Source organism: Xenorhabdus hominickii, from assembly GCF_002632725.1.
GTDB lineage: Bacteria > Pseudomonadota > Gammaproteobacteria > Enterobacterales > Enterobacteriaceae > Xenorhabdus > Xenorhabdus hominickii.
Map to the genome: position 1 here is coordinate 396,604 of NZ_NJAI01000002.1, position 57,671 is coordinate 454,274.

At 42.3% G+C, this 57,671-nt stretch carries 50 protein-coding genes and 1 other annotated feature (1 of these 51 running past the window's edge); of the genes, 17 read left to right on the forward strand and 33 right to left on the reverse strand.

The features are described from left to right. The coding region (locus Xhom_RS08985; protein WP_099139722.1) for a phage tail protein at positions 1-1,851 on the reverse strand (1,851 nt) is incomplete at its 3' end. A gap of 257 nt (positions 1,852-2,108) precedes the next feature. Then, positions 2,109-3,689 (reverse strand): TerC family protein, encoded by a 1,581-nt coding sequence (locus Xhom_RS08990; protein ID WP_069316433.1) that lies wholly within the window; start codon positions 3,687-3,689, stop codon positions 2,109-2,111. A 284-nt stretch (positions 3,690-3,973) separates the two neighbouring features. Here Xhom_RS08990 and gndA point away from each other — a divergent pair, with 284 nt between their 5' ends. Beyond that, positions 3,974-5,380: an NADP-dependent phosphogluconate dehydrogenase gene (gene gndA / locus Xhom_RS08995; protein ID WP_069316432.1), complete on the forward strand. Its 1,407-nt coding sequence runs from the start codon at positions 3,974-3,976 to the stop codon at positions 5,378-5,380. A gap of 96 nt (positions 5,381-5,476) precedes the next feature. Here gndA and Xhom_RS39870 read toward each other — a convergent pair whose 3' ends face one another. Continuing rightward, complete coding sequence (locus Xhom_RS39870) at positions 5,477-5,605, reverse strand: hypothetical protein (RefSeq protein ID WP_257784761.1); 129 nt, start codon at positions 5,603-5,605, stop codon at positions 5,477-5,479. A 106-nt stretch (positions 5,606-5,711) separates the two neighbouring features. Then, positions 5,712-6,206 carry a YbaK/prolyl-tRNA synthetase associated domain-containing protein gene (locus Xhom_RS09000; protein ID WP_069316431.1) on the reverse strand — a complete coding sequence of 165 codons (495 nt, stop codon included), beginning with the start codon at positions 6,204-6,206 and terminating at the stop codon, positions 5,712-5,714. 167 nt (positions 6,207-6,373) lie between these two features. On the opposite strand from Xhom_RS09000, the gene yiaY reads away from it, so the two are divergent. After that, positions 6,374-7,525 carry an L-threonine dehydrogenase gene (gene yiaY / locus Xhom_RS09005; protein ID WP_069316430.1) on the forward strand — a complete coding sequence of 384 codons (1,152 nt, stop codon included), beginning with the start codon at positions 6,374-6,376 and terminating at the stop codon, positions 7,523-7,525. 129 nt (positions 7,526-7,654) lie between these two features. Here yiaY and hisIE read toward each other — a convergent pair whose 3' ends face one another. The 9 genes from hisIE to hisL all read right to left on the reverse strand — a co-directional run bounded on the left by hisIE (position 7,655) and on the right by hisL (position 15,048). Then, complete coding sequence (gene hisIE, locus Xhom_RS09010) at positions 7,655-8,296, reverse strand: bifunctional phosphoribosyl-AMP cyclohydrolase/phosphoribosyl-ATP diphosphatase HisIE (protein WP_069318453.1); 642 nt, start codon at positions 8,294-8,296, stop codon at positions 7,655-7,657. A gap of 2 nt (positions 8,297-8,298) precedes the next feature. Further along, positions 8,299-9,075: an imidazole glycerol phosphate synthase subunit HisF gene (gene hisF, locus Xhom_RS09015; protein WP_069316429.1), complete on the reverse strand. Its 777-nt coding sequence runs from the start codon at positions 9,073-9,075 to the stop codon at positions 8,299-8,301. Further along, the gene (gene hisA / locus Xhom_RS09020; protein ID WP_069316428.1) at positions 9,057-9,794 is read right to left on the reverse strand and encodes a 1-(5-phosphoribosyl)-5-[(5-phosphoribosylamino)methylideneamino]imidazole-4-carboxamide isomerase; all 738 of its coding nucleotides are present in this window, start codon (positions 9,792-9,794) and stop codon (positions 9,057-9,059) included. The genes hisF and hisA overlap by 19 nt, the downstream gene beginning before the upstream one ends. A 4-nt stretch (positions 9,795-9,798) precedes the next feature. Continuing rightward, the gene (hisH, locus tag Xhom_RS09025) at positions 9,799-10,389 is read right to left on the reverse strand and encodes an imidazole glycerol phosphate synthase subunit HisH (protein ID WP_069316427.1); all 591 of its coding nucleotides are present in this window, start codon (positions 10,387-10,389) and stop codon (positions 9,799-9,801) included. Between the two features lie 24 nt (positions 10,390-10,413). Beyond that, positions 10,414-11,511 (reverse strand): bifunctional histidinol-phosphatase/imidazoleglycerol-phosphate dehydratase HisB, encoded by a 1,098-nt coding sequence (gene hisB / locus Xhom_RS09030; RefSeq protein ID WP_069316426.1) that lies wholly within the window; start codon positions 11,509-11,511, stop codon positions 10,414-10,416. Then, positions 11,508-12,626: a histidinol-phosphate transaminase gene (hisC, locus tag Xhom_RS09035; protein WP_069316425.1), complete on the reverse strand. Its 1,119-nt coding sequence runs from the start codon at positions 12,624-12,626 to the stop codon at positions 11,508-11,510. The genes hisB and hisC overlap by 4 nt, the downstream gene beginning before the upstream one ends. 9 nt (positions 12,627-12,635) lie before the next feature. Beyond that, positions 12,636-13,964 carry a histidinol dehydrogenase gene (gene hisD / locus Xhom_RS09040; RefSeq protein ID WP_169928420.1) on the reverse strand — a complete coding sequence of 443 codons (1,329 nt, stop codon included), beginning with the start codon at positions 13,962-13,964 and terminating at the stop codon, positions 12,636-12,638. Between the two features lie 2 nt (positions 13,965-13,966). Next, a complete protein-coding gene (gene hisG / locus Xhom_RS09045) occupies positions 13,967-14,866 on the reverse strand; it encodes an ATP phosphoribosyltransferase (RefSeq protein WP_069316423.1) in 900 nt (299 codons plus the stop codon). A gap of 36 nt (positions 14,867-14,902) precedes the next feature. Next, positions 14,903-15,025: a sequence feature (His leader region), on the reverse strand. Continuing rightward, complete coding sequence (hisL, locus tag Xhom_RS27080; RefSeq protein WP_139837445.1) at positions 15,001-15,048, reverse strand: his operon leader peptide; 48 nt, start codon at positions 15,046-15,048, stop codon at positions 15,001-15,003. (Overlaps the previous feature by 25 nt.) A gap of 388 nt (positions 15,049-15,436) precedes the next feature. Between hisL and Xhom_RS09050 the strand changes: the two genes are divergently transcribed. After that, positions 15,437-16,285, forward strand: a complete 849-nt coding sequence (locus Xhom_RS09050; RefSeq protein ID WP_069316422.1) for an SDR family oxidoreductase — start codon at positions 15,437-15,439, stop codon at positions 16,283-16,285. A 3-nt stretch (positions 16,286-16,288) separates the two neighbouring features. Here Xhom_RS09050 and Xhom_RS09055 read toward each other — a convergent pair whose 3' ends face one another. Beyond that, the gene (locus Xhom_RS09055) at positions 16,289-16,909 is read right to left on the reverse strand and encodes a glutathione S-transferase family protein (protein WP_069316421.1); all 621 of its coding nucleotides are present in this window, start codon (positions 16,907-16,909) and stop codon (positions 16,289-16,291) included. A 199-nt stretch (positions 16,910-17,108) separates the two neighbouring features. Between Xhom_RS09055 and Xhom_RS09060 the strand changes: the two genes are divergently transcribed. Beyond that, on the forward strand, positions 17,109-18,317 hold the full coding sequence (locus Xhom_RS09060) for a serine hydrolase (RefSeq protein ID WP_069316420.1): 1,209 nt from the start codon (positions 17,109-17,111) through the stop codon (positions 18,315-18,317). Positions 18,318-18,415: 98 nt separating this feature from the next. Here Xhom_RS09060 and Xhom_RS09065 read toward each other — a convergent pair whose 3' ends face one another. From Xhom_RS09065 to Xhom_RS09075, 3 genes are all read right to left on the reverse strand, one after another. Next, positions 18,416-19,726, reverse strand: a complete 1,311-nt coding sequence (locus tag Xhom_RS09065) for an HAAAP family serine/threonine permease (RefSeq protein ID WP_069316419.1) — start codon at positions 19,724-19,726, stop codon at positions 18,416-18,418. 1,218 nt (positions 19,727-20,944) lie between these two features. Continuing rightward, entirely contained in the window at positions 20,945-21,553 is a 609-nt protein-coding gene (ybjG, locus tag Xhom_RS09070) for an undecaprenyl-diphosphate phosphatase (RefSeq protein WP_069316418.1), read from the reverse strand. A gap of 530 nt (positions 21,554-22,083) precedes the next feature. Then, positions 22,084-22,347, reverse strand: coding sequence for a GrxA family glutaredoxin (locus Xhom_RS09075; RefSeq protein WP_069316417.1), 264 nt, complete (start codon positions 22,345-22,347; stop codon positions 22,084-22,086). A gap of 197 nt (positions 22,348-22,544) precedes the next feature. Here Xhom_RS09075 and Xhom_RS09080 point away from each other — a divergent pair, with 197 nt between their 5' ends. From Xhom_RS09080 to rlmC, 3 genes are all read left to right on the forward strand, one after another. Further along, complete coding sequence (locus Xhom_RS09080) at positions 22,545-22,856, forward strand: YbjC family protein (RefSeq protein ID WP_069316416.1); 312 nt, start codon at positions 22,545-22,547, stop codon at positions 22,854-22,856. An 83-nt stretch (positions 22,857-22,939) separates the two neighbouring features. After that, entirely contained in the window at positions 22,940-23,449 is a 510-nt protein-coding gene (locus Xhom_RS09085) for a type III secretion system chaperone family protein (protein ID WP_069316415.1), read from the forward strand. A 25-nt stretch (positions 23,450-23,474) separates the two neighbouring features. Further along, positions 23,475-24,632 carry a 23S rRNA (uracil(747)-C(5))-methyltransferase RlmC gene (gene rlmC, locus Xhom_RS09090; protein WP_069316414.1) on the forward strand — a complete coding sequence of 386 codons (1,158 nt, stop codon included), beginning with the start codon at positions 23,475-23,477 and terminating at the stop codon, positions 24,630-24,632. 93 nt (positions 24,633-24,725) lie between these two features. Here rlmC and artM read toward each other — a convergent pair whose 3' ends face one another. The 5 genes from artM to Xhom_RS09115 form a co-directional block, all read right to left on the reverse strand. Next, on the reverse strand, positions 24,726-25,394 hold the full coding sequence (gene artM, locus Xhom_RS09095; RefSeq protein WP_069316413.1) for an arginine ABC transporter permease ArtM: 669 nt from the start codon (positions 25,392-25,394) through the stop codon (positions 24,726-24,728). Beyond that, on the reverse strand, positions 25,387-26,109 hold the full coding sequence (gene artQ, locus Xhom_RS09100) for an arginine ABC transporter permease ArtQ (protein WP_069316412.1): 723 nt from the start codon (positions 26,107-26,109) through the stop codon (positions 25,387-25,389). Before artQ ends, artM begins: the two co-directional genes overlap by 8 nt. Positions 26,110-26,120: 11 nt before the next feature. Beyond that, the gene (artJ, locus tag Xhom_RS09105) at positions 26,121-26,855 is read right to left on the reverse strand and encodes an arginine ABC transporter substrate-binding protein (protein WP_069316411.1); all 735 of its coding nucleotides are present in this window, start codon (positions 26,853-26,855) and stop codon (positions 26,121-26,123) included. Between the two features lie 96 nt (positions 26,856-26,951). Beyond that, positions 26,952-27,680, reverse strand: a complete 729-nt coding sequence (artP, locus tag Xhom_RS09110) for an arginine ABC transporter ATP-binding protein ArtP (protein ID WP_069316410.1) — start codon at positions 27,678-27,680, stop codon at positions 26,952-26,954. Positions 27,681-27,921: 241 nt separating this feature from the next. Then, positions 27,922-28,836, reverse strand: coding sequence for a LysO family transporter (locus Xhom_RS09115; RefSeq protein WP_069316409.1), 915 nt, complete (start codon positions 28,834-28,836; stop codon positions 27,922-27,924). Between the two features lie 216 nt (positions 28,837-29,052). On the opposite strand from Xhom_RS09115, the gene Xhom_RS09120 reads away from it, so the two are divergent. The 3 genes from Xhom_RS09120 to macB all read left to right on the forward strand — a co-directional run bounded on the left by Xhom_RS09120 (position 29,053) and on the right by macB (position 33,943). After that, the gene (locus Xhom_RS09120; protein ID WP_069316408.1) at positions 29,053-30,738 is read left to right on the forward strand and encodes an ATP-dependent nuclease; all 1,686 of its coding nucleotides are present in this window, start codon (positions 29,053-29,055) and stop codon (positions 30,736-30,738) included. A gap of 152 nt (positions 30,739-30,890) precedes the next feature. Next, positions 30,891-32,003, forward strand: a complete 1,113-nt coding sequence (macA, locus tag Xhom_RS09125; protein WP_069316407.1) for a macrolide transporter subunit MacA — start codon at positions 30,891-30,893, stop codon at positions 32,001-32,003. After that, on the forward strand, positions 32,003-33,943 hold the full coding sequence (macB, locus tag Xhom_RS09130) for a macrolide ABC transporter ATP-binding protein/permease MacB (RefSeq protein ID WP_069316406.1): 1,941 nt from the start codon (positions 32,003-32,005) through the stop codon (positions 33,941-33,943). Before macA ends, macB begins: the two co-directional genes overlap by 1 nt. Positions 33,944-34,053: 110 nt before the next feature. On the opposite strand, the gene cspD is transcribed toward macB, so the two are convergent. Then, positions 34,054-34,299, reverse strand: coding sequence for a cold shock-like protein CspD (cspD, locus tag Xhom_RS09135; protein ID WP_069316405.1), 246 nt, complete (start codon positions 34,297-34,299; stop codon positions 34,054-34,056). Between the two features lie 325 nt (positions 34,300-34,624). Here cspD and clpS point away from each other — a divergent pair, with 325 nt between their 5' ends. Beyond that, complete coding sequence (gene clpS / locus Xhom_RS09140; RefSeq protein WP_069316404.1) at positions 34,625-34,945, forward strand: ATP-dependent Clp protease adapter ClpS; 321 nt, start codon at positions 34,625-34,627, stop codon at positions 34,943-34,945. A gap of 31 nt (positions 34,946-34,976) precedes the next feature. Continuing rightward, positions 34,977-37,265: an ATP-dependent Clp protease ATP-binding subunit ClpA gene (clpA, locus tag Xhom_RS09145; RefSeq protein WP_069316403.1), complete on the forward strand. Its 2,289-nt coding sequence runs from the start codon at positions 34,977-34,979 to the stop codon at positions 37,263-37,265. 76 nt (positions 37,266-37,341) lie between these two features. Here clpA and infA read toward each other — a convergent pair whose 3' ends face one another. From infA to trxB, 5 genes are all read right to left on the reverse strand, one after another. Continuing rightward, entirely contained in the window at positions 37,342-37,560 is a 219-nt protein-coding gene (infA, locus tag Xhom_RS09150; protein WP_069316402.1) for a translation initiation factor IF-1, read from the reverse strand. A 155-nt stretch (positions 37,561-37,715) separates the two neighbouring features. Beyond that, positions 37,716-38,405, reverse strand: a complete 690-nt coding sequence (gene aat, locus Xhom_RS09155) for a leucyl/phenylalanyl-tRNA--protein transferase (protein WP_069316401.1) — start codon at positions 38,403-38,405, stop codon at positions 37,716-37,718. Next, positions 38,383-40,155: a heme ABC transporter ATP-binding protein/permease CydC gene (gene cydC / locus Xhom_RS09160; RefSeq protein WP_069316400.1), complete on the reverse strand. Its 1,773-nt coding sequence runs from the start codon at positions 40,153-40,155 to the stop codon at positions 38,383-38,385. The genes aat and cydC overlap by 23 nt, the downstream gene beginning before the upstream one ends. A 2-nt stretch (positions 40,156-40,157) precedes the next feature. Further along, complete coding sequence (gene cydD / locus Xhom_RS09165; protein ID WP_069316399.1) at positions 40,158-41,927, reverse strand: heme ABC transporter permease/ATP-binding protein CydD; 1,770 nt, start codon at positions 41,925-41,927, stop codon at positions 40,158-40,160. A 130-nt stretch (positions 41,928-42,057) separates the two neighbouring features. After that, on the reverse strand, positions 42,058-43,017 hold the full coding sequence (trxB, locus tag Xhom_RS09170; RefSeq protein ID WP_069316398.1) for a thioredoxin-disulfide reductase: 960 nt from the start codon (positions 43,015-43,017) through the stop codon (positions 42,058-42,060). A gap of 633 nt (positions 43,018-43,650) precedes the next feature. On the opposite strand from trxB, the gene lrp reads away from it, so the two are divergent. The 5 genes from lrp to serS all read left to right on the forward strand — a co-directional run bounded on the left by lrp (position 43,651) and on the right by serS (position 51,139). Continuing rightward, on the forward strand, positions 43,651-44,145 hold the full coding sequence (gene lrp / locus Xhom_RS09175; RefSeq protein ID WP_004256338.1) for a leucine-responsive transcriptional regulator Lrp: 495 nt from the start codon (positions 43,651-43,653) through the stop codon (positions 44,143-44,145). 137 nt (positions 44,146-44,282) lie between these two features. Continuing rightward, positions 44,283-47,723 carry a DNA translocase FtsK 4TM domain-containing protein gene (locus tag Xhom_RS09180; RefSeq protein WP_099139726.1) on the forward strand — a complete coding sequence of 1,147 codons (3,441 nt, stop codon included), beginning with the start codon at positions 44,283-44,285 and terminating at the stop codon, positions 47,721-47,723. Positions 47,724-47,796: 73 nt separating this feature from the next. Then, positions 47,797-48,408: an outer membrane lipoprotein periplasmic chaperone LolA gene (gene lolA / locus Xhom_RS09185; RefSeq protein WP_069316396.1), complete on the forward strand. Its 612-nt coding sequence runs from the start codon at positions 47,797-47,799 to the stop codon at positions 48,406-48,408. Between the two features lie 7 nt (positions 48,409-48,415). Then, entirely contained in the window at positions 48,416-49,759 is a 1,344-nt protein-coding gene (locus Xhom_RS09190) for a replication-associated recombination protein A (RefSeq protein ID WP_069316395.1), read from the forward strand. Positions 49,760-49,849: 90 nt separating this feature from the next. Continuing rightward, positions 49,850-51,139 (forward strand): serine--tRNA ligase, encoded by a 1,290-nt coding sequence (serS, locus tag Xhom_RS09195; protein WP_069316394.1) that lies wholly within the window; start codon positions 49,850-49,852, stop codon positions 51,137-51,139. A 200-nt stretch (positions 51,140-51,339) separates the two neighbouring features. Here serS and Xhom_RS09200 read toward each other — a convergent pair whose 3' ends face one another. The 5 genes from Xhom_RS09200 to ycaO all read right to left on the reverse strand — a co-directional run. Continuing rightward, positions 51,340-52,143, reverse strand: a complete 804-nt coding sequence (locus tag Xhom_RS09200) for a BPSS1780 family membrane protein (protein WP_069316393.1) — start codon at positions 52,141-52,143, stop codon at positions 51,340-51,342. 733 nt (positions 52,144-52,876) lie between these two features. Further along, a complete protein-coding gene (gene pflA, locus Xhom_RS09205) occupies positions 52,877-53,617 on the reverse strand; it encodes a pyruvate formate lyase 1-activating protein (protein ID WP_069316392.1) in 741 nt (246 codons plus the stop codon). A gap of 280 nt (positions 53,618-53,897) precedes the next feature. Continuing rightward, positions 53,898-56,180 carry a formate C-acetyltransferase gene (gene pflB, locus Xhom_RS09210; protein ID WP_069316391.1) on the reverse strand — a complete coding sequence of 761 codons (2,283 nt, stop codon included), beginning with the start codon at positions 56,178-56,180 and terminating at the stop codon, positions 53,898-53,900. A 54-nt stretch (positions 56,181-56,234) separates the two neighbouring features. Beyond that, the gene (gene focA, locus Xhom_RS09215; RefSeq protein WP_069316390.1) at positions 56,235-57,092 is read right to left on the reverse strand and encodes a formate transporter FocA; all 858 of its coding nucleotides are present in this window, start codon (positions 57,090-57,092) and stop codon (positions 56,235-56,237) included. Between the two features lie 331 nt (positions 57,093-57,423). Next, positions 57,424-57,671, reverse strand: the final stretch of a protein-coding gene (gene ycaO / locus Xhom_RS09220) for a 30S ribosomal protein S12 methylthiotransferase accessory factor YcaO (RefSeq protein ID WP_069316389.1). It continues 1,513 nt past the right edge of the window; 248 of the gene's 1,761 nt are visible here — the last part of the coding sequence; its start codon lies beyond the right edge, outside the window; its stop codon occupies positions 57,424-57,426.

Genomic DNA, 57,671 nt, shown 5'->3' on the forward strand with positions numbered 1-57,671 from the left:
AGCTTGCTGGATCGCGGTGGTGGCATTTTTATTCGCTGTCTCAGCCGATAGCTGCACGGTGCCGATGCGGGCTTCTATGTCCTTCTTGTCATAGGTGCCGATATCACCCGCCGTCAGGTGAATGTCGGTCACCAGTTCCTTGTTATTGACCTTACGGGTTAACGGGACGCTCTTCTCAGCTTGCTGGATCGCGGTGGTGGCATTTTTATTCGCTGTCTCAGCCGATAGCTGCACGGTGCCGATGCGGTCTTCTATTTCCTTCTTGTCATAGGTACCAATATCACCTGCCGTCAGGTGAATGTCGGTCACCAGCTCCTTGTTATTGACCTTACGGATTGATGGAACGCTCTTCTCAGCTTGCTGGATCGCGGTGGTGGCATTTTTATTCGCTGTCTCAGCCGATAGCTGCACGGTGCTGATGCGGTCTTCTATGTCCTTCTTGTCATAGGTACCAATATCACCTGCCGTCAGGTGAATGTCGGTCACCAGCTCCTTGTTATTGACCTTGCGGGTTAACGGAACGCTCTTCTCAGCTTGCTGGATCGCGGTGGTGGCATTTTTATTCGCTGTCTCAGCCGATAGCTGCACGGTGCTGATGCGGTCTTCTATGTCCTTCTTGTCATAGGTACCGATATCACCCGCCGTCAGGTGAATGTCGGTCACCAGCTCCTTGTTATTGACCTTGCGGGTTAACGGAACGCTTTTCTCAGCTTGCTGGATCGCGGTGGTGGCATTTTTATTGGCCGTCTCAGCCGATAGCTGCACGGTGCTGATGCGGTCTTCTATTTCTTTCTTGTTATAGGTACCGATATCATCCACAGTCAGTTGGATGTCAGTGGTTAACTCTTTATTATTAACCTTACGAGTTTGTGGGACATTCTGTTCTGCCTGTTTAAGGGCATGGATGGCATTCTGGTTAGCGGTGTTAGCCAACTTGTTAACTGTTTCGATAAGCCCATCAGTATCCTGCCTGCTGTAGGCATTCACATCAAGCGCGGACAGTTCAACATCGTTTACCAGCTCTTTGCCATTGACCTTACGAGACAATGGCACTTTGGTATTCGCAATATCAATCGCTGTATTTGCTACGTGTTTCGCTCCATCGACAAGGGAATTTGTTTGGATTTTGTCATAGGCGTCGACATCCTGTGCTGTCAGCCCAATATCTCTGGACAGTTCTTTGCCATTGATTTTGCGTGTTACTGGTACATATTTATCTGTAGAAGATATCGTAGTCGCCAGCTCATAGGCTTTATTGGCTAATTCATATGCCGTTTTTATCGCTTTGGGCGTGGCTGCATGTGTTTCAGCGTCACTGTTTACTGCACTATTCAATGCAACAAATCCTTTCTGTGTTAATGTTGCATCAGGGTGGTTACGGCTTTCTGTGTGTTCTTTAATTTTGTCTCTTACATATTGGCGAGTTGCCAGGCCGGAAATCAGCCCTTTTATCCAATCTGTCAGGCCATTGCCACTGACTGTCAAATTCATGTGGATGGTTTGTTCCTGCGATTCAGGTTTGTAGAGATCAGCGCAGTTTCCGACGGCAATGAGTGTGCCATCTTTATCAAATAGCCCCATTTCCCGAATCCACCAATTACCTTTGCCTTCAGGAATTATCTGTTCGGCGATAATTTGGTTGGAGTTTTGAGGATTGATAGTAAAGGTATTAATTTCAGCACGATGTATTTCATTAATCAGTTTGGATTGGCTGGCATGTGGAGTTACTAAACTGCCTCCCCCGTCGCCTACAGCCATATGAGTAATTTCAAGTTTATGGCCTGATGAGGCGGCTTTTTCCAGTTTGCCTGTGCCGGCATGTGTCAGTAATGCAAAATATTTTGTATTCATATAAAACCCTCATTTTATCAACAATAAATAGGTGTATTGCTAACTCAGCCACAGAAGGTGCTTTACAAAGTTTCTGGGCCGTGATGAAGGCGGTGGCGACATCCCCGCTAACTGCCATTGAATGGCACCAATTGTACTTAGGACAATGAAAAGCAAATACCCTAAAAATTAAATGAAGCTGATAAAACTTATAGGAATAAAAAAAACCGGACTTATGCCGGTTTTTTATTAGCTGACGTAACCTCAAAAATAGTGGATTATACTTCTGTCTTTTCTTCCACTTTCAGTGAGGTAATTTTCACTTTGTTGATGCGGTGGCTAGTGACTTCCAGTGGTTCAAACAGATAATCACCAATCTGTAACTGTTCACCTTGTTGTGGAATATGTTGTAGATGTTCCATTAACAAGCCTGCTAGAGTCTGATATTCGCGTTTTTCATCCAATGGCAGTGGCACGTAAAGGACTAAATCCTCCAGTGGCATAAACCCATTGGCAACCCAATACCCTTCTTCCATGACTTGAATATCATGACGTGCATCAAGCTCTCCACCCCCTACAGGCAGGTTGCCGGTAATGGTTTCCATCACATCAGTGACGGTGACCACACCTTCAACGGAACCGAATTCATCAACCACAAAGGCAAAATGTGTTTGTGCCTGACGAAACTGTTCCAGTGCTTGCAATAAAGAAAGGGATTCCGGGAAAATCAGCGGTTGCTGCACTAATTTCCGTAAATCGCAAGTTTTGTGAGTCAGTTGCTGATTCAGGATATCAATAACATGCACTACACCGAGAGGTTCATCACTGATTTGTTCATCTGTGACGACAATTCGAGTATGTGGCTTTTGCTCCAGCAGTTTGGCCAGTTTTTTCGTTGGGGCATGTACATCAAGATAAACCACGTCATGACGTGAGGTCATGATGCTGCTGACAGTGCGCTGTGCCATACTGAGAACACGGGCAATCATCTGGCGTTCTTGAGGCTCGAAGATTTCTTTGTTGTCTGTATGATCCGCAATTAGATTGGACGTGTGATTATCCAGTGCTGCATTTTCCCGTTTGCCATTTAGAATATGGAGAACGGCCTCTGCGGTTCTTTCGCGCAGCGAGCGGGAAGCGCTCAAGAATTTGCGGCGATTGAATTGAGCTAACTGGTTTAATGTCTCAATCATGATGGAGAAGCCGATGGCGGCATAGAGATAGCCTTTCGGAATTTGATAGCCAAAGCCTTCCGCAACCAAGCTGAAACCGATCATCAGCAGGAAGCTGAGACACAGGATAACAATCGTCGGATGAGCATTGACAAATTTTGTCAGAGGCTTGCTGGCCCATATCATCAGGATCATGGCGATAATAACAGCGGCAATCATGATACCAATTTGACTGACCATACCTACGGCTGTGACGACGGAATCCAGTGAGAATACGGCATCCAAAACAATAATTTGCACGACAACCGCCCAGAAGCTAGCTTCTTTGCGTTGTTGATTGGTGTGTAAGTTTTTTCCTTCTAACCTTTCATTTAATTCCATTGTGGATTTAAATAACAGAAAAATCCCCCCTATCAGCATAATTAAATCACGGGCGCTGAAAGGATGCTCCCATAAGGTAACCAGCGGTTTGGTCATAGTTATGAGCCAAGATAGGCTTAAGAGTAGCAATATCCTCATGATCAGGGCAAAGGAAAGCCCTGTCACGCGAGCTTTATCTCTCTGTTTTTCAGGAAGCTTGTCTGCCAGAATGGCAATAAATATTAAGTTGTCAATTCCGAGAACAATTTCTAAAACGATAAGTGTGGCCAGACCAGCCCATATCGTCGGATCAGCGATCCATTCCATACAGTTTATTTTACCTTGTAGTATGACGGCTTCTGCCGACTACTGAATAATGCGTACTGAAATCCGAAATATCAATAGATGATTTATCTCAGTTGGAAATTTTTTCAGCAAAAAAATGTCATAACGGTATCGATTGCATCAATAACTACCCTCTATGACCATTCCTGAGTTAACATGTGATCTCATTAACAAATTGTCCACTCTGTTTTGTTGCATACGGCATATAGCAGCGTTATGTACTGCATCTTGGGTGGGCAGCAGTCATTATTAGACGGGAGTTATTCATGTCCAAACAACAGATCGGTGTTGTCGGTATGGCGGTAATGGGTCGCAATCTGGCGTTGAATATTGAAAGCCGTGGTTACTCTGTATCTATTTTCAACCGCTCCAGCGATAAAACTGATGAAGTTATTGCTGAAAATCCAGGGAAAAAATTAGTTCCAAGTTATTCCATTGAAGAGTTTGTCGATTCGCTGGAAAAGCCACGTCGTATTCTGTTGATGGTTAAGGCTGGTGAAGCTACGGATAAAACGATTGCTTCACTGACGCCACATTTGGATAAGGGTGACATTCTGATCGATGGTGGCAACACCTATTTTCAGGATACGATCCGCCGTAATCGTGAGCTGTCTGCTCAGGGTTTCAACTTTATCGGCACAGGGGTTTCTGGCGGGGAAGAAGGTGCATTGAAAGGCCCTTCCATCATGCCGGGCGGCCAGAAAGAAGCCTATGAGCTGGTTGCACCAATTCTGAAAGAGATCGCGGCGCAAGTTGAGGGTGAACCTTGTGTCACTTATATTGGTGCAGATGGTGCTGGTCATTATGTTAAGATGGTTCACAATGGCATTGAATATGGCGATATGCAGTTGATTGCAGAAGCTTATTCATTGCTGAAAAACGCCTTGAGTCTGAGCAATCAGGAACTGGCTGATGTGTTCAATGACTGGAATCAAGGTGAATTGAGCAGCTACTTAATTGAAATCACGGCTGATATTTTCCGTAAGCAAGATGAAGAGGGGAAATATCTGGTTGACGTGATTCTGGATGAAGCCGCCAACAAAGGTACAGGGAAATGGACTAGCCAAAGTTCATTGGATCTGGGTGTGCCAGTGACATTGATTACGGAATCCGTATTCGCACGTTACATCTCTTCTTTGAAAGATCAGCGCGTAGCGGCATCTAAAGTGTTGTCAGGCCCAGAAGCTCAGTCATTTAACGGTGACAAGGCCGAATTTATCGAAAAAGTTCGCCGTGCTCTGTATTTGGGTAAAATCGTCTCTTATGCACAGGGCTTCCAGCAGCTTAAAGCGGCATCGGATGAATATGATTGGGATCTGAATTACGGTGAAATTGCTAAGATCTTTCGTGCAGGTTGTATCATTCGCGCACAATTCTTGCAAAAAATTACAGATGCGTATAACGAAAATCCGGCGATTGCTAACTTGCTGTTAGCTCCTTACTTCAAACAAATCGCAGATGAATATCAGCAAGCTCTGCGTGACGTTGTTTCATATGGCGTTCAGAATGGCATCCCAACACCAACATTCTCTGCCGCTATTTCTTATTACGACAGTTATCGTTCAGCGGTATTGCCAGCTAATTTGATTCAGGCACAGCGCGATTACTTTGGTGCACACACTTACAAGCGTACTGATAAAGAAGGTATTTTCCATACTGAATGGTTGGAATAATTGTCAGATATTACTTGTTAGTGAATCAATAAAATAGCTAAAAAAGGTGCTGAAAATTCAGCACCTTTTTGTTGGATAAACGTATTAAATCGGCAGTTACTGCTGGAGTAAATGTTGTGCAAATTTTTCCAGCCACCGCGCTATTTCTGCATCATGATGGTAGAGAAATAGTGCAGCAATAATGATAGTAAGCACAACCATTACCAGAACAAAAACATTACTCATATAATAATCACCTATTTTTGTCTGGTTAAATTATAGCAAAAGGTATACCCAATGGATTTCAAGATGTTAGTCACTTTTAATAAATAGTGTATTTTCTTGAGGTTAGCTAATCAGGCATTTTACGAAACGCCACCAATTCTGGTTTGGCGATGCGGCAGTAATCGCCCGTATTTAAAATAATGGAACGTTCTAAACTACCGGCATTAAATGCCAGTTCATTATAACGTTCGAATAAAAGAGGGTCGGCAACGAGCTTCAAATGAGGGTGAAAGCTAAACGGTGGTATAGCACCAAAAACACAGCGTGTTAATTCAGAGACTTCTTTTGGGCTTGCCAGTGATGCCCGGGTTCCGCCGACTTGCTTGGCGAGAGTCACAAGATCGGCTTGTTGGTCAGCAGGTAAAACGGCGAGTATATATTGCCGATAGGCATTCCCTTTAATATGGCAAACCAAGCCCTTGGCACCTTGTCCTAAGTGAGTTCCCCGTATTTTTGCAACCTCTTCTGAACGGCCGCCAGTGGTATGTTCCATAACACGATAGCAGGCATGATGAGTATCCAATAAGGTTGTAAGACGTTCGAAAATGTCATTTTTTAGCAAAATCTTTTCCTATATAAACTCAAAGTGAAAGTTGATACCTGTTTTTACGTTGATATGAGTAATTATTGATTCTGGTCAAAATTACTGAAAGAGATAAATGTCACATTGTAATTAAATTCTCTGACATTGAGATTTGAAATACTTCAGTAAAATCTAAGGAGTTCCACATGGCAGTATCAACTTTCTTTATCCCGCCTGTGAATAAAATCGGTATGGGGTGCATGACTGAAGCCGTTGATTTAATAAAAAACTATGGCTACAGACAAGCTCTAATTGTTACTGACCGCGTGTTAAACGAGATTGGTGTTGTTACAAAAGTTCAGACTTTGCTGGCGGATGTAGGGATAAAAAGTGCGATTTATGATGGTACAAATCCAAACCCAACCACCATTAATGTGGAGGAGGGATTGGAGATCTTACGCCGGCATGACTGCGATTGTGTGATCTCTTTAGGTGGGGGGTCTCCACATGATTGTGCCAAAGGTATTGCGATGGTGGCAACTAACGGTGGGGATATTCGTGATTATGAAGGGGTTGATCGTTCAGCTAAACCTCAGTTACCTCTGATTGCTATCAATACGACAGCCGGTACGGCTTCTGAAATGACTCGCTTTTGTATTATCACGGATGTAGAACGTCATATCAAAATGGCGATTGTGGATAAAAATGTAACGCCTATTTTGTCAGTCAATGATTCTGCTTTAATGGCGGCGATGCCGAAAGGGTTGACGGCTGCGACGGGCATGGACGCACTGACTCATGCTATTGAAGCTTATGTCTCTACGGCAGCGAACCCGATCACTGATGCTTGTGCGTTAAAAGCCGTGACAATGATTAGCAATAATTTACGCCGCGCAGTTGAAAATGGCAGTGATATGGAAGCACGTGAAAATATGGCTTATGCCCAGTTTCTGGCAGGAATGGCGTTTAATAATGCTTCTTTGGGGTATGTCCATGCCATGGCGCACCAGTTAGGTGGATTTTATGATTTACCTCATGGGGTCTGTAATGCGGTTTTATTGCCACATGTACAGAGATTCAATGCAAAAGTTTCTGCTGTTCGTCTGAAAGAGATTGCTGTTGCTATGGGTGTTGATGTGACAAATCTGAATGATGAACAAGGCGCTGAAGCCTGTATTCACGCGATTAGTACATTGGCAACAGATGTCAATATTCCGGCCGGTTTATCTGCACTGAATGTGAAAGAGGAAGATTTGCCAATATTGGCGACTAATGCGTTGAAAGATGCTTGCGGTTTCACTAATCCGATTCAAGCTTCACATGAAGAAATTGTGGCTATCTTTAAAGCAGCAATGTAACAAATAGCAAATTAATCTCACTAAACCTTGCCATTTTTATGGCAAGGTTTAGTGAACTTCAATGCCAAGCGTCCAAGATTATTCTTTGATTAAAACTATGACTTAGTTAAAACCATTCTTCAGTTAAAACTATGCGTTGATTGAGTGCCGCTCCCGTAATTGACGGATAATACAGCTTAAATCTAGATTTTGATCTTGCAGTAAGACTAGTAGGTGATAAATCAAATCAGCAGCTTCATTGGTTAATTCTTCTCTATCGTTAACCGTGGCTGCCAATGCCGTTTCTACGCCTTCTTCACCTACTTTCTGGGCGATACGTTTTGTCCCGCTGGCGTATAAGCGGGCGGTATAAGAACTGTCCGGCGAGGCATTTTTTCGGCTTGCCAGTAACTGCTCCAGTTGATAGAGGAAACCCCAATCGGTTTGCGCGGGGGCAAAACAGCTCTCAGTGCCTTGATGGCAGGTTGGACCAATCGGGTTAACAAGGGCGAGTAGGGTATCGTTGTCACAATCAGGGTAGATATCCACCAAATTCAAAAAATGGCCGGAGCTTTCGCCTTTTGTCCATAACCGCTGTTTGGTACGGGAAAAAAAGGTGACTTTGCCTGAATCGAGTGTGACTTTCAACGCTTCCTGATCCATGTAACCCATCATCAACACGGCACCGGAGATGGCATGTTGGACGATAACGGGCATCAGATTATTCACCTTTTCCCAATCCAGCTTCTCGATTTTTTGTGTTGTTAATTGCCGCGTTGTTAGTTGTCGCATTGTTAGCATATTCTGACCTCGACATTCTGTGTGGCAAGATATTGTTTGAGTTCACTTATTTTAATGATCTGTTTGTGAAAAACGGATGCAGCCAAAGCACCATCAACATTTGCGATTTTAAATGCATCCAGAAAATGCTCGGGTGTACCCGCTCCGCCAGAAGCAACCAGCGGTACAAAACAAATATCGCGAACCAATTTTAATTGAGTGAGATCATAGCCATTACGGACGCCATCCTGATTCATCATATTCAGGACAATCTCACCAGCCCCGCGTCGTTGTACTTCTTTGACCCAATCCAGCGTCTGCCATTGTGTTACGGTTGTTCGCTTTTCGTCCCCCGTAAATTGGTAAACCTGATAACTGTGATTTTTCTCATCAAACCACGTATCAATACCGACAACGACACATTGAACACCATAGCGATCAGCCAGACGGTTAATCAGATCCGGATCTGCGAGAGCAGGTGAGTTGATGGAAATTTTGTCTGCACCAAACGATAAAATTTGGCCTGCTTCTTCGACAGTTTTAATACCTCCTGCTACACAGAAAGGAATGTCGATAACTTCAGCCACCTTTGCCACCCAGCTTTTATCTACCATCCGACCATCAGAAGAGGCGGTAATATCGTAAAAGACCAATTCATCAGCCCCTTCTTGGGCATAGCGTTGTGCGAGGGGGACGATATCACCAATGATTTCATGATTGCGGAATTGGACGCCTTTGACGACTTGCCCATCGCGAACATCAAGGCATGGAATTATGCGTTTTGCCAACATTGGGTTGCCTCCGTCAGTGTAAATTTTCCTTCAAGCAGAGCACGTCCGACAATCACACCTGCCACACCAGCCGTTGGCAGAGGGGAGATATCCGTGAGACTTCCGATGCCGCCAGAGGCTTGAAACTGGATTTGTGGATATTGCTGGCTGATTTCCTGATAGAGAGCGATATTGGAGCCGCTTAAAGTGCCGTCACGGGAAATATCAGTACATAAAACATGTTTGAGGTCAACAGGAAGATATTGCTCAATGATTTCTTCAAGAGTGGCATGGCTATTTTTCTGCCAGCCACTGATGGCGATTTGTTTAACACCGTCATGGCTTATGCGGATATCCAGCGCCAATACAATCGATTCCGCACCATATAGTTGAAACCATTGTTTAACTAATTCAGGTTGTGTAACGGCAGTAGAGCCAATCACAACTCGGTTTGCACCTGCTTCGAGAAGTGCTATGACATCATTTTCTGAACGAATGCCTCCCCCGACTTGAACAGGAACAGAAACACCTGCTAATAGCGTTTTCAGAAGTGCGATCTGGCGCTTGGTTGGATCTTTTGCACCAGTAAGATCCACCAAATGCAATAACTTGGCGCCTGCTTGTTCGTACTGTAGCAGGTGCGAAAGTGGGGAATTTCCATAATCCCGACGCTGTTCGTAATCTCCCTGATGCAAACGCACCACATTACCGTCGATTAAGTCTAATGCAGGTATAATCATGCGCTTACATCTCCAAAAAATTTTTTAGTAATTGTGCGCCTGCTGCACCTGAGCGTTCAGGGTGAAACTGCACACCCAAAAAATTGTCTTGTGCAATGGCACTGCTAAATGAATTACCATATTCCGTTTGGGCAATCGTATATTCACCGACAGGCAGCGCATAACTATGGACAAAATAGAAGCGTTCGTTATCAGTAATATGACGAAACAGGGGATGACCTTCCTGTGTTTTTACTTGGTTCCAGCCCATGTGAGGTAATGGCAGGCCCGCAGTTGCCATCTTTTTGACTGGTGCTTCAATTAACTGTAATAAGGGGACGTTATCGCCTTCCGCACTGACGGCAGCCAATAATTGCATACCGAGGCAAATACCCAATACGGGCTGAGAGAGTGAACGAATCAAAGGTATTAGTTGCCGTTGTTCGAGCTGTTCCATTGCGGCCGTAGCCGTCCCGACTCCCGGCAGGAATAGTTTATCGGCTGAACGCACGATATTTGCATCTAAACTGACTATCGGATCATAACCTAATCGGCAGATGGCATAGGCAACAGAAGCAAGGTTGGCGCAGCCTGTATCCAGAATAACAACGTTCATCATGGCTTCCTTTATAACATTTCCTTATAAAACACCCTTTGAGCTGGGCAAAGTATCGCCTTCTACACGAATGGCTTGTCTTAATGTCCGACCAAAGACTTTGAACAGGCTTTCTGCCCGATGGTGGTCATTTTTTCCTTTGGTTTTCAGGTGCAAAGTGCATCCCATCGTATAAGAGAGAGAACGGAAAAAGTGTTCGATCATCTCTGTGCTTAAATCCCCGACCCGCTGATGTTTAAATTCGGCTTTATATTCAAGGTGAGGGCGGCCGGATATATCCAAGGCACAACGAGCAAGGCATTCATCCATTGGCAGCATAAAGCCAAACCGGGCAATGCCGCGTTTATCACCCAGAGCCTGTTTCAAGGCTTCACCCAGAGCCAACCCTGTATCTTCAACCGTGTGATGATCATCGATATAGAGGTCACCCTTGACTTGTATATTCATGCGGAACCCGCCATGAGTTGCGATTTGATCCAACATATGATCAAAGAAACCTACGCCCGTATTGATACGGCTTCCACCTTCGTGATCCAGCCAGATTTCAATATCAATGACTGTTTCTTTGGTTTTCCGTTCAACGTGAGCATGGCGATCTTTTTTAGTCATTTTTTCACAAATCAGTCTTTCACAAATTGTTGACCAGCCATATGAGCCGGGCTGATAGCGAATGCCTTGAATGCCCATATTTTGAGCGAGTTGCAGATCTGTTTCTCGATCACCGATGACATAACTATTTGCTGTATCGATGTTTTCTGTATTGATCGTATGGCCTGCCAGATATTTTTTCACTAAACCAAGTTTTGGCTTACGACATTGACAGTTATCTTCGGGGGTGTGAGGACAAATCAGGACGTCTTCAAAGCGAATGCCTTGCGAAGTGAAAACCTGCATCATCAGATCGTGTGGTGGAGTAAAATCAGCTTGTGGAAAATTGTCCGTACCTAATCCATCCTGATTAGTAACCATAACCAGCTTATAACCTGCTTTTTGCAGGGATAACAGGGCAGGGATCACATCCGATTCAAAGGCTAATTTATCAAGACGATCGACTTGATAATCGCTAGGTGGTTCGGTAATCAGCGTCCCATCACGGTCGATAAAAAGCAGTTTCTGGCTCATGGATTTTCAGTTTCCTTGATTGGTTGAGTTTGGTTGGAAAGCGTACTAATGGCATTAACCAATTTCTCACATTCATTTCGATTCCCAATGGTGATGCGTAGGCAATTCTCTAATCCCGGTTGTTTTCGCTGATCACGCAAGATAATCCCCTGATCCCATAGGGATTTGAATACAAGTTCTGCATCGGTAAACCTCACCAAAATATAGTTGGTTTCGCTCGGAAACACGGTTTCAACCAACGTCAAATTATTCAATGATTGCTGGAGATAAGTCCGATTACTGACGATTTCTGCCGCGCGATTTTGCATGGTACGAATGCCTGTTTCTGTTAGTGCTTGTGCAGCAATATCCGCGACAGGTGTAGCAAGTGGATAAGGTGCAATCACTTTTAGCATCAATGTGATGATATCGGGAGAAGCCAGCGTAAATCCACAGCGCAATCCAGCCAAAGCGAAAGCTTTCGAGAGGGTTCGCAAAATGACCAAATGAGGGTAGTCTTGCAGCCAGCGGGTGGTAGTCTGGGTGGAAGCATGTTGCGGACAAAATTCGATATAGGCCTCATCAATGGCAACAATGGCACGGTTACGGGCAAGTTCAAGGATCTGGCGTAATGCAGCCGGATCAATCAGGTTGCCAGTGGGATTGTTGGGGCTACAGATGTAGATTAGCTTGACTCGATCCAGATTATTTTTGATGGCGGTAATATCTGGTTGCCAGTCCGTGCTGACCGGGATCTTTTTTTGTTCAATGCCGAAGGTTTCTGCACTAACGCCATACATGCCGTAAGTTGGCGGGCAAAACAGTACAGCATCACTCCCCGGCTCGCAAAAAGCGCGGATCAACAGTTCGATGGATTCATCGGCCCCACGACTGACAAGGACTTGTTCCGGTTGTAGGCCCGCGTACTTGGCATAACGTTGAATAACCGTTGCTGGCTGGCATTCGGGGTAGCGATTAAGTGTGTGTTCGGTAAGCTGGAAATTCGGTGCCGTGGGGTATTCATTCGCATTTAGCCAAACGTCACCATTGCCACCCAAACGGCGGGCAGACATGTAAGGAACTAAGTTGCGAACAGTTTCTCTTGCTAGTGAATTGATATCAAAAACCTTATTCATGATTGCTCCTTAGCTTTGTGATCCCAAATCTGCGTTATTCAGGGCGGTTATGCGTAATGTAACGGCATTTTTATGAGCGATGAGTTGTTCTGCCTGTGCCAGTATTTCGATCGTTGGAGCTAAGGTTTTCAATCCTTGTGGTGTGAGCCGCTGGATGGTCATTCTTTTCAGGAAATCCGCCAGACCGAGGCTGGAATAGGTTGAAGTATAGCCGTAGGTTGGCAGGACATGATTTGTGCCCGATGCATAATCTCCTGCTGACTCTGGCGACCAGTCACCGAGGAAAACGGAACCAGCGCTGGTAATCTGTTCGACAAGTTGCTCCGGTTGACGTGTCTGAATGATCAAATGTTCCGGGCCATATTGATTGCTGATCACCACGCACTGCGCCAGATCTTCAGTAATAATGATCCGACTGGCTTGCAGGGCTTGGGTTGCAATCTGCTGGCGGGGTAATACTGCAAGCTGATTCTCTATTTCACGGATAACCTGCTGAGCAAAATCTTCGTCAGGCGTCACGAGTATGACTTGGGAATCAGGGCCGTGTTCTGCTTGAGAAAGTAGATCCGCTGCTGTAAATATCGGATTGGCTTCGCGATCAGCGATAACCAGTACCTCTGATGGGCCTGCGGGCATATCGATTGCTGCACCATCTATACGCTGGCTCACTTGACGTTTAGCTTCAGTGACCCATGCATTGCCGGGGCCAAAAATTTTATCTACTTGGGGTATGGATTCAGTTCCGAATGCCATTGCCGCAATGGCTTGCGCTCCGCCAATTTGGAAGATTTCGGTGATCCCGCATAATTGTGCGGCATAAAGAATTTCATCGGCAATGGGAGGCGGAGAGCATAGGGTGATTTGACGACATTGCGCGATATTAGCGGGGGTACCCAGCATTAATACTGTGGAAGGCAGGGGGGCTGAACCGCCGGGAATGTAGAGCCCGACTGAATCTATCGGGCGTGTGACTTGCTGGCATCGAACACCCGGTAGTGTTTCAATGTCAATTTCAGACGGCTTTTGAGCTTCGTGGAACTGACGGATATTGCTCATAGCCTGTTGCATGGCTTGCTTAATTTCGGGTGTCAGGCGGTTAACGGCGGCATTCACTTCACTGGCCGAAATCTGGATAGAGTCAACAATCGTTTTATCGAAGCGTTGGCTAAATTCTTTTATTGCCTGATCACCCCGTGTTTTTACCATTTCCAGAATTTGTTTAACTGTGCTGGAAATATCCTCTGCTGCGGCAATAGCCGGACGGGTCAACAATGCCTTTTGCTGAGTTGGCGTACATTCTTGCCAGCGAATGATGGTTTTAAAATTGGTGTTCATCAAGGTTACTCCATCATTTTTTCAATTGGCAGAACCAGAATCGAACTGGCACCCAGTGCTTTGAGTTTTTCCATGGTTTCCCAGAACAGAGTTTCACTACTGACCATGTGCATAGCCACACGATTTTGTGCTCCAGCCAGTGGCAAAATAGTAGGGCGTTCGGCTCCCGGTAGCAGGGAAATAATCTCCTCCAGTTTGTCACTGGGGGCGTGCAGCATAATGTACTTGGATTCTCGTGCCTGAATGACACCCTGAATACGGAGCATCAACTTATCGATGAGTTGTTGTTTTGCTTCTGGCATTTCTCCGTCACGTTGGATAAGGCAGGCTTTTGAGCGATAAATAACTTCGACTTCTCGTAAACCATTAGCTTCCAGTGTGGCGCCTGTTGAGACTAAATCACAGATGGCATCAGCCAGCCCTGCACGGGGGGCAACTTCTACTGAGCCATTGAGGAGACAGGATTTGAAGCGGATGCCTTTTTGATCCAGATAGCGTTTCAATAAGTGTGGATAAGACGTAGCGATGCGGGAGTCTTGTAGGCATTCTGCACCCGTATAAGCGCAATCAAAAGGGGTTGCAAGGGAAAGGCGACACTCACCAAAATCGAGACGGCGCAGTGTTAAATAGCGAGGATTGTCCCCTTGTGCCCGACGTGTCAGTAACTCTTCTTCCAGAACGTTTTCACCAATAATGCCTAAATCAACAACTCCATCCATGACAAGGCCAGGAATATCATCATCGCGAACACGTAGGATATCAATGGGCATATTTTCTGCAAAAGCAATCAAGCGTTGCTGTTGTAAATTGATTTTGATACCACAGCGTGCCAGCAATGTTCTGGAATCATCACTGAGTCGGCCTGATTTTTGAATAGCTACTCGTAAGCGTGTCTTATCTAGCATTTTGTGTTTACCCCATCTCAATATTCAAAATTTACAAACAAAAAACCCCCGGAAAATCTTCCGAGGGTTTTTCATCGTACTCATGCCACCGGAAGACGCGTTAAATGTCTTCCAGCACACAGCAGCCTGAAAGACTAGTCAGGATGATGGTGATGATGATGGCTAAATTGAATACGATTCATAAGATACGATCTCTTTATCTGAGTTTGATGTTATGTTCGGGCTATTTTGTTAAGGGTATTTTATAACGAGCATTCTGTACTTAATATCCCAATGCCCTGATTTAAAATCATAGTGCCTTGTCATTAAGCACGCTAACAAGCTGTTTTGTTAGGTAGTTAGCGCCATGTTTGTGACTAAGGATTGGTTGCTTGTCTTTTAACCTATACGATTTTATGTATGAAAGGCAAACTTTTTTTTAAAAAAGATGTTTGTATTGCGTTAACTATTTGTTTCTTATCGTTTCTTATGATAAATGCCGGGGTTGTCATTAAGGAGGTATACAGATCATGTGAGCTATGATTACATAATATAATGATCAACGTCATGTCAGTCTTGAGGAGTATCATAGTGAGAAAAGTTTCCATTATTGGATTGGGCTGGCTGGGAATGCCATTGGCGCAAGCACTACAACGTAGTGGGGTGCAGGCAATTGGCAGTAAAACAACCCCGGATGGTGTTGAAGCTGCATGTATGTGTGGTATAGGGTGTTATCTGCTGAATTTAAACCCTCAGATTATTTGTGATGCAGATGATCTCGAGCAACTGATGTTTGTTGATGTATTGGTTCTGTCATTGCCCGTTAGCGGTGTCTCTGGTGGTGGGGAAGAATATGTTAAAGCAGTACAGCTAATTGTTGATACTGCACTTTCGTATTCGATTCCGCGCATTATTTTCACTAGTTCAACTTCTGTGTATGGCACGTCTGTTGGTTATCTCAATGAAGATGAGCCATTGTGTCCTGAAACACAATCAGCAAAGGCATTGGTTGAGTTGGAAAACTGGCTGCATCAATTACCCAATACATCGGTAGATATATTACGTTTGGCTGGTTTGGTCGGCGGCGGACGTCATGCAGGGCGTTTCCTTGCCGGAAGAAAGGCAGTTCAAGGGGGAGATAATGTAGTCAATTTGGTTCATCAAGATGATGTTATCTCGGCCATTAAGCTTCTGATCCAGCAGCCGGAAGGTGGGCATATCTATAATCTGTGTGCGCCAAACCATCCGAAAAGGTCAGAGTTTTATTCGTCAGCTTGCCGCCAGCTCGGTTTGACACCACCAGAATTTTTACCGTCAGAAAATTTTTTGCCATCAGAAAACAAAGAACTCCAAGGTAAGGTGATCGATGGTAGCCGTATTTGTCGAGAGCTGGGATTTGAGTACCAATTCCCAGATCCCGATAGAATGCCAATGAGCTAAGAATCAATTTATTTCGATCATAACAATTTTTTGAAAAGCGGGTCTTTTGGTCAGTAATTGATACCAGCGTTCTAGATTTGGCAGTGATGGACGCTCTATCTCTACGTTTAACCACAAATAAACCAGTGGAGCTAGGGCGATATCAACCATACCAAATTTTTCACCGGAAAGGTATTGTTGATGGTTGAGTGTGTCATCGACAATTTTCAGCAATTTTTCAATCTCCCCTAAAATTTGGGTGAGGATTTTTGGATCACGCTGATCTTCAGGTGTTCTGACAAAATTGATCATGAATTGTTTGATGGGGGGAAATAAATTACAGCCTACCCAATCCATCCATTTTTCAATGCTGGCTCTTTCTCGGAGATCGGCAGGATAAAGGCTGTCCTTGCCAAATTTTGCGGCAAGATAACGTACAATCGCGTTTGATTCCCATAAGATAAAATCGTCTTCCTGCAAACAAGGAATAACTGCATTGGGATTCATATGCAGGTATTCAGGCTCGTTGAGCTTGCCAAATTTACCACCAACATCAATTTGTTGATATGGAATGTTGAGCTCTTCCAGACACCAAAGGACTTTTTTCACGTTTGATGAGTTTTTACGACCCCAGACAGTCAGCATTATTTTCTCCTTATGTCAGGTCACTTTGAATTATCGATAATATGACAATAAAATCAGTTGAATGACAGGAAAATCTTTACGCTATTGGATTGGAGTCTTCTCTCATAACATCCTATATTAATAGAGTTTTATATTTGCTTTGTTGATACAAATTTGAGTCGTAGATACAAAGTTGGGCAGTAGAGAAAAAGGGCTAGCGATGATGAAAAAAAGACAGAGGATATCGGTAATCAAATCTTTTACTGTTGGCTTGAGTGTTTTTTGGCTGGTAAGTGTCAATGTATATGCAATAGATGAACCCGCAGCACTTGAAATTGACGCGAAAGCCTTTGTATTAATGGATTATGCCAGCGGAAAAATTCTAGCCGCAAATAACGCTGATGAGCGGTTAGATCCAGCGAGCTTAACAAAGGTAATGACGAGCTATGTGATTGGGCAGGCAATCAAATCAGGTAAAATTTCCACAGAAGATATGGTGACGGTTGGCAAGGATGCTTGGGCGACGGGTAATCCGGTGCTTAAGGGGTCATCACTGATGTTTTTGAAACCGGGTGATCGGGTTAAGGTCATCGATCTGAACCGTGGTATTGTGATCCAATCTGGTAATGACGCGAGCATTGCCTTAGCCGATTATGTGGCAGGAAGTCAGGATTCGTTCGTTGATTTGATGAATAAGTATTCAAAAACATTGGGTTTAAATAATACTCATTTCAAGACGGTGCATGGCCTCGATGCAGAAGGGCAGTTCAGTACAGCCCGTGATATGGCACTTTTGAGCCAGGCGACGATCCGTGATGTACCGGAAGAATATGCTCTTAATAAAGAGAAAGAATTTACTTTTAATAATATCCGTCAGCCTAACCGCAATCGTTTATTGTGGAACCAAAACATGAATGTGGATGGTGTGAAAACCGGACATACCAGTGGTGCGGGCTATAACCTTGTTGCATCGGCAACGGAAGGGCCAATGCGTCTGATCTCGGTGGTATTGGGTGCACCTAGTGATCGGATGCGCTTTTCAGATAGCGAGAAACTTTTGTCATGGGGATTTCGTTTTTATGAATCGGCAACTCCCTTGAAGGCCAGCGATGCGCTGGTGACGGAAAAAATATGGTACGGAACCCAATCGGAAGTCACTTTGGGATTGGAGAAAGACGCTTCAGTGATAGTCCCCCGTGGACAGATGAGTAATTTGAAAGTCAGTTTTACCTTGGAGAAAACTGTTCTCGAAGCGCCATTGGCGAAGAATCAGGTCGTGGGAACTGTGAATTTTACATTGAATGATAAAGTTATTGATCAGCGCCCGTTAGTAGTTAAAGAGGATGTGGAAGAGAGTGGGTTTTTTGGGCGTATATGGGATTTCGTTGTGAAAACAATTAGCGGTTGGTTTAACTCGATATTCGCTTAGTGAGACGTTTAAAAAGAAGTTTAAAAAAATGCCAGTCGCTTTTTGATGACTGGCATTTTTTCGAGCTGCTGTTACAGAAGGCAGCTACTGGGTATTGATTACATGACTGAGTAAATTGCCGCAGAGATAGCAATTGAACCGGTTACAACGACAAAGATATTGCTTGGTTTACCTGCATATTTGCGCATAACAGGAACTTTACGGATCGCGTACATTGGCATGATGAACAGGATCATGGCAATGATTGGGCCACCCAGTGATTCGATGATATTCAGGATACTTGGATTCAGAGTAGCTACAAGCCAAGCACTTACCAACATAAAGAAGCTAGTGATACGATTCAGCGTCTTGTGCTGAAGAGTTTTACCTTGAGTGCTCAGGGCTTTGTTAATGATACCGTTGAAGCCTTCACGGGCACCCAGATAGTGACCAAGGAAAGATTTGGTAATTGCAATGAAAGCGATGCATGGTGCAATGTATTCAATAGCAGGCACTCGGAAATGGTTAGCCAAATAAGACAAGATAGTAATGTTTTGTGCTTTTGCTTCTGCCAGGTTTGCAGGTGATAGGCTCAATACACAACTGAAGACAAAGAACATCACGGTTATCACCATCATGATGTGTGCATAGGCCAGAATGCGTGAGCATTTTTTCTCTGCATATTCACCGTATTCTTCACGTTTCGCCACAGCAAATGCAGAGATGATTGGAGAATGGTTGAAAGAGAAAACCATAACAGGGATCGCTAACCACAACGTGAATAGCAGGCCACTATTGCTTGTACTTGTTGTAGACAAGGCGCTGTCCAATGACAAGGTATCAAAGATAGTCATGTTCCAGTGTGGAATCAAATATAGCGCCAGGATCATCAAAACGGTGACAAATGGGAATACCAGTACACTCATTGCCTTGACAATAGCTTTCTCACCGAAACGGATAATGCTCATCACACCCAGAAGCAATATCAATGCCAGCAGCGCACGTGGTGGCGCATTTATGTGTAACTGGTTAGTGATAAAGCTTTCTACCGTATTGGTCAGTGCAACACTATAGACTAGCAGGATAGGGTAAATTGCAAAGAAGTAGAGAATGGTGATCAGGAACCCTGCAACTTTACCAAAGTGCTCTTCTACCACACCTGTAATATCTTCACCGCTGTTTTTGCCCGATAGGACAAAACGACACATCCCTCGGTGAGCAAAAAATGTCATAGGAAGAGCAAGTATCGCCATGATAATGAGTGGTATTAAACCACCAATACCAGCATTGATGGGAAGAAACAAAACGCCAGCACCAATGGCTGTACCGTATAACCCCAACATCCATACTGTGTCAGATTTACGCCAGGTAGCCTGATCGCTTGTGCCAGAAGCTGTAGACGCGATTGAACCTGTTTGAGATGTATCCATAAATATCTCCGAAATAACGCGGTAAAGTAAAATTTAAAAACTGCTAAACTCGCACATTAATTAAATGCGCGAGCCTGATTCTATTTATATGAATAATAAGTTGTCAGATATTGAGTTGATGTTTATCTAAACGTTTTTATTACTACATTAATGATATGCTCAAAATATGCTCATTTAAAACAAAAGAATTGAATTCTTCTGCAATGTGTTTTTTGATATTTTAATCAAAAAACTTATCCCTGACTTTTGATAGGGAAAATATAGTTATTTTCAGTGAAATGTACCGTGATCGCTCTCGCAATTGCAAGATTTATATGGAAAAGACAGTTTGTTACGAACCTTTATAGATATGTTGATTAAATATTAAATAAGGTAAGATAAACAAAATGGCACAAGATATATGATTATTTTTTTTAAATAATCTTGTTTATTTATGTCACCTACAAAATTATTCATATATTAATATAGTATTTGGTTTAAGAATGAAAAAATTTTAAGTAGTATGATAAATATCATTTTTTTATCTTTACTATACTATTATCGCATATAAATGATATGGTTTAACATTATGATAAAAAAGGAAATATTTTTATCTGTTATGTTCATCTAGAGTATATTTAATTCAAATATATTGTTGATTTTTATTGATTACGCATTAATGAATTTTTTAATCATGAAATTAAAGTGTGGATACTTTATCCGCAGTTGCTTTATTTGTAAAGAAATCATAATCATTTCTTGGTTGTATATTGTTAAATATAACGAAGGGTTTTATTCCGTCATGTTAATTGACATGTAAAAGTTAAATAAATGTTAGTGGTTGATCTGGATAAAATAAAACCATATATTTTATATGGGCACCTTAACTTAAGGTAAATTAACTCACCCTTGTCCAATGCAAGAGTGTTGCAAAATCTCGGCGCTTTTTTTCTACGGATGGAAAAGTAAACTTACATCGCATTTTTATTGCCTGTTATTTACATCAATAACTGACTAAAAATCACCTATAATATCGAGACAACTACCCTTGATAAGTTATACGTCATGGCATGCAAGGTAAATTCCACTCTTACCCAGATATAAACCCGATGTGAATGGGCCTTCTCAGACGGTTTTACGGTATTCTTATAAGATAAAATGTAGTTAACTGGACAGATACCGAGCTCTTGTTCTGTATCATTAGTAATAGTCCCCCCTTCATAGAAGGGGGGACTATTACTAATTTTTTATCCATCCTTTTCTGATGAAAAATGCTCCACAGAATTGGTAAAGGCGAGTTAGTTTACTTTGGATAGGATCACCACACAGGCTCCAGAATACTTGGGAAAAGGCACATCCCATCAGGCTGACTAAAAATGCTCCAACCATATCAATCGGCCAGTGCACACCGACATAGACCCGAGACCAAGCAATTGCACAGGCGATAATCATTAGGCAAGCACCCAGCCAAGTACGGTGCCAGAAGATAACTGCTAATGCAAAGGTAAATACTGCTGTACCGTGGTTACTGGGAAAAGATTCCGTAGGGGCGTGTTCAAGGAAGTTATGACCAAAACCTTCAACGAACGGCCGGGCATGAGGAGCAAATATTCCAATGATATACGATGCAGTGATACCAAAGGCAAAGGCAATACAGGATTTACTGACAACAATACGTTGATTTGTGATGGCTTCTTCTTTTCCCCAAAGCCATAAAGTAGCTAATGTGATGGGGTAAATAAATACGAAATATTTCGCGATAAGGATTGCAAGCGAGATCATTACTGGTGATGAATCAGGTGTTGCGTTGATAAAAGTAAACAAGTTGTGGTTAAGTTGTTCTAGCAAAGTAAGCCTCACAAGCGCAATATTTACGTAATTATGATGATGATATTTTACAATGTATTGTTACGAATAATAGTTTTATAACGCAGGATCTTAAACATAAATTTCATTAATTCATTATGTGATTTAACGTTTGTTGATGTTGCATGAGTAAATTATATTTATGCTTCATCTTTTAAAATTGCCTTTTTGTTGGTCCCGCTTACTCAACCCAGTCTCATAGCCTAATCACATTGTTAACTATTGGCTATGTGGTTGGGGATGTATTGTCTCGACGGAACACGGAATTTAGTGGGTATGATGATGATAGTAAAGAAAAATAATTTTCACTCTGCATATGAGCAGGTAGATATGCGTAGGTAGTAGGTAGATAGTACTGTGAGCAATAAAAAACCCGATAGTCTTTAACCAAAGTGGATGACTATCGGGCTCCTCAATATGGGGACATCAAAGAAAAGCAGTGGCAATAATTAAGACTACGCTATAGCGCGAAAGTTCTCATCATCAAGAAAAAAATTGAAAAATTTTTTAACTTATTTGTATAGTTCCAGATTTTCTTTCGCGTAAGCTTCAAAATCAGTGCAGCCACCAATATGTTTTTCATCAATGAAGATTTGAGGAACAGTTTCAACAGGTTTACCCACTGTTTTCGATAAGTCGTCTTTGGTGATGCCTTCGTCCCAGATATCAATGTAGCGATAATCAAAGTCGTCACGATCTGTTTTTAATTTTTCAGCCAATTCTTTGGCACGAACGCAGTATGGGCAACCTGGGCGACCAAAAATAACAGTGTACATACTAACTCCTTACTGATCTTATAAATTGTCATCTGGGGTTACTATGCCTGTAAGTGTTAATAAAAAAAAGTGGGAATTACCTTTTATTGTAATTAGTCCTGCCAATGGAAGAGATTCAGGTATGATAGCTTGCCGGTAAGTGAGCTTAAGGAAAAGAAATCGGATATTTATTTGTAGAGCTGAATGGTTGGTAGAAAATGAAAATAGATTCATCAAAAGAGATGCGCTCATTGGCAGATATGCCTAAGTTAGTCATTTTATTGGAATTATTTGGAGTTATCCTATTGGTTTTGGCGTATTTGTCGATAACTGATAGCATAATTCTATCGCCTTTATTAATGACGACAGAAGCACACATTGCTATGATCTTATTGGGCATCGGGTGTTTGATCCCCGCAGCTATCCATATTATCTGGCGTGCAGTCTATAATCTTTCCTTCTTGGGAATTGATCATAAGAAAGCGGATAAAAATCATCAGGCTGCCTCTGATGATGAAAAAACAAAATAGGTTAATTATTGTCACTCTTCTACTTAACAGGGTCTTCCCCTAAGGTAGTATGTGTAACTTCTTGGTCATATGAGGTTAATTCGATGGATTCTATGGTTATTCCCAATTTGTCAATATTGCGTACGTGGCTTGAACGGCTAAAAATTTCTTATTTTGAGAATGATTCAAATTCAGTCTTGCATTTGCCTCATATGCAGAATATTGATGGTTTGTTTGATGCCAAGCTTGATTTGTTGGGCGATGTTGTGTTGTTTTCTGCTCTGGCAGAAGTCAGACCAACTGCAATAATTCCATTGGTTGCCAATTTGAGCCAGATTAATGCCAGTTCTCTCACCATTAAGGCATTCCTCGATGTTCAGGATGAAAACTTACCTAAGTTGATTGTTTGTCAGGCATTTCCTATTGCTGCTGGCATGACTTTCTCTCAGTTTTCCAATTTTATGAAACAGGGTGAAGAGCAAATTGCTAACGTGATTTTTGAAATTCACAGTAATAATCTTCTCTATGTGAATCATGATATGGAAAGTGAGATGGAAGTTGAGGAAGAAGAATCTTTGGCTTCGACGAACACATCAACTTTTACCTTGCACTAATATTTTTTGATACGGTTTTTTTATAATGCAATGTGTGCAGTATGCTGCGGGGCATTGTCACTCCTGCCAGTGGCTCGATAAGTCCTATTTACAACAATTATCTGATAAGCAACAACATTTAAAGCAACTTTTACAGGAAATGTCCGTAATACATTGGCTATTGCCAGTGACTGGCAAGACAAGCGAATTTCGTAATAAAGCCAAGATGGTGGTGAGTGGTAGTGTTGAACGCCCTTTACTTGGCATGTTGCATCGTGATGGTAGAACGGTGGATCTTTGTGATTGTCCATTGTATCCACAATATTTTCAGCCAGTATTTGAAGTAATAAAAACATTTATCGCTAAAGCTGGTTTGGTCCCGTACAACGTGGAACGAAAGAAAGGAGAATTGAAATATATTCTTCTGACAGAAAGCCGTGCTAATGGCGAAATGATGCTGCGATTTGTTTTGCGTTCGGAAATTAAACTGATTCAGTTAGAGCGGGCTTTGCCATGGTTGCAGGAACAATTGCCTCAATTGGCAGTGATTTCCGCCAATATTCAGCCGACTCATATGGCGATTCTGGAAGGTGAAAAAGAGATCATTTTTACTGAACGCAAAATGCTAAAGGAAACTTTTAACGGTATCCCGTTGTATATTCGCCCGCGTAGTTTTTTCCAGACTAACCCAGAGATTGCTTCAGAATTGTATGCAACAGCAGGGCTCTGGGTCAGGGAGTTGAATATTAGCAGTATGTGGGATCTGTTTTGTGGTGCTGGTGGCTTTGGTCTGCATTGTGCAGATAAAGCGACTAAGTTAACGGGTATTGAGATCAGTGCTGAGGCTATTGATTGCGCCAAACGTTCAGCTAAAAGTCTTGGATTGGAACAAGTGGAGTTTCAGGCTTTAGATTCTACCCATTTTGCCCTTGATAAATCACAAATACCTGAGTTGGTGTTAGTCAATCCTCCCCGTAGAGGTATAGGCAAAGAACTCTGTGAATATCTTGGCCGGATGGCTCCTGATTATATTCTTTATTCAAGTTGTAATGCTCAAACCATGGCGAAAGATGTTGCTATGCTTAAACGATATCGCATAGAAAAAGTACAACTATTCGACATATTTCCTCATACCGAACATTATGAAACGTTGGCGTTACTGGTTCTTGAAAATAACCAGGCTTCTGAACCTGACAACATATAAGTTGCAAGATTAAATATGTATCTACCACGCGATAACCAATGGTTATTGCGTGGTAGATGGTCTGAAAATCAAATGGTTGAATATGAAGTATGATTAATTGCGGTGTTCAAATGATAAGGCTCGTTGTTCGATCATACGCATTAGCAGAGTTAAAAGGCCATTTATGCAAAGGTAAATGATACCTGCGGCAACAAATACGGTTACATCATAACTGCGTCCGAATTGAAGTTGGCTATATCCCATAAGATCCAATAGGGTGATCGTACTGGCAAGTGAAGTACTCTTGAAAATCAGGACAACTTCATTGGAATAGGAAGAGAGCGCCCGCTTGAAAGCATAAGGTAGCAGAATGCGCATAGAATGTATTTTGGACATACCAAGAGCCTGACAAGATTGCCATTGTCCCGTTGGAATCGCTTTAAATGCCCCATAAAAGAGCTGGGTTGAGTAAGCGGCACTATTCAATGCCAGAGTAACCATTGCACATAGCCAGGGTTCTGACATGAGTTTCCATAACCACGGGTACTCTTTTATCGATGGAAATTGCCCCGGCCCGTAGTAAATCAAAAAAAACTGAACGAGTAGAGGGGTTCCGGTAAATAACGTGATATAACCTTTGACCAATTGGGAGAGCACAGGCAACTTCATTGCCAGAATCAGGGTTAAAACCACAGAGAGCATAAATGCAACTAGCAGAGCTGTAACGGTCAGGCTCAGGCTGGTTTGCAGACCAGGCAAAATATCCTTTATATACTCAAACATCAGAAGCGCTCCGTTCAAAGTGAGTCGTGCGCATTTCAATCCGTCTGAGGATAAATTGGCTCACCAGTGTGATGACCAGATAGATTGCAGCGGCAATCATATACCATGTAAATGGCTCTTGTGTACGAGTCGCAATACTTTTTGTCTGTAACATCAAATCATTAACACTGATCAAGGAAACCAAAGCTGTATCTTTGAGTAGAACCAACCACTGATTACCAAGCCCTGGCAGGGCATGACGCCACATCTGCGGCATGATTAAGCGAAAAAAGATGCGACTTTGGCTTAACCCCAGTGCTTGTCCTGCTTCTCGTTGCCCCATCGGGATCGCTTTCAATGCTCCCCTTAATGTTTGCGATGCGTACGCGGAATAAAGGAATGAAAGTGCGATAACACCACAGAGGAACGGGCTGACATCAAAGTTGTTAATTTCCATCTGTATCTTGAACTGCCAGACAATCAGGTTGACTTCAAAGCCTTCTGACAGCGTGATGAGAAGTTGTGAACTTCCAAAGTAGATGAAGAGAACAACTAAAATTTCAGGCAACCCTCGGATCAATGTTACCCAGCAGGAGCCTAAGAAAGCGATAGGTTTCCAGCGAATGGATTCCCATGTAGCAAAAAGCATTGCCAGAACCAAACCAACCACAAGTGAGGAAATGGCAAGGCCGACGGTAATACCGGCAGCGCTGATTAAAGATTGAAGTTCACTCATTGGGATTCTGTTTATTTAAACCATTTTTTATAGATAGTGTCATAAGAACCGTCTTGTTTAACTTCAACCAGTGCTTTGTTGAGTTTGTTCAGCAATGCTGTATTGCCTTTGCGAACGGCAATTCCTAAGCCGGTGCCAAAGTAATCTTTGTCTGTCACTTTGTCACCAACGGTGCTTAATTCTTTATTCTTTTTCAGCCATTCATTGACAACTGCGGTATCACCAAACACGGCATCAATACGGCCATTTTTCAGATCAAGGATCGCATTCTGATAGCTATCGTAAGGTACTGTCTTGATCTCTTTATGCTCTTCCATCAAATACTTTTGGTGAGTGGTACCGTTTTGAATGCCTACCTGTTTGCCCTTCAGCTCGGCAATGTGAGCAAATTTTCCTTTAATGGAAATGAAAATGGCAGAGTTATCATAATAGGTTTGGGTGAAATCAACTTGTTTCCGGCGCTCTGGCGTAATATCGATACCTGCCATCAGAGCATCAAAACGACGGAATTTCAGACTGGGGATCAGGCTATCAAAAGATTGATTGGTAAATGTACATTCTGCGTTGAGCTTAGCGCAGATGGCATCAGCCAAATCGACATCAAATCCTTGGATTTTATTGTTTTCACCAATAAATTCAAACGGAGGATAAGTTGCTTCTGTGGCAAAACGGAGAGTTTCTTTCTCTGCGGCAGTTGCTGATAAAGTCACGGCACTCAACAAGGCTGCAAACAATAATTTTTTCATAGCCATATCCTGTCGTTCATGAATATTGTGGTTGATAAATGTTGTTTATGTTTGTTTTATAACTGATTATCGATATAACGGATTCAGTATGGCATATCAGTGTGATAAATAATGAGCAAAAGCTTCCGTTTGTGGGCGTGCAAAATGCGTTGCGTCACCTTTTTCGATAATATGTCCTTGTTCCATATATACAACCTGACTTGCTGTTTTTCGGGCTACTTCCACTTCATGAGTCACGATAATTTGGGTGATACCGGTTCCTGCCAACTCTTTGATAATGTCAATTACTTGAGAAGTGATTTCAGGATCAAGTGCAGCAGTGGGTTCATCAAATAATAGAATTTGAGGTTCCATCATTAATGCTCGTGCAATGGCAACACGTTGTTGCTGACCACCAGAAAGATGCAGTGGAAAACGATTAGAAAATTCATTCAAACGAAGACGGGAAAGTAGCTTTGACGCTTTTTCCCGCGCTTGTTGTTTAGACAGTTTCAATACTCGGCATGGTGCTTCAATCAGATTATCCATCACAGTTAAGTGTGGCCACAAATTGTATTGTTGAAAGACCATACCTACTTTTTGGCGCAATGTCTGGATTTCTTTGTGATTAGGCTGTTGTTTGAAATCAAACCGATGGTTTGCCACACTAAGCAGCCCTGAACGAGGCATCTCCAACAGATTTAAAACACGGAGCAAAGAACTCTTGCCGGCACCACTAGGCCCCAGTAATACCACAGTTTCCCCTGCTACGCATTCAAAATTGATATCGAACAGGGCTTGGTGTGTGCCATAGAAACAATTTATGTTTTTTAATTGAATGCTCATGCGAAAAATGTGAATAGTTAGCAGATTGATGGGATATTAATCCCATCAGAATAACTATGCAATAATTTCTGCATAAAATTGTTGTTTTTATCAAGTTAGTGACTTAACTAATCAAATTATAGACATTTTTTTAGATTGTTTTTAGATCTCAATTTAATCAACTGGTTTATTTTTTATTCCGAAAAGGTTTCTTTTAGTCATTTTTCGCGCCTGACGAATATTACATCCTATTGGATAAAAGCTATTGAGTAAAAAATGCAATGAATAAAGGAGTCATTAAGCTCAATATAAAACCATGAACGATGGCGGCTGGCACGATCCCAACACCACCACAACGTTGTAAGATTGGTAAGGTAAAATCGATTGAAGTAGCCCCAGTGAGACCCAGTGCAGTTGAGCGATAGCGATTAATGAGTATAGGAATGAGCATAATTGATGCCAGTTCACGAGCGAGATCATTGAAAAATGCGGTACTTCCCAGTACTGGTCCCAGTACTGGCCCATAAGCGTCAGAAAGTAAAATACCAGAAAGGGAATACCAGCCATATCCGGATGCAATGGCAAGACCGGTTTTAGTCGGTAATCCCAATAAGAATGCAGCCACTACACCGCCCAGCAGGGAGCTAATGGCAACCACCAAAGCGATAATCATGCCACGCCGATTCAACAGGGTTTGTTTTAAGCTCATACCGTTATTGCGCAGTTGAATACCAACCAGAAAGAGTAAAAATATTAAGGCAATTTTACTGGCATTAGTGGCAAAATGAAACCATGACCATTCGGTTAACCCAATAATAAATCCCAAGATTAATGCGCCACATAATTTCAAAGAATCGAATGCCATATGTAATCGAGATGGGGGCTTTTCCTGTTTATGTGAATTAACAACCCACGGATCTCGTTTATCCAAGAGAAAAAGCGCTAATATATTAGTTATAAATATGCATAGGAAAAATGTTGTCGCATATAGCAGGATAGAAAGTAGATTACTGCCTAAATTTTCCAGCATAGCAAGGCTAACGCCCATCAGAATGAGAATGACATAAACCATGGCATGGAGTAGCTGGTGTACTAGAGTTAATACTGATTTATTATTCAAATGAATAAGGTAGCCTAGACTTAAAGGCAGGAGAATAATTAATAACCCTGAATACATGATTCACATCCTTATACAATAAGAAAAAATTTTATTATCTAGTTTTAATGATAGAAACCAGTACAAAGACCAATAAATATAATTAAACAAAAAATTTACACTGAATCAACAAATAGAATAAAGGTAAGCATACTGAAATTCAACGTATTTTTTATCCATCAAGAAAATGGACGCAACAAATAAAACTAAGTAAATCAGATATAAAAAGGGGCGCGTATGTTTCTGGAACGTGTGGAAATTTCCGGCTTTAGAGGTATAAATAGATTATCACTGGTACTTGATGACAATACGATTCTGATTGGTGAAAATGCGTGGGGTAAATCCAGCCTTTTAGATGCATTAACGGTTTTATTGTCACCTAAGCCGGAACTTTATCACTTTAATGAACGGGATTTTTATCACTCTTGGGATGAACACTCTGCTAGAAAACGTGATTTACAAATTATCCTAACATTCTGTGAAAAACAGATCGGGCATCATCGTGCAACACATTTACGCAATCTGCGCCCCTTATGGGTTGATTCGGAACAAGCGCTTAAGTGTATTTATTTACGTGTTAGTGGAGAATTACAGGAAGACGGTACTGTATATACCCACCGCTGTTTTTTGAATAAACAGGGTGATTCTTTGCGGTTACATGATGATGAACTTTTATTGCGCGAAATTATTCGGTTATACCCTGTGTTGCGTTTACGGGATGCCCGTTTTATCAATGAGCCATTAAAAGAAGCAATTGAGACTGACGATAGCTATGATCGTAAAGATCTCAGGGAAAAAATGGAACAATTGGCTTCAGCGCTGATGAATAACCCTCAGAAATTAACCAATGGGGAATTATGGCAAGGCTTGGAGGCTATGAAACAGTTGATTGGGTATTATTTTGCAGAACAAAGGACTTACTTGTTTGATCAGAAAAATATCAGACACCGGAGTAACAGCAATAAAGATCGTCATGACCCTAGACAGCGTGGTTGGCAGGTGCTAGACAGTATTCATCGGATCAGTTCAAAGCCCAATCAGCGCAATGTTCGTTTGATTATCTTGAGTATCTTTTCCTCGTTACTTCAATCAAACGGTGCCATCTTCCTCGATTCCCATGCTCATCCACTGATCATTGTTGAAAATCCAGAAACACGTTTACATCCGATTATGCTTTCAATTTCATGGGGATTGATGAATTTATTTTCTCTGCAACGGATCACAACCACCAATTCCGGCGAGCTGTTATCCCAAGCTCCTCTCCGTGGAGTCTGCCGTTTGGTCAGGCATCCCAATCGCGTTGTAGCTCACCGTTTGGGAGAAAATTATTTATCTGCGGAAGAGGTACGTCGTGTCTCTTTCCATATACATTTTAATCGTCCATCCGCGTTATTTGCCCGTTGCTGGTTGTTGGTTGAAGGAGAAACTGAAGTCTGGCTGATCAACGATCTGGCTCGACAATGTGGTTACTATTTTAAGCCAGAGGGGATTAAAGTGATTGAATTTTCCCAAAGTGGTTTAAAACCATTACTAAAATTTGCCAATCGAATGGGAATTGAGTGGCATACACTAGTCGATGGGGATGATGCCGGTAAAAAATATGCAGCTACTGCGAAATTATTTGCAGAACACACCTATGATACCAACAACAACAGATTAACTTCTTTACCTGCGTTAGATATGGAGCATTTTTTATATCGGGTCGGTTTTAGTGATGTCTATCATGAAGTTGCTAATACTCCGAAGGATACCAAACTCTCAACAAGGAAAGTGATTACAAAGGCAATACAGCGTTCTTCCAAACCTGATTTAGCGATCTCTGTTGCAAGTTATGCTGCAGAACGTGGCGTTGCAGCTATTCCATTACTCTTGAAAGAGATGTTTTCCAGAGTTGTGTGGTTGGCTAGAAGAAAAGTTAATTGAGTGCTGACACGTTTTTATCGCGTGTTTTTAAGCGGAAAGGTGAGGTTTAGCAATTTTTCTTATAAAAAATAAGTTGTTGATAGAGTTTGTTGACGTTGCCTACAGTAAATTGAGGCAATTAGATCTAATTTTCTAATAATGGATATTTATTGATGAATTTTCTCCGCGTCAAGCATTTCTGGATTTATGTTGGTTTTGTTCTCGTCGTCGCAGGGGGGGGGATATCTTATTTTCACCAACCAAAAATAGTTATATATCAGACTAGTACGGTTATAAAAGGCAACTTTGAAAGAAGTGTTCTGGCGACAGGTAAGTTGGATGCTGTCCGTAAAGTTGATGTAGGTGCTCAGGTTAGTGGTCAGCTACAAGAGCTATATGTGAGTTTGGGGGATAAGGTTAAACAGGACCAATTACTGGCAAGACTTGATCCGCAAACAGCAGAAAATATGGTAGCAGAAGCGCAGGAAACAGCGAAGTCTCTGGAAGCTAATCTCCGTGGAGCGCAGGCGGAACTGAAACTTGCTCAAATCAAAGTAAAGCGCCTGAGGCATTTGTTTAAATTACAGGTAGAGTCCCATCAGGAATTAGATATCAGCATAACGAGTATGCAATCTAAAGCCGCCAAAGTGGATGATCTCATGGCTCAAATTAAACAAAATCAGGCCAAACTGGATACCGCCAAAACAAATTTGCAGTATACCCGTATCACAGCACCCATAGAGGGTATTGTGGTAGATATCAAAACATTTCAGGGACAGACTGTTATTGCGGCACAACAGGCGCCGACTATTCTGGTATTGGCAAATCTTGATACCATGATTGTCAATGCAGAAATATCAGAAGCAGATGTCATTAAATTGAATCCGGGACAAAAAGCGTCGTTTACCACTTTGGGGGCGCCTGAAAAACACTTTTATGGGGTCTTAAAAGATATTCTGCCAACCCCCCTGGTTGTGAACAATGCCATCTTCTATTATGCCCGCTTTGAAGTACCTAATCCTAATAATATCCTGCGATTGCAAATGACTGCCCAAGTGAAGATAAATCTTCAGACAATAGATAATGTATTGATGATTCCCATATTGGCTCTGGGAAAGCAGATATCGGCTACTGAATATGAAGTCAGCGTATTGCATGATGGAAAAGAAAAAAAACGCAAAATTACAGTCGGTGCTTTTAATAACATCAACGTTCAGGTTATCTCGGGGTTGAAGGAAAATGAACGCGTGATCACCAGTAGTGACAGTGACACAGAGGCGTCGTGATGAAAATGTTACTGGAACTGCAAAATATTAGCCGTAGTTATCTAGCAGGAGAAGAGCACGTTAACGTCTTGGATAATATTTCATTATCCATTCAGGCCGGAGAAATGGTGGCGATTGTTGGGGCTTCTGGTTCAGGTAAATCTACGTTAATGAATATACTGGGTTGTCTGGATAAACCCAGCAGCGGGGAATATTGGATTGCCGGAAAAAATATTGCTGATTTGAGTAACAATCAATTGGCAGAATTGCGTAGGGAATACTTTGGGTTTATTTTTCAGCGTTATCATTTATTGGCGCATCTAACTGCTGAGCAAAATGTTGAGATACCGGCGATTTATGCTGGTGTTGCTAAAATTCAACGTAGTGAGCGGGCCATTGAGTTGCTGAATAGTCTTGGATTAGGGAATCGCATTAATTATCAGCCAAGTCAGCTTTCAGGAGGGCAGCAACAGCGAGTCAGTATTGCCAGAGCACTGATGAATGGTGGGCAAGTGATCTTGGCTGATGAACCGACGGGAGCATTGGACAGTGCTTCAGGCCAGGAAATGATGGATATCTTGAAGCAGCTTTGTCGACAAGGACATACGGTTATTATTGTTACTCATGACCCGAAGATTGCAGCACAGGCTCAAAGGATAATTGAGATTAAAGATGGTCGAATCATGAGTGATTCACGCCTTGTTGAATATCAAATGGATAGTCACTATTCACCAGTAGATACAAATACCTCTTCCATTCAACAAATCTGGGGGCGTTTCAATGAAGCACTATTGATGGCATGGCGCGCCATGATCGTCAATAAAATGCGAACTTTGCTGACTATGCTTGGCATCATTATTGGCATTGCTTCTGTCGTCACGATCATAGTGATTGGTAATGCGGCAAAATCGATGGTGTTATCAAATATTAAATCGATTGGAACTAACTCTATCAATATTTACCCCGGAAAAGACTTTGGCAGTAATAATAACTTTGATATGCAGTCACTGAAGCTTGCCGATATCACTGCAATAAAAGCTCAGCCTTATGTTCTGGCTGTTTCCCCTGAATTCATGAAAAGTGGACGTTTACGTCGAGGTAACATTGATGCCAGTACACAGATGTATGGTGTAGGAAATGATTTTTTTCATGTATATGGCATGAAATTTACGCAAGGCATGCCTTTTACATTAGAAATGTTACATCATCAGGCTCAGGTAGTTATTATTGATGAGAATACACGTAAAAAATTATTTCCTTATCAGGAGAAAGTCATTGGCGAAGAGCTACTGTTGGAAAATATACCTTTAGCTGTCATTGGAGTGATTGCCAATGGGCAAAATTTTTACAACGGTAATATATTACAAGTCTGGTTGCCCTACAGTACGATGAATAGTCGTATGGTCAATCAAAATTACTTTGATTCGGTTGTTGTCAGAGTGAAAGATGGTTACTCCTCCGAAGATGTGGAAACAAAGCTGAAGCAATTGTTGACATTCCGTCATGGTAAAAAAGATATTCATACTGTAAATATGGATAAAATAATCCAAGCGATTGAAAAAACAGCACAAACTCTGCAAATATTTTTAACGCTGGTGGCGGTAATATCTTTGATCGTTGGTGGGATTGGTGTGATGAATATCATGCTGGTATCAGTTACAGAACGAACCCGCGAGATAGGTATCCGAATGGCTGTGGGTGCCAGAGCTGGTGACGTTATGCAGCAATTTCTTATTGAAGCTATCTTGGTCTGTCTGATGGGCGGTGTATTGGGCGTTAGCTTATCCTACAGTGTATCTTGGATTGTACACAAGCTATTGCCTACATGGGATTTCGTTTATAACCCTATTGTATTTATCGCTGCCTTTGGTTGCTCAACAGCAATTGGAGTAATTTTTGGTTTCCTGCCTGCCCGAAACGCCGCTCGTCTTGATCCTATAGAAGCATTGGCAAGAGAATAGAAGATGACGCTGCATCAAATTTGACTGGTAAAAAAAGCGCGCATAGAGCGAAATGAACTCTGTTGATAGCACGCCACAAATAAGCCTATCGTTTACTTGTGGCGTGAGAATTACGAATTTATTACATCATTCTTTTTTGATTTTTGGTCATCGTCTAAAGGCAGAATAAGGCTGGCGTGATTACCTTTGGGGCCTTGATGAACACTAAAATTCACTTTTTGCCCAGCTTTTAACGTCCTATAACCATCCATCTGAATAGTTGAATAGTGAGCGAAAATGTCATCGCCGCCGCTAGCTGGGCAAATAAATCCAAAGCCCTTTGCATTATTGAACCATTTAACAGTACCTGTTTCCATACTTCTCTATCCCTCGTATCACTATTTCGGGTTTAGGAGTCATTAAAAATTTCAAACTATGAACAAACACCCAGACAGGGCGCGGTGTTCATAAAATATACTGTAGTGAAATTCATTACGCCGTCAAGCACAGAAGTAACGTCAAGCTGTCTCAAATGGCTAAAGTTTGATATAGATAACGGTATCTGGTTTTTAGATAAAATCTCTATTTAGAAATCAAAGGGAGGTGAGCAGAGTACTTAACGAAGTGATAAAATATATAGTTGTAGAATGAATTAGTTCATACTAAAACCCAGCGGAAAGTGAATACTCCAGCGGAAGAATAATGACTGAGTTTTATAACGATTTGAAAGTAGAAGAATTTATTAAGGATGAAGCAAAGCAAAAATTACAGCCTCCATCCATGTATAAGGTCGTTCTCAACAATGATGACTATACCCCTATGGAGTTTGTGGTTGACGTATTGCAAAAGTTCTTTTCTTATGATGTTGAAAGAGCAACGCAACTAATGCTGAATGTCCACCATGAAGGGAAAGCAGTTTGCGGAATTTATACGGCAGAGGTCGCAGAAACTAAAGCTGCGCAAGTGAACATGTATGCTAAGGAGCACGAGCATCCGTTACTTTGCACGCTGGAAAAGGTCTGATCTGGCTTACTGATTTTAGGAGGAGGTGCTTATGCTCAATCAAGAACTGGAGCTTAGTCTCAACATTGCTTTTGCCAAAGCAAGGGATAACAGACATGAATTTATGACTGTAGAGCACCTGCTACTGGCGTTGTTAAGTAATACATCAGCGCGAGAAGCACTGGAGGCTTGTAAAGTCGACCTGGCGATGTTACGCCAGGAATTAGAAAATTTTATTGTACAAACCACTCCTCTGTTATCTGAAAATGATGACAGGGATACACAACCCACCTTGAGTTTTCAGCGTGTTTTACAGCGCGCAGTGTTTCATGTTCAGTCTTCGGGGCGTTCAGAAGTTTCCGGAGCGAATGTATTGGTTGCCATTTTTAGTGAACAAGAATCTCAGGCTGCTTATTTATTGCGTAAGCACGACGTCAGTCGATTAGATGTCGTCAATTTCATTTCGCATGGAACACGTAAGGATGAACCTGATCTCGATTCTCACCAAAGTCTCAATCCAGTTCAGGAAGAACAGGTCATCAGTGAAGATCGATTGGAAAATTTCACGTCTAACCTGAATCAATTGGCACAGAAAGGTCAAATTGACCCTCTGGTCGGGCGTCAGCTTGAATTGGAGAGAACTGTTCAGGTACTGTGTCGCCGCCGTAAGAATAACCCCCTGTTTGTTGGGGAGTCTGGTGTTGGTAAGACTGCTATTGCTGAAGGACTCGCATGGCGTATTGTCCAAAGAGACGTTCCTGAGGTTATACAGGACTGTACCATCTACTCTCTGGATATCGGCTCATTATTGGCGGGTACGAAATACCGAGGTGATTTTGAGAAGCGCTTCAAGGCTTTGTTAAAAACTTTGGAGCAAGACGACAAAAGCATTCTCTTTATTGACGAAATTCATACTATTATTGGCGCAGGTGCCGCTTCTGGCGGTCAGGTGGACGCAGCTAACCTTATCAAGCCATTACTGTCCAGCGGGCGTATCAGAGTTATTGGCTCGACGACTTATCATGAATTCAGCAATATCTTTGAAAAAGATCGGGCATTAGCTCGTCGGTTTCAGAAAATTGACATTCTTGAGCCTTCGTCTGAGGAAACGGTACAAATTATCAATGGACTACGTGCCAAATATGAATCACATCATGACGTTCGTTATACGGCGAAAGCCATCCGTGCTGCGGTTGAGCTATCGGTGAAGTACATTACCGATCGCCACTTACCGGATAAAGCCATTGATGTTATTGATGAAGCGGGTGCAAGGACAAGATTAGTTCCGGTGAATCGTCGTAAGAAAACGATCAACGTTGCTGATATTGAATCTGTTGTTGCTCGCATTGCTCGTATCCCAGAAAAAACTGTGTCGGCCAGTGATAAAGATGTTCTGAGAACACTGGATGATCGTTTGAAAATGTTGGTTTTTGGTCAGGATCGAGCCATCGGTGCATTGACGGAAGCCATTAAGATGAGCCGAGCTGGGTTAGGGCAGGATCATAAACCCGTAGGTTCTTTCCTGTTTGCAGGGCCTACGGGTGTTGGGAAAACGGAAGTTACTGTTCAGCTTGCCAAGGTATTGAATATCAAATTATTGCGATTTGATATGTCAGAATATATGGAACGTCATACGGTCAGTCGTTTAATCGGCGCGCCTCCGGGTTATGTGGGATATGATCAGGGCGGGTTATTGACCGATGCTATTATAAAACATCCTCATTCTGTGCTATTGCTGGATGAGATTGAAAAAGCCCATCCGGATGTGTTCAATTTATTGTTACAGGTGATGGATAATGGCACATTGACTGACAACAATGGTCGCAAGGCGGATTTTCGCAATGTTATTGTAGTGATGACAACTAATGCGGGAGTACGTGAGATACAGCGTAAATCTATCGGTTTCTCTGAGCAGGATAACAGCACTGATGGAATGGAAGAGATAAAAAGGATCTTCACACCTGAATTTCGTAATCGTCTTGATGGCATTATTTGGTTTGATGCACTTTCGTCTGAAGTTATTCAGCAAGTTGTTGATAAATTTATCGTTGAACTGCAAGCTCAACTGGACGAAAAAGGCGTTTCTCTGGAAATCAGTGCAAATGCCCGTCAATGGTTATGCAATAAAGGCTATGATAAAGCAATGGGTGCCCGCCCTATGGCTCGGGCGATTCAGGATAACCTTAAGAAACCTCTCGCTAATGAATTGCTGTTTGGTTCATTAGTGCATGGTGGATCGGTCAGGATCAATTTAGATAAAGGTAAACAGACACTGACGTACGATTTCAAAAGCGCACAAAAATCAAACAGCAAAAAGAAACCGGAAGATGCTGTTTTGTAAAGCTGGAAAAACAGAGCAACACCACAGGTGAGCGTTGAAAGATAATTATCGCCTGTGGTGTAAAAAGGTCTGTCTATCAGCGGCTACGGAAGACGATACGGCCTTTGCTCAAGTCATATGGAGTCATTTCAACTGTAACCTTGTCTCCAGTCAGGATGCGAATATAGTTTTTACGCATTTTACCTGAAATATGAGCTGTAACGATGTGTCCGTTCTCTAATTCGACACGAAACATGGTGTTTGGCAGTGTGTCTGACACAGTACCTTGCATTTCAATATTTTCTTCTTTGGCCATCTAATCCTCTAAATGTAACAACCATAGTTTTAACCGGCAAGATAATGCCGAAAAACCCTCATTATGTAAAGGAATGTCGTATTTTAAACCATTATTTTACACATATGGTATATAGTGACATTCCCACCGCGAACAAGATCAGTCCCTAAGGGCGACTATAAATCCAGCATTTGAGCAGGCCAGCAGCCTGACTGTAATGATTGTCCTCTTAATTGATAAAGAGACTGGAGGAATTCTTCCCTTGGGATATTTTTAGCACCCAACGATTCTGTATGGTGATTTAATACCTGGCAATCAAATAATTGACCGCCATGATGTAAAAAGTGGTGATAGAATGCCACAAAAGCACACTTGGATGCATTCTCCATTTTGCTAAACATGGATTCACCGCAAAATAGAGTACCCACACAAACACCATACAAGCCGCCCACAAGTTGGCGGTCATACCAAACTTCAATAGAATGAGCCTGCCCTTCCTGATGCAGGATTTGATAACCTTGCTGCACATTCGGCCCGATCCAAGTACCTTCTTGTCGTTGTGCACAATTATATATCACTTCATCGAAAGCATAGTTTACAGTAATTTGGTAAGGATGTTTGCGAATAAAACGACGTAATGTACGGCCAGTATGTAATTCTCCAGAAATTAATACCGCCCGAGGGTCGGGAGACCACCATAAAGGAGGCTCATCAGGTGAATACCATGGAAAAATACCTTCATGATAAGCTACTCTTAAACGTTCTGCACTGAGATCACCACCAAACGCCAGTAAACCATTAGGCTCTGCCAGCGCATTGGTTGGGTGGGGAAACTCATATGAGTTATCTAGTTGAGCTATAGACATAAGATGAATACTCCAGCTCAGGATAGCTCTGTCGCTGATAAAATTGATAATAACGCCCTTGCTGAGCGAGTAACATATCATGTTGGCCTTGCTCAATAATACGCCCCCCATCCATAACACAAATCCGATCCATATGTTGTAAACCCGTTAGTCGATGGGTAACGACAATCAGTGTTTTGTGCCGGCAATGATGGTGTAACAACGCCAGAATCTGTTGTTCAGTGTCGGCATCAAGCCCTTCGGTTGGTTCGTCCAGCAGCATTAAAGGAGCGTTGTGTAATAATGCTCTGGCTATGCCCAAACGGCGTTGTTCACCACCGGAAAGTTGACGCCCACCTTCCCCCATCCAACAGTTTAGCTTTTCATTAGTGTCTAGCAAGCCCTCTAAACCCACTTGTTTCAGTATAATGGCTAACTCATCATCGCTGGCATCGGGTTTTGCCAACAAAAGATTTTCGCGTAAGGTATGGCTGAATACATGGATACGCTGAGGAACGATAGACATCATTAATCGCAGCGTTGTTTCATCATAATTGGAAATAGGGTGTTGATTGAGTTGAATCTCACCGCTATTAACTTCCCATGCACGGGTCAATAACTGCAACAGCGTCGATTTGCCACATCCTGTTTTGCCCAGTAAAGCAATATGCTCACCTGATGTCAGGGATAGTGAAATATTTTTCAAGACTGGCAGCGGTTGGTCAGGGTAGGTGAAATTAATATTTTTTATCTCAAGGCTGAGGTTGTTATTTGCTTGTGGCCCGTGAGCAGGGAAGGTGACTTCCGGCTTCTGATACATTAATTGGGAAACACGTGTCGCAGATGAAATAACTTGCCCCATGTGTTGAAATGCAACGGTGATTGGTCCAAGGGCCTCAAAGGCAGCAAGAGCACAAAATGTAAATAAAGCTATCAATGCACCTGGTTGACTATTTCCACCAACACCCGCCGCAGACAGCCAAAGCATTAGCGTCACGGTCATGCCGGTAAAGAAAATCATGATGGCTTGTGAGAACCCTGTCAAATTGGCTTGTTTTTGCTGATTTTTTAACCAATTGTATTCAATTTCTGTCATGGATTGACGGAAACGTTTAAGTGCGCCGAATACAGTTAATTCAGCCTGTCCCTGCAAGGCACTGGTGAGCAATGTGCGATATTGGCCACGTTGCAGGGTGATGCTTCTGCCGTAGGGTTTTCCCGCATAGTAAAATACAAAAGGCAATATCAGCAGTAACCCTAACATAATACCACCTAGGGTATAGGCGAGGGTGGTATCAAGGAACCCCAAGCCAAAAGTCAGAACGACTATGACAACAAATGCAGTAAGAACAGGAGAAATAACTCGCAGATAGAGGTGATCCAACGTTTCGACATCAGCCACAAGCCTGTTTAGCAATTCACCCTGACGAAAACGAGCAATACCTCCCGGAGAAAGTGGCAGGATTTTTTGAAAAGCAAAAACCCGTAAATGTGCTAATACCCGGAATGTGGCATCGTGACTGACAAGTCGTTCACCATAACGACCCGCAGTACGGAAAATAGCTGCTCCACGAACGCCGGCAGCAGGTAGCATATAGTTAAATGTATATAACCCCGCGAATCCTGCTAAGGCAGTCCCGGCAAGGAACCAACCTGAAAGTGTCAATAGGCCGATACTGGCTAACATAGTCACAATCGCCAGCACTATACCTAAGCTGATAAGAAACCAGTGACGACGATAAAGGGCGAGAAATGGGAGTAATACACGCATGATTAAAGCTCCACACTGCGGTGAGACAACAGACGGGAAAATGCACCTAGAGACTGACTTAGGCTCTGATAATCACCTTTTTCAATCAGCAAACCGTTTTCCATTACCCAAATCTGATCATAGGTTAGCGTTTCTTCCAGCAAGTGAGTGATCAGCAATGTGGTTTGCTGATGAGAAGCCTGATTCAGAGCTGTCATTACACGCTGTTCGCTATGGGCATCAAGACTGGCGGCTGGTTCATCTAATAACATCAATTGGCAAGGATTTAATAAGGCTCGTGCTACGGCAATACGTTGAGCTTGTCCGACAGACAAACGAGCAGCATTGTCCCCGACGAGCGTATCAACGCCATCGGGGAGTTCGCGAACAAATTCACTGACGTAAGCTCGTTCCATCACATCATTAATTTGCTCTTGCGTTGCATCATATTGACCAAGACGAATATTATCGAGCAGTGTTTGTTCTGGTAGATGTGGGTTTTGCCCAACCCAACTCAAATGTTCCCGCCATTTGGTGAGATTGAGTTCACGTAGTTCAAGGCCGTTGATTTTCAGAGAGCCGTCATAAGGAAGAAATCCTAGCAATACATTGATCAATGAACTTTTGCCAGCGCCACTTTTCCCAACCAGAGCGATTCGTTGATGTTTATCAATCGTAAAATTTAATGGGCCAGCAAGACGATGTCCATCGTGTGAGCGAATCTCCAGTTCACGCGCTTCAATAGTGACGGCTCCATTATCTGATAATGTTTTCTCGCCGCTGGTTATTGCTTGTTCACCATCACTGCTGAGCAGCGTGAAAAGTGATTCTGCCGCTCCGATTGCCTGAGCTTTGGCATGGTAAAACGTACCTAAATCGCGCAGTGGCTGGAAAAATTCGGGGGCAAGGATCAAAGCAAGAAAGCCTGCAAACAACGTAACGCCTATTCCGTAGCTGCCAAAGTATAATTCTCCCAGATAGGAAAAACCAAAATAGACGGCAACAACGGCAATGGAAATTGCGGCAAAAAACTCCAAAACGGCGGAAGATAAGAATGCCATGCGTAGTACTTCCATTGTTCTACGACGAAATTTCTCTGTTGATTCAGTGATCTGCTCAACTTCCACTGTTCCTCGATGGAATAGACGCAGAGTTTCCAGACCTCGTAAACGATCAAGGAAATTACCGCTTAATCGGCTAAGAGCAACAAAATTGCGTCGATTGGCATCTGCGGCTCCTAGCCCAACCAGAGCCATAAATAAAGGAATTAATGGGGCGGTTACAAGTAAAATTAACCCTGCGGCCCAGTTAATCGGAAACACAGTAACCAGGATTAAGATAGGAATGATGGTTGCTAGGGTCATTTGGGGCAGATAGCGGGAATAAAAATCCTGCATATCTTCGATTTGTTCTAGGATGATAGTCGCCCAGCTTCCGGCAGGTTTTCCCTTAACCCATACTGGCCCTAACTGTTCCAGTTTATCTAACACCATATTGCGGATTTGCTGTCGCACAACCTTGCCACAGATAAAACCGACACGCTCTCGGATGGCATTGCTGATTGCTCTTAATGCAAAAGTTGTTGCCAGCATCAGAAACTGATTGGTAAGGTTTTCGCGGGGGACATTATCCATAATCAGGGCTTGAAGGATTGACGCTAAGAGCCAAGCTTGAGAGATGATCAATAATCCGCTGATAAGGCCGAGCATCATGGATAGACGAAGCCACCGACGAGCAGGGGCGCTTTGTTGCCTCAGCCATCGAACAAGTTCAGATTGTCTTGATTTGTCCATAAGAAAAAATTCTGATCCACAGGTGGTGATACTGAATATCAAAAAGGCCAGTAAGATGAAGCTCAAACTACTAGATTTTATGCTACCTGTAAAAAAGCGCTATCGAAATAGCGCTTTCAAGGAAGGTAGATTATTTGGTTGCCAATCCGTCAAGGAAACGTTCAGCATCCAGTGCAGCCATACAACCTGTTCCAGCTGAAGTGATAGCTTGGCGATACACATGATCCATGACATCTCCAGCGGCAAAGATTCCCGGAATGGAAGTCTGAGTGGCATTGCCGTGCAATCCAGATTGAACTTTGATATATCCGTTTTCCAATTCAAGCTGACCAGCAAAAATACCCGTATTCGGGCTATGACCGATAGCGATGAAAACACCAGTGACATCCAGTTCTTCAGCATTGTCACTTTTCGTATCGCGGATGCGGATCCCAGTAACACCCATATCATCACCCAGCACTTCATCCAGTGTTCGATCTGTATGCAGGATGATATTGCCGTTTTTAACTTTATCCATCATGCGGTCAATCAGAATTTTCTCTGAACGGAAAGTGTCACGACGGTGAATTAAATGCACTTCCGAGGCAATATTCGCTAAATACAGCGCTTCTTCAACAGCAGTATTACCTCCGCCGACTACAGCAACTTTCTGTTTACGATAGAAAAAGCCATCGCATGTTGCACAGGCAGAGACCCCCCGACCTTTGAATGCGTCTTCGGAAGGCAAACCGAGATAACGAGCTGAAGCACCCGTCGCGATGATCAATGCGTCACAGGTATATTCCTGATCATCTCCATATAAACGGAATGGCCTGTTTGAGAAATCAACTTTCTGAATATGATCAGAAATAATTTCAGTCTGAAATTTTTCAGCATGTTGGAACATACGTTCCATCAAGCCTGGGCCAGTCAGCCCTTCAGGATCACCGGGCCAGTTTTCAACTTCAGTTGTGGTGGTCAATTGGCCGCCTTTTTCAACTCCAGTGATGAGAACAGGGTTTAAATTAGCGCGGGCTGCATAAACAGCAGCGGTATAACCAGCAGGACCTGAGCCAAGAATGATGAGTTTACTGTGTTTGGCTGTGCTCATGAATACCTCATTTCCATTATCGCATATTGCAGATTTAGGGATTGTAGGAGAAATAATAAGTTAAAAAAAGCGATTATCAGATAAAATATTTATGTTATTAACGATTTTACCGATAGATAGTAACTATGATGTAATCGAAATGTAAGGATAGGTGACTTAAATTTCTGAATCGAACATCATTTATTCATTTAAGTCATGAAACGAGCTATTTAAACGTTTTACTGAAAATTTGTTTGGTAGGTTGTTCTGATTTTTATTCATTTACTTTGACAATCGGCTGTGCATTTGCGAAAACATCTGGGTAAGGGATAATTATCTATCCCGCTAATCAATTGTTTCTATAAAATAGACAAATTAGCGTGGGTGATTTTCTCATAGAATATTAAAAATTGCTGTTAAGCTGCTTTCTGAAAACGTAGTGTTTTGGGAGCTAATGTTTTGGAAAATGGTGTTCTGGTAAGTCGTGTTTTAATCAATCGAATTCTGGAACATCGTATTCTGGGAGATTGAAGTAGGCTTCAAAACTCTGTTACAGATTGAGCTTTGGCCTTTGAAGACATCTTTTCCAGCTCAACTGCTTGACAGAGATAGGGAAAATGTTTGGGTGTAGGAATATAAAGAGAGAGCAATAAGATGATTGATAATAAGAAGCGTCCAGGAAAAGATCTTGATCGCATAGACCGAAATATCCTTAATGAGTTGCAAAAAGACGGCCGTATTTCTAATGTGGAATTATCCAAGCGTGTTGGTTTGTCACCAACGCCTTGTCTGGAGCGTGTACGTCGCTTAGAGCGTCAGGGTTTCATTTCTGGCTATACAGCTTTGCTGAATCCTCATTATTTGGACGCATCATTGCTGGTGTTTGTTGAAATTACGCTGAATCGTGGTGCAGCGGACGTATTTGAACAATTCAATACAGCAGTCCAGAAACTGGAAGAAATCCAAGAATGCCATTTAGTTTCTGGTGATTTTGACTATTTGCTGAAAACGCGTGTGCCAGATATGTCTGCATACCGTAAACTACTGGGTGAAACGTTGCTGCGTCTCCCGGGTGTTAACGATACTCGTACTTATGTTGTTATGGAAGAAGTGAAACAGAGTAATCGTTTGGTGATTAAGACTCGTTAAGCTTTTACCTAACTAAAATGTACAGATGCAAAACAGGAAAAATTTAGTTACACTCCTGTTTATGCATACAGTTTCAACGCTGAGCCTATCCTCAGCGTTGTTCCGTTTAATCAGCAGGAAAACCTGGAGAGCCTTTCTTGAACCAGGAATATACAGAAGACAAACGTGTTAAGTTAAAGAAAATAAGCAGTGGCCGTCGGCTTCTGGAAGCCGTTCTGTTGGTTATTGCCATTTGTGCTGTGTACTTTATGCTGGCACTTGTCAGCTTTAATCCATCCGACCCGAGTTGGTCACAAACATCATGGCATGAACCTGTTCATAATTGGGGTGGCAGTGTTGGAGCCTGGTTATCAGACACCCTGTTCTCAGCATTTGGTATTCTTGCCTATGCAGTCCCGCCGTTAATGCTTTTAGGCTGCTGGAATGCTTTCCGTCAGAAAGATAGGCAAGAGTACGTTGATTTCTTCACATTTGCGTTACGCGTCATTGGTGCCCTGACTTTGGTGCTGACTTCGTGTGGCTTGGCTGCAATTAATATTGATGATTTAGATGATTTTGCTGCCGGTGGTGTCATTGGTAACCTATTCAGTAATGCGATTCTGCCTTGGTTCCATATCCTTGGTTCAACGTTGGCTTTGATTGGTCTCTGGGCTATTGGGTTCACTCTGTTTACAGGCTGGTCATGGCTAACGATTGCGGAAAAAATTGGCGCAGCCATTCTGAACTCACTGAGTTTTGTGATCAATCGTGGTCGCAACGAAACTGAATATGACGATGCTGAGCCAGAAAGTGAGGACGAATCAGAACGTCAGAAACAGGCTGAATATGCCGATAAAAATGAAATGGGTGGCGTAGATGAAAACGATGTATTGCTGGCTGTGCCAACAGTAGTTGAGTTAGTCAGTACAGACTCAGAATTGCCGATTGACTCACCGTCTCTGGTGATGGAAAACCCGAAAGAATTTCATCAAGATAATTCGTCTGAACATATTATTGCAGAGACGGAATTATCTGAAATAGCGCTTCCTGAAACAGCCTTGTTGGAGGTTGTAACGCCAGAAACGGTTGCATATTCCCTAGACGAAGAAAGCCTTGACGAAGAAAACATAGCGAAACCCGTTATGCAGGTAGCAGAGTCCTCGCCAAAATCTGTTTCTCCTTCTTCAGCAGAGTTTTCTCAGACTGAGTTATCTACAGGCAGCATGGCTGAAATAAATATACAGTCTCAGAGTGATGCGACAGACTCATTCACTTTCCCTTCAAGCGAAAATGCTAATCTGAAAAATACAGCGGCGGGTATTGCTAGTGCTGCCATTGTGACGAAAAATCCACAGGTTAAGCAGGGTATTGGCCCTGAAATGCCTCGCCCTAATCCAGTCAGAATACCTACTCGTCGTGAATTGTACGGTATTAAAGTGCCTACTTATCGTTTAGCCGAACATTTGCAACGGGAAGAAAAAGAGAAGCAGAATGAATTAAATGCAGAAGCTGATGAGCAATGCATGGATGAGCAGCAACAAAACATGTTGCGTCAGCAATTCCTTGATCAACAGCGCGAACGTTATGGTTCTGATTTTGAACCGGAAGGCAAAGAATTACCTAAGAAAGCAGAAACTACGTCGATATATGGGCAATCACCATTAGCTGAATTTACTGAAAATCGCGAAAGTGAAGAACAAGTGCAGGAAGAAGCGTTGCGAATAGCATTTGAGCAGCAGCAACGTGAACGTTATCAAATGAACCAGCCTATGGTTTCAGAATTCGTTTCAGCGCAAGATGAAACACCGGAATATAATTATTTCCCTCATGTTGCTGATCTTGGAAAACCTGAATCTGCATTTATATCGCCAGAGCCATCGATTCAACAAGTTCAGGAGAAAAAAATAGTATCTGAACTTGTTTCCCATAAATTGAAAACGCAACATACTTTTGCGCAGCAACCGCAGCAACCGCAGCAACCGCAGCAACCGCAGCAACCGCAGCAACCGCAGCAACCGCAGCAACCGCAGCAACCGCAGCAACCGCAGCAACCGCAGCAAGATAGTTTGTTCCATCCATTCTTGATGCGCAATGATCAGCCATTGCCAAAATCAACAACACCAATGCCTTCTCTGGATCTTCTGGAAAAACCGCCAGCAGAAGAAGAGCCGATTGATATGTTTGCCCTTGAACAAACGTCTCGTTTGATTGAGGTACGTTTGAATGATTATCGCGTTAAAGCCGATGTTGTTGGATTTTCGCCTGGTCCTGTCATCACAAGATTTGAATTGGATCTGGCTCCGGGTGTTAAAGCTTCCCGTATTTCTAACTTATCACGTGACCTTGCTCGTTCACTTTCCGCAGTGGCTGTCCGTATCGTGGAAGTGATCCCGGGGAAACCTTACGTTGGTCTGGAATTACCCAATAAGAAACGTCAAACCGTTTATCTGCGAGAAGTTCTGGATTGTGAGAAATTCCGGGATAATCCCTCCCCTCTGACTATCGTATTAGGGAAAGATATTGCAGGGCAGCCAGTTGTTGCTGATTTAGGAAAAATGCCTCATTTGTTGGTTGCGGGAACAACCGGTTCGGGTAAATCAGTGGGGGTCAACGCGATGATCCTCAGTATCTTATATAAAGCGAAGCCAGAGGATGTTCGTTTTATTATGATCGATCCGAAAATGCTCGAATTATCGGTTTATGAAGGCATTCCACATTTGCTGACTGAAGTTGTTACCGACATGAAAGATGCCGCCAATGCATTGCGTTGGTGCGTGAATGAAATGGAACGGCGCTATAAACTGATGTCTGCTTTGGGGGTGCGTAATCTTGCGGGGTATAACGACAAAATCAAGCAGGCAGAAAACATGGGGCGTCCAATTCCTGATCCGTTCTGGAAGCCAGGTGATAGTATGGATATAACGCATCCTGTGCTGAAGAAAGAACCTTATATCGTTGTTATGGTTGATGAATTTGCCGACCTGATGATGACTGTAGGGAAGAAAGTAGAGGAATTGATTGCACGTTTGGCTCAGAAAGCTCGTGCAGCAGGTATTCACTTGGTGTTGGCGACTCAGCGTCCTTCTGTTGATATTATTACAGGATTAATTAAGGCGAATATTCCAACGCGTATCGCATTTACCGTTTCCAGTAAAATTGATTCCCGTACAATTCTGGATCAAGGAGGAGCTGAATCATTGCTTGGCATGGGTGATATGCTCTATTTGGCACCAAATTCTTCTATTCCTGTACGTGTTCATGGTGCATTCGTACGTGATCAGGAAGTTCATGAAGTGGTTAATGACTGGAAAGCCCGTGGTCGTCCTCAATATATTGATAGTATTATCAAGGGGGGAGAAGATGGTGAAGGCGGTTTAGGACTTGATAGCGATGAAGAGCTCGATCCTCTGTTTGATCAAGCGGTTGAATTTGTCATTGAAAAACGTCGAGTTTCCATTTCTGGTGTGCAGCGCCAATTCCGTATCGGATATAACCGAGCCGCTCGGATTGTAGAACAGATGGAAGCCCAGCAGATTGTCAGTACACCTGGTCATAATGGCAATCGTGAAGTTTTGGCACCACCTCCGCATGAACATTAATCGCCATGGCTAATTGCAATGTAATAATCAGCTATTGGTGCTGATAATAATACGAATTGAAGGTATCTTACACATGAAAAGAGTGTTGTTGATTGGTTGTCTGGTGATGGGGGTTAGTGTAGGTTCAGCTTGGGCGAATGCTACACAGAATTTGCAAGGTCGTTTGGGTAAGGTAAATAGTTTTCATGCCAGTTTTACCCAAACCGTTACCAGTAATGACGGTTCGGCTATCCAAAAAGGAGAAGGAGAACTTTGGATCAAACGCCCTAATTTGTTTAATTGGCATATGACATCGCCTGATGAGAGTGTTTTGGTTTCTGATGGTAAAACCTTGTGGTTTTATAACCCTTTTGTCGAACAGGTCACTGCGAACTGGCTAAAAGATGCAACAGGAAATACGCCATTTATGTTAATTGCGCGTAATGATCCTGCGGATTGGAAACAGTATAAGGTGACACAAAATGGCAATAATTTCGAATTAATACCGACTAATGCCAAGGGTAATTTAAAACATTTTTCAATTACCGTGACACCTGCAGGAACGATTCAGAAATTTACGGCGGTTGAACAGGATGGACAAAAAAGCGCCTATCAATTGAAAGGGCAGCAAAACACGAATGTGGATGCGGCTAAATTCAGATTTACCGTACCAGAAGGTGTCACGCTGGATGATCAGCGCCAGTGAGGTTTAAGTGAACAGTCTTTCACTCGATTTTTCACAAAATGAATTTCAGCCATTGGCCGCAAGGATGCGGCCAACCACATTAGATCATTATATTGGTCAGCAGCATTTACTGGCAGAAGGAAAGCCTTTAGCAAGAGCAATCCGGGCTGGTCATCTCCATTCCATGATTTTATGGGGACCACCAGGAACAGGGAAAACCACACTGGCTGAAATTATTGGTCACTATGCACAAGCTGATATTGAGCGGATCTCAGCAGTGACATCAGGCATTAAAGAAATTCGTGAATCCATAGAAAAAGCCCGTCAAAATCGTAATGCTGGACGTAGAACTATTTTATTCGTTGATGAAGTCCATCGGTTTAATAAAAGTCAGCAAGACGCATTCTTACCGCATATTGAAGATGGCACGATCACATTTATCGGAGCAACAACCGAAAACCCTTCTTTCGAATTAAATTCGGCATTACTGTCACGCGCCCGCGTTTACTTACTCAAATCACTCTCGGCATCAGAAATTGAGCAGATACTCATTCAGGCAATGAACGATAAAGAGTGTGGTGTTGGTGGGCAAAATATCGAGTTACCGGACGATACCCGCCAGATACTTGCAGAACTTGTTGCGGGAGATGCCCGGCGTTCCCTGAATTTGCTCGAAATGATGTCAGACATGGCTGAAACGAATGTACAGGGACAGCGGGTTTTGACACCAGAATTGTTGAAAGAAGTGAGTGGAGAAAGAAGTGCGCGGTTTGATAATAAAGGTGATCGATATTACGATTTAATCTCTGCCTTGCATAAATCAATTCGTGGCTCAGCCCCTGATGCTGCACTTTATTGGTATGCCCGAATCATTACCGCAGGTGGCGATCCACTTTTTGTTGCTCGTCGATTACTGGCGATTGCTTCTGAGGATGTGGGTAATGCTGATCCCCGAGGAATGCAGGTCGCTATTGCTGCATGGGACTGTTTTACGCGTGTAGGAGCTGCGGAAGGAGAGCGGGCTATTGCACAGGCGATTTTATATCTTGCGTGTGCTCCGAAAAGTAATGCGGTATATATGGCATTTAAGGCAGCGATGGCAGATGCGCAAGACAAACCCGATTATGATGTTCCTGCTCACTTACGTAATGCGCCAACTAAGCTGATGAAGGAAATGGGATATGGTGAAGCATACCGTTATGCTCATGATGAACCGAATGCCTACGCAGCAGGTGAAGTTTATTTTCCACCAGAAATGCAAAAAACACGCTATTATCATCCATCAGCCAGAGGGCTGGAAGGCAAAATTGGTGAGAAATTAAACTGGCTAATGGAACAGAATCAAAATAGCCCAATAAAACGCTACCGTTAATCTGATTGATACGGTAAGGTCTATATCTAATAGATTTCATCATTTTTTCTCAATAATCATTTTCTCAATAACAACAAGCACAGGACTAGCATGCTCGATCCAAATATACTGCGTAATGAGCTAGACGCAGTCGCCGAAAAACTGGCTCGCAGGGGTTATACCCTTGATGTGGAAATGCTGCGCAAATTTGAAGAGCGTCGCAAAGTTTTACAAGTTGAAACTGAAACCCTGCAGGCAGAACGTAACTCCCGATCGAAATCTATTGGTGCAGCGAAAGCCCGTGGTGAAGATATTGAACCACTGCGCCAAGAAGTCAATCAGTTGGGAGAAAAACTGGATTCAGCAAAATCTGAACTGGAAGCGTTGCAGGTAGAGATCCGTAATCTGGCATTAAGCATGCCGAATATTCCTGATGATTCTTCTCCAGATGGAAAAGATGACAGTGATAACTTAGAAATTAGCCGTTGGGGTGAACCACGCCAGTATGATTTTGAAGTCAAAGATCACGTATCACTGGGGGAATTGACTAGCGGCCTTGATTTTGCAGCTGCGGTAAAATTGACTGGCTCACGTTTCGTGGTTATGAAAGGTCAGATTGCTCGTCTGAACCGCGCTATCGCGCAATTTATGTTGGATCTGCATACTGAACAGCACGGTTATCTGGAAACTTACGTTCCTTATCTGGTTAACCATGACTCCCTGTATGGTACAGGGCAATTGCCTAAGTTTGGTGAAGACTTATTCCACACCAGACCGTTGGAAGAAGAGTCAGGCAGCCATTATGCCTTGATCCCAACCGCGGAAGTCCCTGTTACTAACTTGGTTCGCGATGAAATTCTGGATGAAAGCGAATTACCACTGAAAATGACGGCGCACACACCTTGCTTCCGTTCTGAAGCGGGTTCTTATGGCCGTGATACTCGTGGTCTGATCCGTATGCACCAGTTTGATAAAGTTGAGCTGGTTCAAATTGTTCATCCTGAGAAATCTATGGATGCGCTGGAAGAATTGACAGGGCATGCAGAGAAAGTATTGCAGTTGCTGAATCTACCATACCGTAAAATGCTGCTGTGTACGGGCGATATGGGCGCGAGTGCAAGAAAAACTTACGATCTGGAAGTTTGGCTGCCAGCGCAAAATACTTACCGTGAAATTTCATCATGTTCTAACATGTGGGATTTTCAGGCTCGTCGTATGCAAGCGCGTTTCCGCAATAAAGACGACAAGAAACCTCAGTTGGTGCATACATTAAATGGTTCTGGTCTGGCGGTAGGCCGTACTCTGGTTGCCGTGATGGAAAACTATCAGCAGGCAGATGGCCGTATCGAAATTCCTGAGGTATTGCGTTCTTATATGAATGGATTGGAATATATCGGTTAATACATTGTATTATTAATAAAAAGCGCCTTTATTCGGCGCTTTTTTATGGGCTAAATTATAACCTAATCTGTCATTGCCATTTTATCTTTTTTGAGTATAGGAAAGCATGGCCATGACTCCAATGGTATATTTCCCTATAAATAATAGTACTCAAAAGAATAATACTTACATTCTTATTACGGATATCTGCAAGGAAATATTTAGCTGATTAAGCTAGATTTTATTTCTTTTTCTTCCGGGGCATAAAAGATACTACGATAGGTTGTGTAATAAGCAACCATCATCATAGGCACAGTAACAATCAGCCCAAGGAATAATGGGATCATGGAAATGGCCATTAGTATACCCATCAGTAAGAAAAAGAGAAAACCACCGAGCTGGTTTTTCTTCACAGCATTTAGGCTCATTGATATTGCTTCACCGAATTTTAGATCATTAATGATAATTAGGGCCGGTGCAAACCAGGCAAATGCAAGAGCAATTATATTGAAAGTGAGGAAAACAAGACCTGCTAATATGAAAGAAGAGGAACTATTTATTAACAGTTCTGGAGCGGATGAAAGTGACTCAATGGCACCAACGCCTACGATAAGAACTGCAGCAACGGCTCCAAGTATATATATTCCTAAATAAAGTGCACTCACGGCAATCAATGAGCCTAATTTATTCTTAAAGCCATGAAACAGTAAATCTATTTCAAAATCACCTGTGGCTCTTTGTTTTTCCGCTGCGGTGATGAAGCCAGCAATAAATGCTGAACCAAATAGGCCAGAGATAAAGTTGACCAGAGGAATAAGACTCAAAACTACGAGGATAGCTACATAGACTAAAGTTATTAGCACCCATTTCATTGGATTTGCCTTAAACATCTCCCACGCGTTACCAATCCATTCCGTTGCTGCACCAGCTCCTACTGCTCTGCCACCTGGAATGAATGTGCTCTTCTCTTTACTCAGGGAAACGTTGTTTTCTCCTGAATTGAAATTAATATCTTGATTATCCATTTTTTTCCGATTTATCTTATTGAGTGGTGATTGTTGAATTAGCTTTTCTCTATATCCATCCCAGTAACACAAATTGCTAGAGAAAACGGCAGAATTATCATATAAAAATTATGAATCAACAAGGAATAATTGTGATTCTTATTGGAGGATTAATAGATAATTTTTGCTTATATCATGGGATGAGTATGACTATTTTTTAGTCTCCTTTTTGCTTTAACTAGAATTAAATGTTTTTTTAAAGGAATAAATGGAAAAAATTAGGTTTTAGAATGGGATATTGCGTATTTTTAGAGGGAAATTTTATCCCCATACCCCAGAGTGCGATCATTTTTTCAATCATATAATTTATATATTCATTATACGAATGTAATTATATGTTCAGAGTGGTGGTGCAAAAACATAAATTTATCATTTTATTTTTACAATATCAGTTAGTTGCCAGACTGATATTATCATCGGTTAGGAGTCATTTTATTCATTAAACTCGTTATGCTGGATAGACCACTCAGTCAATAAACATCCTGCCAAGTATTTGTTAAATGTAAATTAAACCTTTTTATGGTCAGATGGTTTATACCTTCAGGTTTATTGAACTTATCATTAAAGAGTTTTTCAACGAGCTTGCTTTTGACTAGGTATATAGATAATTATAGGAAATTATTCAAAACAAGACTGGCTACAATTATTCGTTGAGCCAGATTATATTTGCTATTGGTAAGGAGGGTATGGAAGACTAATAAATCACATGGTGCCCATAACCACTCAAAATTTCTTTTATTTTCTCCATTGTCTCTTTTGATGGGGGATTTACACCTTCTAATTGATATTCTTCACCCATCACAATCCATTTGTGTTTACCTAGCTCGTGGTAAGGTAATAATTCAATTTTCTCAATATTGTCCATATCTTTAGTGAATTCACCAAGTAGATGAACGGATTGTTCGTCATCCGACCATCCGGGAACAACGACATAGCGGATCCAGGTTTTTTGGTTACGTTTTGCCAGGTAATGGGCAAACTCAAGAGTTCGGTGATTAGAAACACCAACCAGTTTTTGGTGGATATCATCATTAAGTTGTTTTAAATCCAGCATCACAAGATCGGTTTCATCCAGAAGTTCATCGATCACCGGATCATAACGACGCACAAATCCATTGGTATCTAAGCAAGTATGAATACCTTCTGCATGGCAAGCTCTGAACCAATCACGGACGAATTCGGCCTGAAGGATTGCTTCACCACCAGAAGCGGTGACTCCACCCCCTGAAGCGTTCATAAAATGACGATAGGTTGTTGCTTCCTTGATTAGTTCTTCAACAGTAACGGTTTTTCCGCCGTGGGTATCCCAAGTATCGCGGTTATGACAATAGAGGCAACGCATCAGGCAACCTTGGAAAAACGCGATAAAACGGATACCTGGGCCATCAACGGTTCCGCAAGATTCAAAAGAGTGGATACGACCAAGTACGGACATGAAAGGATTTCTCCAAAACTGACGACAAACTAATAAAGGCTCCAGCATTAAGGGGCCTTTATACCCTTTGTCTTTCAAGTTGCAGCTTTGTTGGCTATGCTCACTCACCCCAGTCACGTAGTTATAAACATAGAGTTAACTATGCTCTTGGGGATTCGTTTTCTTGCCGTCGTGCTGCAACTCAAAATCCATTGTGTATAGCGTATTTTATTTAATTTTAACAAAAAATAATGATATTTTTAGGTAACACGGTATTTATTAATTTAACTCTTAATAATGATTACACGGTTTTAGTAAAGGTACGGGTAATCACATCTCGTTGCTGTTCTTTGGTCAAGGAGTTGAACCGCACTGCGTAACCCGATACACGGATAGTTAATTGAGGATATTTCTCTGGGTTCTCCATTGCATCCAACAGCATTTCACGGTTCATGACATTGATGTTCAGATGTTGTCCGCCTTCGATATTTTCCTCGTGATGGAAATAACCATCCATCAGCCCTGCCAAGTTTGCTTTGCGTACTTCATCGTCCTTACCCAGTGCATTAGGTACGATTGAGAAGGTATATGAAATACCATCTTTTGCGTAAGCAAATGGCAGTTTGGCAACGGAAGTCAGTGAAGCAACCGCACCTTTCTGATCACGTCCGTGCATTGGGTTAGCACCCGGCCCAAATGGGGCACCAGCGCGACGGCCATCAGGAGTATTACCTGTTTTTTTGCCATAAACCACATTAGAGGTAATGGTCAGTACAGATTGTGTTGGAACTGCATTGCGGTATGTTTGTAGCTTCTGGATTTTCTTCATGAAGCGTTCAACCAGATCACACGCGATATCATCGACACGTGGGTCATTATTACCGAATTGTGGATATTCGCCCTCAATGTTGAAATCAACAGCTAAACCATCTTCATCACGGATTGGAGAAACTTTTGCATACTTAATTGCTGACAGAGAATCGGCTGCCACGGACAGACCCGCGATACCACATGCCATAGTACGGTATACATCACGATCATGCAGTGCCATTAATGAAGCCTCATAGCTGTATTTATCGTGCATATAGTGGATAATGTTCAGGGCTGTGACATACTGTTTCGCTAACCAATCCATGAAATGATCCATGCGTTCCATGACCTTGTCATAATCCAGTACTGCGTCTTTCATTGGTTCTTCTTTTGGGCCAACTTGCATTTTCATTTTCTCATCCACGCCGCCGTTGATGGCATACAACATGGTTTTTGCAAGGTTTGCACGTGCACCGAAGAACTGCATTTGTTTACCGACAATCATTGGGCTGACACAACATGCAATAGCATAGTCATCGCTGCTGAAGTCGGGACGCATCAGGTCATCATTTTCATATTGCAGGGATGAGGTATCAATTGATACTTTCGCTGCAAATTTTTTGAAGTTAGTTGGCAGTTTTTCAGACCACAGAATGGTCATGTTTGGCTCTGGGGATGGCCCCATGGTGTACAGCGTATTCAGGAAACGGAAGCTATTTTTAGTCACAAGAGTACGACCGTCCAAACTCATTCCTGCCAGTGATTCAGTAGCCCAGATTGGGTCGCCAGAGAACAATTCGTCGTATTCCGGAGTGCGGAGGAAACGTACCATACGTAGCTTCATGACCAGATGGTCGATCAGTTCTTGAGCTTGTTGTTCAGTCAGTTTTCCTGCCTGAATATCGCGTTCGATGTAGATATCCAAGAAGGTGGAAACCCGACCGAAGGACATCGCTGCACCATTTTGGGATTTAACTGCTGCCAGATAGGCGAAATAAGTCCATTGTACCGCTTCCTGAGCATTGGTAGCCGGGTTGGAAATATCGTAGCCATATTTAGCTGCCATCTCTTTGATTTGGCTAAGAGCATGGTGTTGTTCAGAAATTTCTTCGCGCAGACGGATAGTGGCTTCTAGATCTTCACCGTTCTCCAGTTTTTCCTGAAGGGAAGTGAATTGAGTATATTTTTCATTACGTAGAAAGTCGATACCGTACAGTGCAACACGACGGTAATCACCGATAATGCGGCCACGGCCGTAGGCATCAGGCAGACCAGTCAAAACACCGGATTTACGACATTTCAGAATATCTGGTGTATAAACATCGAATACACCCTGATTATGAGTCTTGCGATATTCAGTGAAGATGTGTTTCAGTTTTGGGTCGAGATCGCGATCGTAAGCTTTGCAAGAGCTTTCAACCATTTTAATGCCACCAAATGGAATAATGGCACGTTTTAGCGGAGCTTCGGTTTGCAGACCGACGATTTGTTCCAGATTTTTTTCAATATATCCAGCATCATGAGAAGTAATTGTAGATGCAACGTCAGTATCAAAATCAACTGGTGCATGAGTGCGGTTTTCGATTTTGATACCCTCCATGACTTTTTCCCACAAAATATCAGTCGCTTTTGTGGCGCCCGCAAGGAATGATTCATCGCCTTCGTACGGGGTATAGTTTTTCTGGATGAAGTTACGAACGTTGACTTCGTTTTGCCAGTTACCCTCGTTAAAGCCTTGCCATGCTACAGAATATTTTTCATTTAACTCGGACATGATACTTCTACCTTTTAATAGTGGAACTTTTAAGAAAGCTGGCGCGGAGGCGAATTAACTTTTTTTGCCGCCACGTAGATAAATGAACCAATAAATCAACCCAACCAATACAGCACCACCGACAATGTTACCTATTGTCACAGGGATCAGGTTATCAGTAATAAAGTTAGACACGGTTAGTTGAGAAAATTGTTCTGGGGTTGCTCCCACTTTCAACCAAAATTCATCCGGTGCGAAATTTTTGATGATGATCCCGAATGGAATTAAAAACATGTTAGCGATACTATGCTCAAATCCGCTGGCGACAAACATGCCAATTGGTAATATCAATGCAAACAATTTATCGATCAGACTGCGTCCGGCATAGCTCATCCAGACCGCAAGGCATACCATCAGATTGGCTAAGATGCCTAAACATACCGCTTCAATAAAGGTATGGTGCATTTTATGATCGGCTGTCTGTAGTACATTCAGCCCCCAAGCACCATTGGCAACGGTATATTGGCCTGAGTACCATATTAAGGCCATGAAAAACAGCGCGCCAATCAGGTTACCGATATAAACGTTCACCCAGTTTTTGAGCATTTGCGACCAGGTAATACGGCCTGTCGCTTTTGAAATGATTGTTAATACAGTGGATGTGAATAGGTCGACACCGCATATAACCACCAGCATTAAACCAAGAGAAAAACAGATCCCACCAATTAATTTTGCCAACCCATAAGGAATAGTAGAGGTTCCTGTTGTTGCCGTAATATAAAAAACAAAAGCAATAGAAATAAACACACCTGCCATGATTGCCGATAAATACGTCACTGCGGGGTGTTTGTTGATTTTATATACACCACTATCATCAGCGATTTGTGCCATTACAGCAGGTGGAAATAAATTAAAAAGGTTGTCAGTTTTCATCCTAACACTCTCTTATCCTTAATTAATTATAGCACGCAATGATAGTAACAAACGGGCATTAACCTGAATTTGATATGGATCATGTTAGGCAACAAATCTAGTAAACTATAATAGTCTAAATACAGATTTCTGTTTCAAGATTATGATTTATATATAAAAAATACTTTTTAAAATTTATAAAAATATTTTATATAAAGTATTTTTGGGGCAGACATGAAAAGTAAAATAACAGGTTAAATTGTCATTAATTTATTATTTAAATTAAATGATATTTAACCTGGATTTTACTTTCTTAATAAATAAGCTTTAACTTAGCTATTTATTGAGTATATTAATTCGTCCAAAACTCACGTTTGGCTTTTTGCAGCTTTTCATAGGCATTTAATAATGCTTGATGTGCTGGCAGAGCTTTTAACTCTGAATCTACAGACCAAAGACCATGGAAGCAGTTCTCACCGGCAATAGCAGCAGAAGCCACATCGACAGTATTTTGACCGTACATTTTAACGAATGCCTGATAATATTGTGCGGGTTCGCGCTCTTCTTCTTGGGTTAACAGTAACAGTGTTTGCAGGCAGC

Bases quoted from the DNA above. Each gene is read 5' to 3' on its own strand.
- pflA (WP_069316392.1), bottom strand. From the start codon at position 53,617: ATGTCCGTACTTGGTCGTATCCACTCTTTTGAATCTTGCGGAACCGTT.
- hisF (WP_069316429.1), bottom strand. From the start codon at position 9,075: ATGTTGGCAAAACGCATAATTCCATGCCTTGATGTTCGCGATGGGCAA.
- Xhom_RS09055 (WP_069316421.1), bottom strand. From the start codon at position 16,909: ATGCTGACTGTCTGGGGTCGTAAAAACTCATCAAACGTGAAAAAAGTC.
- infA (WP_069316402.1), bottom strand. From the start codon at position 37,560: ATGGCCAAAGAAGAAAATATTGAAATGCAAGGTACTGTGTCAGACACA.
- aat (WP_069316401.1), bottom strand. From the start codon at position 38,405: ATGTCTATAGCTCAACTAGATAACTCATATGAGTTTCCCCACCCAACC.
- artM (WP_069316413.1), bottom strand. From the start codon at position 25,394: ATGTTTGAGTATATAAAGGATATTTTGCCTGGTCTGCAAACCAGCCTG.
- Xhom_RS39870 (WP_257784761.1), bottom strand. From the start codon at position 5,605: ATGAGTAATGTTTTTGTTCTGGTAATGGTTGTGCTTACTATCATTATT.
- Xhom_RS09120 (WP_069316408.1), top strand. From the start codon at position 29,053: ATGTTTCTGGAACGTGTGGAAATTTCCGGCTTTAGAGGTATAAATAGA.
- cydC (WP_069316400.1), bottom strand. From the start codon at position 40,155: ATGCGTGTATTACTCCCATTTCTCGCCCTTTATCGTCGTCACTGGTTT.
- hisG (WP_069316423.1), bottom strand. From the start codon at position 14,866: ATGCTAGATAAGACACGCTTACGAGTAGCTATTCAAAAATCAGGCCGA.
- macA (WP_069316407.1), top strand. From the start codon at position 30,891: ATGAATTTTCTCCGCGTCAAGCATTTCTGGATTTATGTTGGTTTTGTT.
- pflB (WP_069316391.1), bottom strand. From the start codon at position 56,180: ATGTCCGAGTTAAATGAAAAATATTCTGTAGCATGGCAAGGCTTTAAC.
- cspD (WP_069316405.1), bottom strand. From the start codon at position 34,299: ATGGAAACAGGTACTGTTAAATGGTTCAATAATGCAAAGGGCTTTGGA.
- Xhom_RS09075 (WP_069316417.1), bottom strand. From the start codon at position 22,347: ATGTACACTGTTATTTTTGGTCGCCCAGGTTGCCCATACTGCGTTCGT.
- Xhom_RS09080 (WP_069316416.1), top strand. From the start codon at position 22,545: ATGAAAATAGATTCATCAAAAGAGATGCGCTCATTGGCAGATATGCCT.
- serS (WP_069316394.1), top strand. From the start codon at position 49,850: ATGCTCGATCCAAATATACTGCGTAATGAGCTAGACGCAGTCGCCGAA.
- lrp (WP_004256338.1), top strand. From the start codon at position 43,651: ATGATTGATAATAAGAAGCGTCCAGGAAAAGATCTTGATCGCATAGAC.
- hisH (WP_069316427.1), bottom strand. From the start codon at position 10,389: ATGAACGTTGTTATTCTGGATACAGGCTGCGCCAACCTTGCTTCTGTT.
- cydD (WP_069316399.1), bottom strand. From the start codon at position 41,927: ATGGACAAATCAAGACAATCTGAACTTGTTCGATGGCTGAGGCAACAA.
- clpA (WP_069316403.1), top strand. From the start codon at position 34,977: ATGCTCAATCAAGAACTGGAGCTTAGTCTCAACATTGCTTTTGCCAAA.
- Xhom_RS09085 (WP_069316415.1), top strand. From the start codon at position 22,940: ATGGATTCTATGGTTATTCCCAATTTGTCAATATTGCGTACGTGGCTT.
- hisB (WP_069316426.1), bottom strand. From the start codon at position 11,511: ATGAGCCAGAAACTGCTTTTTATCGACCGTGATGGGACGCTGATTACC.
- Xhom_RS08990 (WP_069316433.1), bottom strand. From the start codon at position 3,689: ATGGAATGGATCGCTGATCCGACGATATGGGCTGGTCTGGCCACACTT.
- macB (WP_069316406.1), top strand. From the start codon at position 32,003: ATGAAAATGTTACTGGAACTGCAAAATATTAGCCGTAGTTATCTAGCA.
- rlmC (WP_069316414.1), top strand. From the start codon at position 23,475: ATGCAATGTGTGCAGTATGCTGCGGGGCATTGTCACTCCTGCCAGTGG.
- clpS (WP_069316404.1), top strand. From the start codon at position 34,625: ATGACTGAGTTTTATAACGATTTGAAAGTAGAAGAATTTATTAAGGAT.
- Xhom_RS09200 (WP_069316393.1), bottom strand. From the start codon at position 52,143: ATGGATAATCAAGATATTAATTTCAATTCAGGAGAAAACAACGTTTCC.
- artQ (WP_069316412.1), bottom strand. From the start codon at position 26,109: ATGAGTGAACTTCAATCTTTAATCAGCGCTGCCGGTATTACCGTCGGC.
- yiaY (WP_069316430.1), top strand. From the start codon at position 6,374: ATGGCAGTATCAACTTTCTTTATCCCGCCTGTGAATAAAATCGGTATG.
- trxB (WP_069316398.1), bottom strand. From the start codon at position 43,017: ATGAGCACAGCCAAACACAGTAAACTCATCATTCTTGGCTCAGGTCCT.
- Xhom_RS09060 (WP_069316420.1), top strand. From the start codon at position 17,109: ATGATGAAAAAAAGACAGAGGATATCGGTAATCAAATCTTTTACTGTT.
- hisA (WP_069316428.1), bottom strand. From the start codon at position 9,794: ATGATTATACCTGCATTAGACTTAATCGACGGTAATGTGGTGCGTTTG.
- artJ (WP_069316411.1), bottom strand. From the start codon at position 26,855: ATGAAAAAATTATTGTTTGCAGCCTTGTTGAGTGCCGTGACTTTATCA.
- artP (WP_069316410.1), bottom strand. From the start codon at position 27,680: ATGAGCATTCAATTAAAAAACATAAATTGTTTCTATGGCACACACCAA.
- focA (WP_069316390.1), bottom strand. From the start codon at position 57,092: ATGAAAACTGACAACCTTTTTAATTTATTTCCACCTGCTGTAATGGCA.
- hisIE (WP_069318453.1), bottom strand. From the start codon at position 8,296: ATGCGACAACTAACAACGCGGCAATTAACAACACAAAAAATCGAGAAG.
- Xhom_RS09065 (WP_069316419.1), bottom strand. From the start codon at position 19,726: ATGGATACATCTCAAACAGGTTCAATCGCGTCTACAGCTTCTGGCACA.
- hisC (WP_069316425.1), bottom strand. From the start codon at position 12,626: ATGAATAAGGTTTTTGATATCAATTCACTAGCAAGAGAAACTGTTCGC.
- gndA (WP_069316432.1), top strand. From the start codon at position 3,974: ATGTCCAAACAACAGATCGGTGTTGTCGGTATGGCGGTAATGGGTCGC.
- Xhom_RS09115 (WP_069316409.1), bottom strand. From the start codon at position 28,836: ATGTATTCAGGGTTATTAATTATTCTCCTGCCTTTAAGTCTAGGCTAC.
- lolA (WP_069316396.1), top strand. From the start codon at position 47,797: ATGAAAAGAGTGTTGTTGATTGGTTGTCTGGTGATGGGGGTTAGTGTA.